Origin of the sequence: Mycobacterium sp. E2699 (assembly GCF_001666745.1) — a bacterium.
Classification (GTDB): Bacteria; Actinomycetota; Actinomycetes; order Mycobacteriales; family Mycobacteriaceae; genus Mycobacterium.
This window is the reverse complement of record NZ_LZJH01000077.1, coordinates 114,835-172,505: the sequence shown is the minus strand read 5'-3', so window position 1 is coordinate 172,505 and position 57,671 is coordinate 114,835. Positions and strand designations below refer to the sequence as shown.

The 57,671-nt window shown below is 70.2% G+C and carries 38 protein-coding genes and 1 pseudogene (2 of these 39 only partly in view); 15 read left to right on the top strand and 24 right to left on the bottom strand.

Annotated features, from left to right (window positions below; translation table 11 throughout):
* Positions 1 to 391, bottom strand: the 5' portion of a protein-coding gene (tyrS, locus tag A5696_RS12625; RefSeq protein ID WP_067878695.1) for a tyrosine--tRNA ligase. Its footprint begins 896 nt before the window's first position; 391 of the gene's 1,287 nt are visible here — the first part of the coding sequence; its start codon is at positions 389 to 391; its stop codon lies beyond the left edge, outside the window.
* Between the two features lie 80 nt (positions 392 to 471).
* On the opposite strand from tyrS, the gene A5696_RS12620 reads away from it, so the two are divergent.
* Positions 472 to 1,398, top strand: a complete 927-nt coding sequence (locus A5696_RS12620) for a bile acid:sodium symporter family protein (protein ID WP_255381522.1) — start codon at positions 472 to 474, stop codon at positions 1,396 to 1,398.
* A gap of 83 nt (positions 1,399 to 1,481) precedes the next feature.
* Here A5696_RS12620 and A5696_RS12615 read toward each other — a convergent pair whose 3' ends face one another.
* Positions 1,482 to 2,093 carry a DNA-3-methyladenine glycosylase gene (locus A5696_RS12615; protein ID WP_067878691.1) on the bottom strand — a complete coding sequence of 204 codons (612 nt, stop codon included), beginning with the start codon at positions 2,091 to 2,093 and terminating at the stop codon, positions 1,482 to 1,484.
* A 68-nt stretch (positions 2,094 to 2,161) separates the two neighbouring features.
* Here A5696_RS12615 and A5696_RS12610 point away from each other — a divergent pair, with 68 nt between their 5' ends.
* From A5696_RS12610 to A5696_RS12595, 4 genes are all read left to right on the top strand, one after another.
* Entirely contained in the window at positions 2,162 to 3,433 is a 1,272-nt protein-coding gene (locus A5696_RS12610) for an ammonium transporter (RefSeq protein WP_067878688.1), read from the top strand.
* 103 nt (positions 3,434 to 3,536) lie between these two features.
* The gene (locus A5696_RS12605; protein ID WP_067878681.1) at positions 3,537 to 4,301 is read left to right on the top strand and encodes an ABC transporter ATP-binding protein; all 765 of its coding nucleotides are present in this window, start codon (positions 3,537 to 3,539) and stop codon (positions 4,299 to 4,301) included.
* Entirely contained in the window at positions 4,235 to 5,053 is an 819-nt protein-coding gene (locus A5696_RS12600; protein WP_197516961.1) for an ABC transporter permease, read from the top strand. Before A5696_RS12605 ends, A5696_RS12600 begins: the two co-directional genes overlap by 67 nt.
* A 1-nt stretch (position 5,054) precedes the next feature.
* Positions 5,055 to 5,678, top strand: a complete 624-nt coding sequence (locus tag A5696_RS12595; RefSeq protein ID WP_067878678.1) for a TetR family transcriptional regulator — start codon at positions 5,055 to 5,057, stop codon at positions 5,676 to 5,678.
* Here the strand turns inward: A5696_RS12595 and A5696_RS12590 are convergent.
* The 3 genes from A5696_RS12590 to A5696_RS12580 form a co-directional block, all read right to left on the bottom strand.
* The gene (locus tag A5696_RS12590; RefSeq protein WP_067879177.1) at positions 5,644 to 5,868 is read right to left on the bottom strand and encodes a Trm112 family protein; all 225 of its coding nucleotides are present in this window, start codon (positions 5,866 to 5,868) and stop codon (positions 5,644 to 5,646) included. The genes A5696_RS12595 and A5696_RS12590 overlap by 35 nt on opposite strands.
* Positions 5,869 to 5,870: 2 nt before the next feature.
* Positions 5,871 to 8,837 (bottom strand): acyl-CoA synthetase, encoded by a 2,967-nt coding sequence (locus A5696_RS12585; protein WP_067878672.1) that lies wholly within the window; start codon positions 8,835 to 8,837, stop codon positions 5,871 to 5,873.
* A 165-nt stretch (positions 8,838 to 9,002) separates the two neighbouring features.
* Positions 9,003 to 9,332 (bottom strand): hypothetical protein, encoded by a 330-nt coding sequence (locus A5696_RS12580; RefSeq protein ID WP_156738363.1) that lies wholly within the window; start codon positions 9,330 to 9,332, stop codon positions 9,003 to 9,005.
* A 500-nt stretch (positions 9,333 to 9,832) separates the two neighbouring features.
* Here A5696_RS12580 and A5696_RS12575 point away from each other — a divergent pair, with 500 nt between their 5' ends.
* The 10 genes from A5696_RS12575 to A5696_RS12530 all read left to right on the top strand — a co-directional run bounded on the left by A5696_RS12575 (position 9,833) and on the right by A5696_RS12530 (position 20,530).
* Positions 9,833 to 10,315 (top strand): hypothetical protein, encoded by a 483-nt coding sequence (locus tag A5696_RS12575; protein ID WP_067878667.1) that lies wholly within the window; start codon positions 9,833 to 9,835, stop codon positions 10,313 to 10,315.
* A 15-nt stretch (positions 10,316 to 10,330) separates the two neighbouring features.
* On the top strand, positions 10,331 to 11,074 hold the full coding sequence (locus tag A5696_RS12570; RefSeq protein WP_067879174.1) for a gluconate 2-dehydrogenase subunit 3 family protein: 744 nt from the start codon (positions 10,331 to 10,333) through the stop codon (positions 11,072 to 11,074).
* Positions 11,074 to 12,795 carry a GMC family oxidoreductase gene (locus tag A5696_RS12565; protein WP_067878665.1) on the top strand — a complete coding sequence of 574 codons (1,722 nt, stop codon included), beginning with the start codon at positions 11,074 to 11,076 and terminating at the stop codon, positions 12,793 to 12,795. Before A5696_RS12570 ends, A5696_RS12565 begins: the two co-directional genes overlap by 1 nt.
* Positions 12,788 to 14,581 (top strand): glycoside hydrolase family 15 protein, encoded by a 1,794-nt coding sequence (locus A5696_RS12560; RefSeq protein ID WP_067878663.1) that lies wholly within the window; start codon positions 12,788 to 12,790, stop codon positions 14,579 to 14,581. Before A5696_RS12565 ends, A5696_RS12560 begins: the two co-directional genes overlap by 8 nt.
* Before the next feature lie 25 nt (positions 14,582 to 14,606).
* Positions 14,607 to 15,608, top strand: coding sequence for an SDR family oxidoreductase (locus tag A5696_RS12555; protein ID WP_067878661.1), 1,002 nt, complete (start codon positions 14,607 to 14,609; stop codon positions 15,606 to 15,608).
* Complete coding sequence (locus A5696_RS12550; RefSeq protein WP_067878658.1) at positions 15,605 to 16,057, top strand: hypothetical protein; 453 nt, start codon at positions 15,605 to 15,607, stop codon at positions 16,055 to 16,057. Before A5696_RS12555 ends, A5696_RS12550 begins: the two co-directional genes overlap by 4 nt.
* A 10-nt stretch (positions 16,058 to 16,067) precedes the next feature.
* Entirely contained in the window at positions 16,068 to 17,186 is a 1,119-nt protein-coding gene (locus A5696_RS12545; protein WP_067878655.1) for an enolase C-terminal domain-like protein, read from the top strand.
* A gap of 93 nt (positions 17,187 to 17,279) precedes the next feature.
* Positions 17,280 to 17,996, top strand: a complete 717-nt coding sequence (locus A5696_RS12540) for a PAS and ANTAR domain-containing protein (RefSeq protein ID WP_067878652.1) — start codon at positions 17,280 to 17,282, stop codon at positions 17,994 to 17,996.
* A gap of 7 nt (positions 17,997 to 18,003) precedes the next feature.
* On the top strand, positions 18,004 to 19,776 hold the full coding sequence (locus A5696_RS12535) for an ABC-F family ATP-binding cassette domain-containing protein (RefSeq protein ID WP_067878649.1): 1,773 nt from the start codon (positions 18,004 to 18,006) through the stop codon (positions 19,774 to 19,776).
* Positions 19,777 to 19,783: 7 nt separating this feature from the next.
* A complete protein-coding gene (locus A5696_RS12530; protein WP_067878646.1) occupies positions 19,784 to 20,530 on the top strand; it encodes a GDSL-type esterase/lipase family protein in 747 nt (248 codons plus the stop codon).
* Positions 20,531 to 20,672: 142 nt separating this feature from the next.
* On the opposite strand, the gene A5696_RS12525 is transcribed toward A5696_RS12530, so the two are convergent.
* The 19 genes and pseudogenes from A5696_RS12525 to pheT all read right to left on the bottom strand — a co-directional run.
* Positions 20,673 to 21,734 carry a type III polyketide synthase gene (locus A5696_RS12525; RefSeq protein ID WP_067879172.1) on the bottom strand — a complete coding sequence of 354 codons (1,062 nt, stop codon included), beginning with the start codon at positions 21,732 to 21,734 and terminating at the stop codon, positions 20,673 to 20,675.
* A 185-nt stretch (positions 21,735 to 21,919) separates the two neighbouring features.
* Positions 21,920 to 24,979, bottom strand: coding sequence for a type I polyketide synthase (locus A5696_RS12520; protein WP_067878643.1), 3,060 nt, complete (start codon positions 24,977 to 24,979; stop codon positions 21,920 to 21,922).
* Between the two features lie 3 nt (positions 24,980 to 24,982).
* Positions 24,983 to 31,324: pseudogene (locus A5696_RS12515) on the bottom strand (SDR family NAD(P)-dependent oxidoreductase); the annotation flags it as partial.
* Between the two features lie 33 nt (positions 31,325 to 31,357).
* Positions 31,358 to 37,741, bottom strand: coding sequence for a type I polyketide synthase (locus A5696_RS12510; RefSeq protein WP_067878637.1), 6,384 nt, complete (start codon positions 37,739 to 37,741; stop codon positions 31,358 to 31,360).
* A gap of 204 nt (positions 37,742 to 37,945) precedes the next feature.
* On the bottom strand, positions 37,946 to 39,007 hold the full coding sequence (locus A5696_RS12505) for a type III polyketide synthase (protein ID WP_067878634.1): 1,062 nt from the start codon (positions 39,005 to 39,007) through the stop codon (positions 37,946 to 37,948).
* Positions 39,008 to 39,113: 106 nt separating this feature from the next.
* A complete protein-coding gene (gene argH, locus A5696_RS12500) occupies positions 39,114 to 40,532 on the bottom strand; it encodes an argininosuccinate lyase (protein ID WP_067878631.1) in 1,419 nt (472 codons plus the stop codon).
* Between the two features lie 109 nt (positions 40,533 to 40,641).
* A complete protein-coding gene (locus tag A5696_RS12495) occupies positions 40,642 to 41,838 on the bottom strand; it encodes an argininosuccinate synthase (protein ID WP_067878629.1) in 1,197 nt (398 codons plus the stop codon).
* A 12-nt stretch (positions 41,839 to 41,850) separates the two neighbouring features.
* Positions 41,851 to 42,345: an arginine repressor gene (locus A5696_RS12490; protein WP_067878627.1), complete on the bottom strand. Its 495-nt coding sequence runs from the start codon at positions 42,343 to 42,345 to the stop codon at positions 41,851 to 41,853.
* The gene (argF, locus tag A5696_RS12485) at positions 42,342 to 43,268 is read right to left on the bottom strand and encodes an ornithine carbamoyltransferase (protein ID WP_067878623.1); all 927 of its coding nucleotides are present in this window, start codon (positions 43,266 to 43,268) and stop codon (positions 42,342 to 42,344) included. The genes A5696_RS12490 and argF overlap by 4 nt, the downstream gene beginning before the upstream one ends.
* The gene (locus A5696_RS12480; protein WP_067878620.1) at positions 43,265 to 44,455 is read right to left on the bottom strand and encodes an acetylornithine transaminase; all 1,191 of its coding nucleotides are present in this window, start codon (positions 44,453 to 44,455) and stop codon (positions 43,265 to 43,267) included. The genes argF and A5696_RS12480 overlap by 4 nt, the downstream gene beginning before the upstream one ends.
* A complete protein-coding gene (gene argB, locus A5696_RS12475; RefSeq protein WP_067878617.1) occupies positions 44,452 to 45,339 on the bottom strand; it encodes an acetylglutamate kinase in 888 nt (295 codons plus the stop codon). The genes A5696_RS12480 and argB overlap by 4 nt, the downstream gene beginning before the upstream one ends.
* Positions 45,336 to 46,547, bottom strand: coding sequence for a bifunctional glutamate N-acetyltransferase/amino-acid acetyltransferase ArgJ (argJ, locus tag A5696_RS12470; RefSeq protein WP_067878614.1), 1,212 nt, complete (start codon positions 46,545 to 46,547; stop codon positions 45,336 to 45,338). Before argJ ends, argB begins: the two co-directional genes overlap by 4 nt.
* Positions 46,544 to 47,587: an N-acetyl-gamma-glutamyl-phosphate reductase gene (gene argC / locus A5696_RS12465; RefSeq protein ID WP_067878612.1), complete on the bottom strand. Its 1,044-nt coding sequence runs from the start codon at positions 47,585 to 47,587 to the stop codon at positions 46,544 to 46,546. Before argC ends, argJ begins: the two co-directional genes overlap by 4 nt.
* Before the next feature lie 143 nt (positions 47,588 to 47,730).
* On the bottom strand, positions 47,731 to 49,950 hold the full coding sequence (locus A5696_RS12460) for a PE family protein (RefSeq protein ID WP_156738362.1): 2,220 nt from the start codon (positions 49,948 to 49,950) through the stop codon (positions 47,731 to 47,733).
* Between the two features lie 313 nt (positions 49,951 to 50,263).
* Entirely contained in the window at positions 50,264 to 51,805 is a 1,542-nt protein-coding gene (locus A5696_RS12455; protein ID WP_067878606.1) for a PE family protein, read from the bottom strand.
* A 307-nt stretch (positions 51,806 to 52,112) separates the two neighbouring features.
* Entirely contained in the window at positions 52,113 to 53,639 is a 1,527-nt protein-coding gene (locus tag A5696_RS12450; RefSeq protein WP_067878603.1) for a PE family protein, read from the bottom strand.
* A 502-nt stretch (positions 53,640 to 54,141) separates the two neighbouring features.
* Positions 54,142 to 55,653, bottom strand: a complete 1,512-nt coding sequence (locus A5696_RS12445) for a PE family protein (protein WP_067878599.1) — start codon at positions 55,651 to 55,653, stop codon at positions 54,142 to 54,144.
* A gap of 285 nt (positions 55,654 to 55,938) precedes the next feature.
* On the bottom strand, positions 55,939 to 57,384 hold the full coding sequence (locus A5696_RS12440; RefSeq protein ID WP_067878596.1) for a PE domain-containing protein: 1,446 nt from the start codon (positions 57,382 to 57,384) through the stop codon (positions 55,939 to 55,941).
* A 145-nt stretch (positions 57,385 to 57,529) separates the two neighbouring features.
* A protein-coding gene (pheT, locus tag A5696_RS12435; protein ID WP_067878593.1) for a phenylalanine--tRNA ligase subunit beta crosses the window boundary here: on the bottom strand, positions 57,530 to 57,671 show its end. It continues 2,345 nt past the right edge of the window; 142 of the gene's 2,487 nt are visible here — the last part of the coding sequence; the start codon falls outside the window, past its right edge; the stop codon is at positions 57,530 to 57,532.

The window sequence follows — 57,671 nt, the reverse complement described above, 5'->3', positions numbered from 1 at the left end:
TCCAGTCCAGGTTGTCGACGACGACGGCAGCCGTCGGCGACTCGCCAGAATCCGAGAAGTCGACGAAGCGCTCCAGCTGCCCGCGGATGCGCTCGGTCCATTCCGCGACGGTGTTCGCCTCGTTGAGGGTGCGCTCGCCGACGTCACGCGGGTCGCCGATCATGCCGGTGGCCCCGCCGGCCAGCACGATGGGACGGTGCCCGGCGCGCTGGAACCGGCGCAGCGTCAGCAGCGGGACCAGGTGGCCGGCGTGCAGGCTGGCGGCGGTGGGGTCGAAGCCGGCGTAGACCGTCATCGGCCCGCGCCGCGCTTCGGCGGCGAGCGCGTCGAGGTCGGTGGACTGCGCGATCAGTTCGCGCCAGCGCAGCTCGTCGAGGATCCCGGAAGACATCGCGCACGACTTTAGTCGTTCTCGCGCGCACGATTCGCCCCCGCGGCGCTCCCTAAGGCAAGCTAACTACGTGGCGCATCGTGGCGCTATCGCCTTTCCCCGTCAGCGCACCAACACCGCGGAGCGTCATGGACAACCGATACTGGCCGCTGGTCGTCGCGATCATCATGCTCGCCCTCGGGCTCACGCTCACGGTCGACGACTTCAAGCGGGCCGCCACGCTGCGCAAACCGCTGGTCGTCGCGCTGGCCTGCCAGTCTCTGCTGCTGCCGGTTGTGTGCCTGCTGATCGCCGAGGCCTTTCATCTCGAACCGCACCTGGCCGTCGGGCTCATGCTGATGGCGGCGACCCCCGGCGGGACGATGTCGAACCTGCTCAGCCACCTGTTCAACGGTGACCTGGCGCTCAACCTCACGCTGACCGCAATCAACGCCGTGCTCTCGATCATCGCCCTGCCCGCGATCCTGGCGGTCGCGATGACCTGGTTCCTCGGCCATGGGCGGTTCCTGCCGCTGCCACTGGACAAGTTCCTCGCGGTGATCGGGCTGGTGCTGCTTCCCATCGCGATCGGCGTCGCCATCCGCCACCGCTTCCCCGAGCTGGCCCGGCGACTGCAGAAACCGGTCCGGATCGCCGCGATCACGCTGCTCGTGCTCGCCATCGTCGCGGCCATCGCGGGGGGACGAACGACGCTGTGGCACAACATCGGCCTGCTGAGCGGGGCCGTCGTGGCCTTCTGCGCGGTGAGCCTGACGGTCGGCTACCTGGCGCCGCGCCTGATGCGGCTGGCCCCGCGGCAGGCGGTCGCGGTCAGCCTGGAGGTCGGCATGCACAACGCCGTGGTGGCGATGGGCATCGCGTTGAGCCCGCAGCTGCTCAACAGCGCCGTAATGGCCACGCCGGCCGCGGTATACAGTGCCGTCGCGCCCCTGCTGGCCGTGACGTTCATCCTCCTCGCGCGCCGCGTCGACCCCGCTTTCCGCGCCGTCGCTCCGGCCGCCGTCTAGTCGCTCTCGCCCCTGCCCACCGAGGGTGGGAGTCATGTACGGATTTGATGGAATTTTCGTGCATATCACCCACTCTCGGCGGGTTAGTCACTGTGGCCCGGCGCGGGCGCGCGCGGGCTGCGCCGGTAGGCCGACACCTCCGGCCGGCCGCCCAGCCACAGTCGCCACGGCCGGTCGGCGGCCTGGCTGACCCCGACGCGCGGCCCCGACACGGCGCTCAGCGGGTCGTGTAGTTCCACGGTGACCGGGCTGGCGGCGTCGAAGAGGTCGATTCCGTTGTCCTCCATGGTGATTCCCAGCGCCGAGCACAGGTTGCCGGGGCCGCGCGCCAGCGCCGCGGTGCGGACGAGCTCGCCGCGGCGGGCCCGCGCGACGTCGGTGCCGTCCTCGACGGCCGCGGCCCGCAGCAGCACGGCGGCGGCGGTGCCGTCGGGGCCGCACGAGACGTTGGCGCAGACGTGGATCCCGTGGCTGCGGTAGGTGTAGAGCCGCCCTGGCGGCCCGAACATGACCGCATTGCGCCCGGACAGGCCGCGGAACGAGTGGGCCGCGGCGTCGGGCCAGGGGCCGTCGGGCACCCCGCCGTAGGCCTCGACCTCGACGATGATCGCGCGCACGCCTCGTCCGGTGAGGGTGGCGCCGAGCAGCCGATGGGCGGCCGCGACGGGGTCCACCACCAGCCGGTCCGCAACCACCCAACGAACCTACCGGCACCGCGGACATGGCAGTATCCCGGTTGCCGCGTGGCAAAGGAGCCCAAAATATGCATGCGATCGACCCCGCCGCCACGGCGTGGCTGCTGGCCAGCACCGCACTCGTGCTGTTGATGACCCCCGGCCTGGCCATCTTCTACGGCGGCATGGTGCGCACCACCGGGGTGCTCAACATGATCATGATGAGTTTCATCTCCATCCCGCTGGTCACGGTCGCGTGGTTGCTGGTCGGCTACACGATCGCGTTCTCCGACGACGGAGCGGGCGGGCTCGTCGGCAACCTCAGACACGTCGGGATGCTCGGCATCGGCCCCGACACCGTCCACGGCACGGTCCCCGAACTGCTGTACGCGACTTTCCAACTCGCGTTCGCGATCGTCACGGCCGCACTGGTCAGCGGCGCGATCGCCGACCGCGCCAAGTTCGCGGCCTGGATGACGTTCGTCGCGGTGTGGGCGATTGTCGTGTATTCGGTTGTCGCGCACTGGGTGTGGGGGCCGGGCGGCTGGCTGGCCAAGCTGGGCGTGCTGGACTACGCGGGCGGCCTCGTCGTCGAAATCGTCTCCGGTTCCTCGGCGTTGGCCCTGGCGCTGGTGCTCGGGCCGCGGATCGGCTTCAAGAAGGACGCCATGCGTCCGCACAACCTGCCGTTCGTCCTGCTCGGGGTGGGGCTGTTGTGGTTCGGATGGTTCGGGTTCAACGCCGGTTCGGCTTTGGCCGCCAGCGGAACCGCCGCGGCCATCTTCCTCAACACCCTCGTCGCAGGCTGCCTCGGCATGCTCGGCTGGCTCGCGGTCGAACGGGTCCGCGACGGCCGGCCCACGACGTTCGGCGCGGCGTCCGGTGTGGTCGCCGGTCTCGTCGCCATCACGCCGTCGTGCGGGACGGTCGACACGCTCGGTGCCGCGGTCGTGGGGCTTGCCGCCGGTGTCGTGTGCTCCTTCGCGGTCGGCGCGAAATTCCGCTTCAACTACGACGATTCGCTCGACGTGGTCGGCGTGCACTTCGTGGGCGGCGTGGTCGGCGTGTCGTTGATCGGGCTGCTGGCCACCGCGGTCATGACGTCGGGCCCGCGGGGCCTGTTCTACGGGGGCGGGTTCGGCCAATTGGGCAAGCAGGCGCTCGCGATCGTCGTGGTGGCGCTGTACGCGTTTGTCGTGTCGTTCACTCTTGCGAAGCTGATCGACGCGACCATGGGCTTCCGGGTCAGCGCCGAGGACGAGACCACCGGCGTCGACCTCACCCAGCACGCCGAAACCGCCTACGCCGAAGGTGTGTACGGGCATCTTCCGCAGCGGCGGCCGGGATTGCCCTCCGCGTAACCGCGAGAGTGCGTCTGCCGACGCATTCCGCGAGTGTGCCCGACGGTCATTGCACTTTCGGCACCCCTTGACAAGCCCGATCGGGGGGACGATTATTCATCGCATGATGAGTTCATCAAGTGATGAATTACTTGCGCAGGGCCACCGCGTCGCCGTCAGCGTCGAGCATTTGCGCGTCGTCCGAGGCAAACACATTGCGCTGCATGACTTTTCGGTGCAGATCGCGCAGGGCACGATCACCGGCCTGCTCGGCCCGTCCGGCTGCGGCAAGACCACGCTGATGCGCAGCATCGTGGGCACCCAGATCCTGAAGTCGGGCGACGTCACGGTGCTGGGGCGACCCGCCGGGAGCCCGGCGCTGCGCCGCCGCGTCGGATACATGCCGCAGGACCCGACGATCTACAACGACCTGCGCATCGTGGACAATGTCCGCTACTTCGCCTCGCTGTACGGCTTCGACAACCGCGCCGCCGACGCCGCCATCGACCGGGTCGGCCTCACCGATCACCGGACAGCCTTCTGCGGCAACCTTTCCGGCGGGCAGCGCACGCGGGTGTCGCTGGCATGCGCGCTGGTGTGCCAGCCCGAGCTGCTGGTGCTCGACGAGCCGACCGTGGGCCTGGACCCGGTGCTGCGCGTCGACCTCTGGGAGCAGTTCGCCGAGCTGGCCCGCGCGGGCACCACCCTGCTGGTCTCCAGCCACGTGATGGACGAGGCCGACCACTGCGACGACCTGCTGCTCATGCGCGAGGGCCACCTGGTGGCCCACACCACCCCGGCCCGACTACGAGAGGACACCGGATGCACGTCACTGGAGGACGCGTTTCTGTCCATCATCAAGCGCAGCACGAGGCAAAAGGCGGGTTAGGACTCAGGGCGTATGCGGCGACCACCACGCGGATCCTGCGCCAGCTGGCCGCCGATCACCGCAGCGTCGCGCTGATCCTGTTCGTCCCGATCCTGGTCATCACGCTGATGTACTTCATGTTCGAGAACGCGCCGCACCGCCCGGGCACGCCGTCGCCTTTCAACAACGCCTGCCTGATCCTGCTGGGCCTGTTCCCGCTGTTCGTGATGTTCATCATCACGTCGATCACCATGCAGCGCGAACGGGCCTCCGGGACGCTGGAGCGCATCCTGACCACTCCCCTGCGCCGGCTCGACATGCTGATCGCCTACGGCACCGCGTTCTCGATAGCCGCTGCGGTGCAAGCGATTCTGGCCTGCATCGTCTCGTTCTGGTTCCTCGGCTTCGACACGGCCGGCAGCCCGGTGTGGGTGTTCGTGATCGCGATCGTCAACGCCATCCTGGGCGTCGGGCTGGGCCTGCTCTGTAGCGCGTTCGCGCGCACCGAGTTTCAGGCGGTGCAGTTCATCCCGCTGGTGATGGTCCCGCAGTTCCTGCTGGCCGGCATCATCGTGCCCCGCGCGCTGATGGCGCACTGGCTGCAGTGGGTCAGCAACGTGATGCCCGCCAGCTACGCGCTGGAGGCCTTGCAGCAGGTGGGTGCGCACTCCGAGCCGACGTCCATCGCGGTGCGCGACATCGTCGTCGTGCTGGGCTTCGCGATCGCGGCGCTGTGCCTGGCCGCGGCGACGCTGCGGCGGCGGACGCCCTAGCATGACGGATACCACCACCGGGCGGCGGCGGCCCGGACGACCGGCCGGAGCGTCCGACACGCGGGAGCGGATCCTGAGCAGTGCCCGGGGGCTGTTCGCCAGCAAGGGGATTCGCAACACGTCGATCCGCGCGGTCGCCGCGGCGGCAGGCGTCGACTCGGCACTCGTGCACCACTACTTCGGCACCAAGGAAAAGCTGTTCGCCGCGGCCGTCCACATCCCGATCGACCCGATGGACATCATCGGCCCGCTGCGCGAGGTCCCGATCGAGGAGATCGGCTACCGGCTGCCGTCGATGTTGTTGCCGCTGTGGGATTCCGAGCTGGGCACCGGCTTCATCGCGGTGCTGCGGTCGGTCCTGGCCGGCGCGGAGGTCAACCTGTTCCGCACGTTCATCCAGGACATCATCGCGGTTGAAGTGGGTTCGCGCGTCGACGATCCGCCGGGCAGCGGCGTCATCCGCATCCAGTTCGTCGCGTCCCAGCTGGTGGGAGTGGTGATGGCGCGCTACATATTTCAACTCGAGCCGTTCGCGTCGTTGCCGGCCGAACAGATCGCGCGAACCATCGCGCCCAACCTGCAGCGCTACCTCACCGGGAAGCTGCCGGACGGGCTCGTTCCATAAGCCGGGCGTGCTCGTCGTCGTCGACGTCGCGGGCCTCGTCGATCAGCAGCACCGGGATGCCGTCCTCGATGCGGTAGGCGCGCCGCAGCCGCGGGTTGTAGAGCAGCTCACCATCGCCCGGGTCGATCAACAGCAGCGGGCCCCGGTCGGCCGGGCAGACCAGGATGGCGAGCAGGGCGTCGTCGACCATCACTACGCGCCGCTCAGTTCGGACCGCGCTCCGGGTGTCAGCCGGCGGAACTCGTTGGCGGCGGCGTCGAAGTACCACGCCTGACGTCCCGGCTTGGGGATCCCGGCCGCGCGCAGGGCGCTGACGGTGGGCCGGTACGTCGCGCTCAATGTCATTTCCGGGCACACGTGCACGATGTCGGGCCCCAGCCCGACGGGAATCTTCGCGACGGCCTCGGTGAGGTCGGCCGCCGTGATGGTGGCGCCCGGCAGCAGGGTCACCGCCGACACCGCCGCCTGCTGGTCCCCCACCGGCACGTTGTAGGTCACCGCGAGGTCGACCCCGTTGATGCAGCCCAACGCGTCGGTGACCGCCTCGGCATAGACCAGCCCGCGCGCGGTGTGGACCACCGAGCCGCGGCGGCCCATCAACCAGTAGTCGCCGTCGTCGTCGCGGCGGAACAGGTACTCGGTTGCGATCCAGGTGTCGCCCGCGGCGAACACCCCGCGTTTGACCGAGGCACTCGGGTCGATCGGCCCGTTGGACTGCGCGAGCAGCACCCCGACCTGGTTGGGTGCGGCGACCTGGACGAAGCCGCGGTCGTCCTCCAGGATCAGGTCGTGCTCGGCGTCGTAGGCGCCGAGTTCGATGCGGCCGGCGCCCGGCAACGGCCGGCCCTTGCTGCCGATCTTGGCGCCTGACACGTTGGCCAGCACGGCCTGCCCGTCGGTGGTGGCGAAGAACTCCACGACGCGGGCCGGGGCGAAGGCGTCGACGACGCGCGCCCACAGCCCGGTCGGCATGCCGGACCCGATGAACAGGCGAACCGGGTGGTTGCCGTGCAACACGAACGCGGGATCGTCGACGACGTCGCGCAGCATGGCCCAGGTGTAGGACACCACCGTCACGCCGTACTGCCGCACCTCCTGCACGAACCGGTCGGGCTGCAGGCCGCGCGACAGCGCGATGCGGGTGCCGCCGACGACCGCGCCGCCCAGGCTGACCAGCAGCGCCGACTCGTGGTGCAGCGGCGTCAGGCAGTACACGGTGTCGCGGCGGTCCAGGGCGGCGGTCGAGGCCGTCCCGAAGGCCGACACTGCCCACCGGTAGTTGGTGATCTGCTTGGCGACCAGCTCGCCGCCGGCCGCGTTGAACGCGATGAACGCCAGGTCGCGGGCCAACCCGGGGTTGGGCCGGTACCAGGCGGGCAGCTCGACGGCGTCGGGGTCGATTTTCTCCATGTCGATGACGTCGGAGTCGTGGGGCAGGTGCAGGTCTCGCGACTCGCCGCCGCCGAGCACCAGGATCTGCCCGGGCAGGTCGCGCGCCGCGTCGAGGTTGGTGGGGTCGGTCAGGATCTCGGTCACGCCCCCGAGGCGGACCGAGGCGACCAGGTCGGCGTCGGGGCGCATCACCACGGCGACGGCACCGAGCCGGGACAGCGCCGCGATGGCGACCAGCGCGCTGGGCCGCGTCTCCATCAGCACACCGACGCGGTCGCCCTGCCGCACCCCGACCTCGATCAGCCCGCGGACGACGTTGTTCACCCGGCGGTTGACGGCCTCATAGGTATGCACGCGGCCGTCGAACAACAGGAACTCGCCCTGCGGGGCGTCGTGCGCCTGCTCCTCGATGATGCGGCCCAGCGAGATGCGGGTGTGGTCGTTGATCTGTCCCAGCCGGACCAGTCGCGGCAGCGTCCGGACCGTCTCCACGGCCAGGGTGCGCATCGACTTGTTCGCGGCGACGACGGCGTTCGCCGTGCCGCGCACCGCGCCCATCGCCGCCTCGGAGACCTCCCCGAGGCCGTGCGCGATCCGGGAGCTCAACGCGACGCCGCTGTCGGTGTGGTCGATCGGCTGATCGGCCATCAGGTCGATGCCGGTGGGCTTGTCCCCGCCGGTCGACAGCCACTGCACCCACGCCGCGACGGTGGGCCAGCTCTCCCGCGCCGCCTTGGATCCCACGACGAGACCGAAATGTCCTGTGCGGACCAGGCATTCGTAGACTTCGGCGTCGGGCGCCGCCCGCCGGATCCCGCGCACCGAGGCCGGCTGCCCGATGTCGTCCACCTCGCCGACGAAGGCCAGCACCGGGCAGGTGATGTCGGTGAGCGTGACCATTTGTCCGTTGATGGCGAAGCCGCCGGTCATCATGCGGTTGTGCGCGATGAACTGCTTGAGCAGTTCCGAGATCGCCGGGCCCGACCACGCGATCCAGCCCTCGCGCTCGAGGAACCTGCGCTGTTGTTCGCGCGGCAGCAGCGCCTCGCGGTCGTGCAGCTGGCGCACGAAGTCGACCCGGGCCTTGGCCGTCTTGAGCGGGTCGAGCATCTGAAAACCGGCGCGCGCCAACCAGCCCGGGATGTCGAGTCGGCTGAAGACGTGATCGGCCATGAAGTTTGCCGCGGGCGCGGCGAAGTTCGGCGGAATGCCCATCGGCAACGCGGCCAGGGTGTCCACCGGCGAGCCGAACGCGACGATGCTGGCGATGTTCTTCGAACGCCGGTACGCAGCGGCCTGGTAGCAGAACATTCCGCCCTGCGAATAGCCGACCAAATGCACGTCGCTGCCCGCCACGTCCCTGACCGTGTCGATCGCCTGGCTGAGCGCGACGATGTGGTCGGCCAGGTTGCGGCGCATGCCGCCTTCCACCTTGTCGGGAGAGCCGAAGTCGATGACCCACGGATCGAGCCCGGCGGCGTGCAGGATCCCCACCGCCCCGTCTTCGCGGGTGACGTCCCACATGTCGGCCGACATCATCATCGGGTGCACCATCAGCACGGGCGCCCCCACCGGCGCATGCCCGGGCCGGCTGTCCGGCGGGAAATACCGGCGCAGCTTGTACATCGGGACGCTCTCGACGATCTGGGACGGCGACGGGACGCTTCCGGTTTCCAACCCCCCCAGGCGCAAGACCTCGAGCCCGTTTTGTGCCGTGGCCACCAGACGCCCGACCGGCCGCGTGACCACCGAAAAATTGAGATCCACCGCTGCTCCCTGACTCTTGACAGCTCCGCCATCATGGCACATCTGCGCGGCCGGCGGTTTTGGTCAGGCGGTTTGCCGGAGCGTCCCCCGCTCCCGGCCCCGTGCGCTCGGGTGCGCCCGCGGAATTCGTCGGGGCCGTCAATTTTGGGGGCGCCCGGCGGGGCTTTACAGCACCACGAAATCCATCGGTCCGATGTCGGCCATCCGGCGCAGCCGCTCCGCCATCCGGCGATCTTCGCGCGCGAACTCGCGATGGACGGCCGCGTGTTCGCGGTACTCATCGCTTGCGGGATTGTCGTGTTCGGCCGCCTCGTCGTAGGCGTTCGCGGTTCGCTCGTGGCTGTCCGCGGACCTGTCCAAGCTTTTGGCCGCGGATCGCTGCGCCGCCCTGGCCAGTAGCCGCGCGTGCTCGGCTCGTTGTCCGGTGCGGAAGGCGTCCACGTCATCCCATACCCGGAGGTCGGGTCCGGCCTGGAGTCCGTTGTCTGCGCTCACTGTGCCCCAGTCCCTTTCTGGCCGCAGGATTGACGGGGATGGCGCGACTGAAACGCGTCCGGCCCGACGATTCCGTCCCGGCGGACCGGCGGCGCCTACCCGGCGGCGACGACTTGCGTTGCCTCCCATGGTGATACGCGCGACGCCTACACCGGACCGAATTCGATGATTAGCGGACGTGAATCCGGGTATTTAACCGAAGCGCATGGTTCGCGACGCGTGCCCGCATGCCGTCAGGACCACCTCGGTTGAAACACGCAGCTGGGCGCTTAGCCAGTTCTCTGGGCAGTCATCTCGACTCGTTTTGAACCGGTGTCGTCGGGGTGGCCGCTGGAGCGTGTTTCCGTGCGGGAGTGAGGTGGCCTGATGAGCACGACGATGGCCCGATCCGCGAGTTTTCTGACCGGCGGTCGCCGGCGGCCGGCCGGGCACCCCGCAATTCGCCAATCAATTCACGCGGGCCCGCTGCTGCCCGCTGGACGCCAGGAAAGGGAATCCAAATGTTGTTGCTAGGCAACGGCGGACGGCGCAAAGCCGGCGAGGCCGAACATCTGGCCGAGCGGGCCCTGTACGACGTCGCGCACGGTCGCTTCGAACGCTCGCTGTCCGGCCTGACGGCGATGGCGGCCGTCGTCACGACCGCGGAAATCTATTTCGAGCACTACAAGGCCAGCTTCGGCAACAAGTGGATGTGGAGCCCGATCGTGGTCACCCCGCCGGTGGTGGTCGCCGGGATCGGCGGGGTGTTCTCACGGCGCTGGGCCAAGCTGTGGCTGCCGATCACCGCCGGCATCTACACGGCCAACGGCCTGATGGGCGAGTACCTGCACGCGCGCGGGGTCGCCCGCAAGCCGGGCGGCTGGAAGAACGCCTCCTACAACGTGCCGATGGGCCCGCCGATCGCGGCGCCCGGGTTGATGTGCATGGTCGGCGGGATGGGGCTGCTCGCCTCGCTCCTGCGCCGCGAACGGTTCCGGCGATAGTCGGGGGTTGTCATGATGGCCGACACCTCCCGCCCCGACCACCTGCCCAACCTGCGGGCCGATCGCCAGCCCCCGCACCCGTCCTGGCTTCCCAAACAGCGCCGCGGCACCACGCCCCAAATGATCGGGCGCTACCCCGATTTCGACGTGCTGGAAACCGCCGACTCGTGGGACGACGCCACCAGGAAGGTGGTGCTGGCCCGGCTGGAACCGCCCGGCCCGCTGCGCTTTTTCACCCCGGAGGAGGAGCCCTGCCTGCGGGCGTTCTGTGACACCGTGCTGGCGCAGGACACCAAGCCGCGGGTGCCGGTGGCCGAGTCGGTCGACTCCAAGCTCGCCGACGGGCGCCTCGACGGCTACCAGTACGCCGACATGCCCGACGACCGCGACACCTGGCGGCTGGTGCTGCGCGCCCTCGACGAGACCGCGCTGCGCCGCCACGGCAGGGCGTTCGCCGAGGCCGAGCCCGCCGCCCGCGAGGCGATCATCGACCAGTTCTCGCAGGGCGAGCTGGAGGGCGGGGCCTGGGAGCGCCTGAACGTCAAGCGCGCCTGGTCGGTGTGCATGCGAATGACGCTGTCGGGCTTCTACTCCCACCCGTGGGCGTGGAACGAGATCGGCTTCGGGGGCCCGGCCTACCCGCGCGGCTTCATGCGCCTCGGCGGCGCCACCGGCCCGGCATCGGCGCGTGAACCGTTCGAGACCCGCGGCGCCACCGACGAGGATCCCGTCGAAGTCGTGCAGAAGGGCGAGATCTGATGGGTGACTTCCTGCGCGGCCTGCTCAAGGGTGCGGTCGGCCCGAAGGACAACGATTCGCGGTTCCTGCTCGACGTGCACTCCCGCGACCTGCCCGGCGAGACGACCATGCGGCGCTTCCGTGACGACGACGAGGTGGACCTGGTCGTCGTCGGCGCCGGCGCGGGCGGCTCGGTGCTGGCGCAACGGCTGGCCCGCGCCGGGTGGCGGATCGTGATCCTCGAGGCCGGCCCGTTCTGGCACCCCGACGAGGACTGGGTGTCCGACGAGGCCGGCTCCCATTCCCTGTATTGGACGCAGAAGCGCATCATCGGCGGCGACGACCCGATCGAGCTGGGCAAGAACAACTCCGGGCGCGGGGTCGGCGGATCGATGGTGCACTATGCCGGCTACTGCCCGCGGTTTCACCCCAGCGACTTCGCGACCCGCACCCTCGACGGGATCGGGGCGGACTGGCCCATCCGCTACGAAGACGTGCTGCCCCACTACGAGCGCGTCGAGCTCGAGTTGCCGGTCGCCGGCCAGGACTGGCCATGGGGCCATAAGCACCGCTATTCCTTTGCCCCGCATCCCATTTCGGGGGCGGCCGCCAAGCTGTGGCGCGGCGCGATGAAGCTCGGCATCGAGATGCGCGTCGGGCCCGTCGGCATCGTCAACGGAACCTTCGGCAACCGGCCGCACTGCATCTACCGCGGCTACTGCCTGCAAGGCTGCAAGGTCAACGCCAAGGCCAGCCCGTACGTCACGCACCTGCCCGACGCGCTGGCCCACGGCGTGGAGATCCGCGCCAACTGCATGGCCGCCCGCGTCGAACTCGACGACAGCGGCGCCGCACGGGGCGTGGTCTACTACGACGAGGTGGGCGGTACCGAACGCCTGCAACGCGCCAAAGCCGTTGCCGTGGCAGGGTATTCGATCGAAACACCGCGCCTGCTGCTCAACTCGGTCAGCGACCGCTTCCCGAACGGGCTGGGCAACAACGACGATCAGGTCGGGCGCTACGTGATGGTGCAGGGCGCCACCCAGTCCGCGGGCCGCTGGTCCGAGGAGGTTCGGATGTACAAGGCGCCTCCCCCCGAGGTGTCCTCCGAACAGTTCTACGAGACCGACCCCGATCGCGGTTTCGCCCGCGGCTTTTCCATCCAGACCGTGTCGCCGATGCCCATCGGCTGGGCCGAACACGTGATGGCCGACGGGCACTGGGGCCGCGCGCTGCGCGAGTACATGCGCGACTACAACCACTGGGCGACCATCGGGGTGCTCAACGAGCTGCTGCCGCGGCCGGACAACCGGGTCACCCTGGCCTCTGGGGCCGAGGCCAGAGACCCGTACGGCATCCCGGTGGCCCGTTTCGACTACTCGCTCTGCGACAACGACAGGGCCAACATGGCCTACTCCACCAAGGTGATCGGCGACATCCTGCACGCCGCCGACGCGCAGGACGTGCTCACCATCGAGCGCTTCGCCCACCTGATCGGCGGCGCGCGGATGGGCACCGGCCCGGAGAATTCGGTGGTCGACTCCGACCACCGGGTGTGGGGCGTGCCGAACCTGTTCCTCGCCGACGGCTCGGTCTGCCCGACTCAGGGCTCGGCAAACCCGGCGCTGACCATCATGGCGCTGGCCTCGCGGCTGGCCGAGCGCATGGCAACCGGAAAGATCAGCGCCGGGGCGCCCGGTGGCAGCCGTCCGGTGCGGTCCGAGGCGGCGGCCCGTGGCTGAGCGGACCACCGTCGTCGATGCGGAGTTTTCCCCGCGGGTGCTGCGCGAGTACGCGCTGCTGGCCGACGGCGAACGGGGCGCGTTGGTCGGTCCCCAGGGCGACGTCGCGTGGCTGTGCGCGCCGCGCTGGGACTCCGACGCCGTCTTCTCCAACCTCATCGGCGGCGACGGGGTGTACGCGATCACCCCGACCGATCCGCGGCACGTGTGGGGCGGCTACTACGAGCCGGGCAGCCTGATCTGGCGCAACCGCTGGATCACCCGCGACGGCATCGTGGAATGCCGCGAGGCGCTGGCCTTTCCGGGCGACCCCGATCGGGTGGTGCTGCTGCGTCGGCTGATGGGCTGCCAGGGGACCGGGCGCGTGCGCGTGCTGTTGCGGCCGAGCGCGGAATTCGGCCGACACGGCGCGGGGAAGCTCAGCCTCGACGACGGCATATGGAGCGGCCGATCGGGGCGGCTGCGCTGGCGGTGGGCGGGCGGCGACGACGCGCGCGCCGCGCGTTGCTCCCGCGACCGCAATGAGCTGCTCGCGTGCGAGATCACCATCGACGAGGGCCGGCACCACGACCTCGTGCTGGAGTTGTCCGAGCACGAACTGCCCGACCGGCCACCCGACCCCGACACCACCTGGGACGCCACCGCGGCCGCCTGGCAGCGCAGCATGCCCGAGCTCAATTGCACCATCGCCCCTCGCGACGGGCGGCATTCCTACGCGGTGCTGCGCGGGCTGACCAGCAGCGGCGGCGGCATGGTCGCCGCAGCGACGATGAGCCTGCCCGAACGCGCGCACACCAACCAGAACTACGACTACCGCTACGGCTGGATCCGCGACCAGGTGTACGCCGGCATGGCCGCGGCGGCCGTGGGGGCAACCGAGCTGCTCGACCGGGCCGTCGAGTTCGTCGGTGGCCGGCTGCTCGACGAGGGCCCGAAGCTCAAGCCCGCCTACACCGTCAGCGGCGCCCCGGTTCCCAGCGAAGAAACGCTCGACCTGCCCGGCTACCCGGGCGGCACGGACAAGATCGGCAATTGGGTCAACCAGCAGTTCCAACTCGACGTCTTCGGCGAGTCGCTGCAGCTGCTGGCCAGGGCCGCCGCCGCCGACCGGCTCGATGCGGACGGCTGGCGCGCCGCCCAGATGGCGATCGCCGCGATCGAAAAGCGTTGGGGCGAACCGGATGCGGGGATCTGGGAACTCCAAGACGAGTACTGGACGCAGTCGCGCCTGGCCTGTGTGGCCGGGCTGCGCGCCATCGCCAAGGTGGCCGGCGGCGGCACGGAGGTCTCCTCCTCCGCCTCGCTGGCCGACGCCATCCTCGCCGACACCGCGGCCAAGAGCCTGCACCCGCAGGACGGCTACTGGCAACGCAGCCCCGGGATTTCGGGCGTCGACGCGTCGCTGCTGCTGCCCCCGGTGCGGGGCGCCCTGCCGGCCGACGACCCGCGCACCCGCGCCACACTGGACGCCGTCCGCGCACAACTCACCCACGACGGGTTCGTGTACCGCTTCCGGCACGACGAGCGCGACCTCGGCGATGCCGAAGGAGCGTTCCTACTCTGCGGATTCATGATGGCCCTGGCGGAACACCAACTGGGCCATGCCCACTGCGCGATGCGCTGGTTCGAACGCAACCGCGCCGCCTGCGGGCCGCCGGGGCTGTTCTGCGAGGAATACGACGTCAGGCAGCGGCAGCTGCGCGGCAACCTGCCGCAGGCGTTCGCGCACGCCCTGCTCCTCGAATGCACGGCCACCCTCGCCGAGGACGCCATCCATCACGACTGACCCGCCGAGACGAAAGGCAGACGCTATGACACAGAACGTGGTGATCACCGGGGCCAGCGCCGGCATCGGCCGCGCCACCGCCCAGTTGTTCGGACAGCGCGGCGCCAATGTCACCCTGCTCGCCCGCGGCGCGGCCGGGCTGGAAGGCGCGGCCCGCGACGTCGAGGCCGGCGGCGGCAAGGCGCTGGCCCTCCCGACCGACGTGGCCGACTACTCGGCCGTCGAGGCCGCCGCCGACGAGGCCGAATCCGCCTTCGGCCCCATCGACACCTGGGTCAACGTCGCGTTCACCTCCGTGTTCGCGCCGTTCTGGGAGATCTCCGCCGAGGAATTCAAGCGTGTGACCGAGGTGACCTACCTGGGCTACGTGCACGGCACCATGGCGGCGCTGGCCAAGATGCGCCCGCGCGACCGCGGCACCATCGTGCAGGTCGGCTCCGCGCTCAGCGAGCGGTCCATCCCCCTGCAGTCGGCCTACTGCGGCGCCAAGCACGCCACCAACGGGTTCACCGAATCGGTGCGCTGCGAGCTGCTGCACGAGGGCTCGAACGTGCGGATCACCGTCGTGCAGATGCCGGCGGTCAACACCCCGCAGTTCTCCTGGGTGCTGTCCCGGCTGCCCCGGCATCCGCAGCCGGTGCCGCCGATCTACCAGCCGGAGGTCGCGGCCCGGGGCGTCGTGTACGCCGCGGATCATCCCGGGCGCAAACAGTATTGGGTCGGTGACAGCACCGCGGTCACCCTCCTCGCGCAGAAGTTCGTCGCGCCGCTCCTCGATCGCTACCTCGGCCGCACCGGATTCGACTCTCAGCAGACCCACGAGCGGGTGAACGGCCAACAGCCGCACAATCTTTGGCAGCCGGTCGATCAGGAGCCCGGCAGCGACCACGGCGCGCACGGCGAGTTCGACGGCAAGTCGCACTCCCACAGCCCGCAGGTGTGGTTGTCCCAGCATCCGCTCGCCGGCGGCACCGGTGCGCTGGGGCTCGGGCTGGGTGCGCTGCTGGCGCTGCGGCGGGCGCGATGACGGCCTGGGCGCGAATCGTCTACGGGTTGGCGCTCCTCGCGGCCCCGACTCCGCTGCTGCGACTCGCATCCGGCAAGACGGCAACCACCCGCGAGCGCGCGGTGACCCGCGTCCTGGGGGCGCGGCTGCTGACCCAGGCCGCGGTCACCGACATCCGGCCCGACGCGGTGAGCGTGGCGCTGGGCGCCGAGGTCGACTTCGTGCACGCGGCCACGATGCTCCTCTGGGCGGCGGTTGACCGCGGGTCGCGACGGTTGACGCTGCTGAGCGCCGCGACCGCCGGCCTGTTCGCCGTCGCCGGCGCCGCCCAGGCGCGTCGGACGCCCGCGGTGGCGGACGGCCCGACCGGCGACGCGCTGGCCACCCTCGTCCGGCTTCGGCACCGCATCGCCGAAGCCGTCGCGCGGTACACGATGCCCGGCGACGTTCGCGCCGCCCTGAAAACCTGAGGAGCCCGTCATGTCACCAAGCACGCGGGGCGACGCCTGCATCGACGAGGTCACGGCGCAGGCGTACGAAATCCCCACCGACGCACCGGAAGCCGACGGCACGTTCGCGTGGTCTTCGACCACGCTGGTCCTGGCCGAGGTGGTCGCGGGCGGCCGCCGCGGGCTGGGCTACACCTATGCCGCCGGCGCCTGCCGCGAGCTGATCACCGGGCCGCTCGCCGGCGCGGTCAAGGGACACAGCGCCCTCGACATCCCCGGCGCCTGGGAGTCGATGGTCCGGGCGATCCGCAACAGCGGCCGCCCGGGCCTGGTCTCCTGCGCGATCTCGGCGGTCGACACCGCGCTGTGGGACCTCAAGGGAAAGCTCCTCGAACTCCCGGTGTGCCGCCTGCTCGGCGTGGCGCGCCCGGACGTGCCGATCTACGGCAGCGGCGGCTTCACCACCTACGACGAGCGCGAGACCCGCACCCAACTGGAGCGCTGGGTCGACACGTGGAAGATCCCCCGCGTGAAGATCAAGATCGGTGAGTCGTCGGGTTCCGACGAGCGCCGAGACCTCGACCGAATCGCGCTGGCGCGCAAGGTGATCGGCCCCGACACCGAACTGTACGTCGACGCCAACGGCGGCTACCGCCGCAAGCAGGCGATCCGGGTCGCCCACGCCATGGCCGACCACGACGTGACCTGGTTCGAAGAGCCCGTGTCGTCCGACGACCTCGCCGGGCTGCGGGAGGTGCGCGACCAGGTGACCCCGGATGTCACCGCCGGCGAATACGGCTACGACCTGAACTATTTCCGCCGCATGCTGTCCGCCGAGGCGGTGGACTGCCTGCAGATCGACGTCACCCGTTGCGGCGGCATCACCGACTGGCTGCGGGCCGCGGCCGTCGCCGCCGCGCACAACGTCGACGTTTCGGGGCACTGCGCGCCCAACCTGCATGCCCACATCGCCGCCGCGATTCCCAACCTGCGGCACCTGGAGTACTTCCACGACCACCACCGCATCGAGCACATGCTCTTCGACGGGGCCCTGCCGCCCGACGGCGGGGCGCTGCGGCCCGATCAGCACCGGCCCGGCCTGGGGCTGGAGTTCAAACACCGCGACGCCGAGGAGTACCGGGTCGGCTGAGGAGCCGCCGCGCGTCGTAAACCCGTGCATGAAGCTGCCTGAAAACGGGCATTGATATGCAACAAGCATCAAGGCAGTCCGGGGAGACAGGCGATGAGTGTGAACTTCGACGATGAGACGGCCGAGCGTCGCAACGGGGAGGCCGAGCGCGCGGCACCCTCCGAGGCACTCATGTCCGATGTGGTCGAGGAACAGGAGCTGGGCGCGGTCGACATGGTGCTGGGGTTGGGCGAGCCGCAGCGCGTGGGCCGGTTCCGGTTCTTCCTCGACGGCCAGCGCTGGGAATGGTCGGACGCCGTCGCGCGCATGCACGGCTACGAGCCGGGACAGGTCGAGCCCACTACGGAATTGTTGTTGCAGCACAAGCACCCCGAGGACCGGGAGCGCGTCGCGGCCGTCCTGGACCACGTGCTCAAGGGCAAGCCGTTCAGCAGCCGGCACCGGATCATCGACACCGCCGGACAGACCCGCTGCGTCGTCGTCGCGGGTGACCGGATGGTCGACGACAAGGGCGCGCTGGCCGGCACCTCGGGTTTCTACGTCGACGTCACGGACTCGCTGCACACCGACATCACCAACGTCCTGGAGGCGGTGGCCGACGCCCGCGCCCGGATCGAACAGGCGAAGGGCGTGCTCATGGCCGCCTACGGCATCTCCGCGGAGCGCGCGTTCGACATCCTGGTCTGGCGTTCGCAGGAGACCAACCTGAAGGTTCGGGACCTCGCCACCCGCTTCCTGGACGCCGTGGCGGGCAAGGCCTCGCCCGACACCCGAACCCACGTCGACCACGCGCTGCTGACCCTCCAATAATTGCCGGGTGGCGCACCTACTGGGAGCCGAGGGCGTACGCCTGGAATACCCGAATCAGCTGGTGTTCGAGTCGGTCACCCTGGGCGTCGACGACGGCGCGCGCATCGGCATCGTCGGGCGCAACGGCGACGGCAAATCCAGCCTGTTGGGCCTGCTGACCGGCCAGTTGCCGCCCGACGCCGGCCGGGTCACCCGCCGCAGCGGGCTGCGGGTCAGCGCGCTGAGCCAGGCCGACACCCTCGACCCCGGGCACACCGTGGGCTGGACGCTGGTCGGCGGGGCGCCCGAGCACCAGTGGGCGGGTGACGCGCGGGTGCGCGACGTGGTCGGCGGGCTGGTGTCCGACATCGCGTGGGAGGCCACGGTCGACACGCTGTCCGGCGGGCAGCGTCGCCGCGTCCAGCTGGCCCGGCTGCTGATCGGCGAGTGGGACGTGATCGCCCTCGACGAGCCCACCAACCACCTGGACATCGAGGGCATCACCTGGCTGGCCGGCCACCTGCGGGACCGCTGGGCGCGCAACACCGGCGGGCTGTTGCTGGTGACGCACGACCGCTGGTTCCTCGACGAGGTCGCGACCACGACGTGGGAGGTGCACGACGGGATCGTCGAGCCGTTCGAGGGCGGCTACGCCGCCTACGTGCTGCAGCGCGTCGAGCGCGACCGGGTGGCCGCCGCCACCGAGGCCAAGCGGCAGAACCTGATGCGCAAGGAGCTGGCGTGGCTGCGCCGGGGACCGCCGGCGCGCACCTCCAAGCCCAGGTTCCGGATCGAGGCCGCCAACCAGCTGATCGCCGACGTGCCGCCGCTGCGCAACACCGTCGAGCTGGCCAAGCTGGCGACGGCGCGGCTCGGCAAGGATGTCATCGACCTGCTCGACGTGTCGGTCTCGTTTGGCGGCCGGCCCGTGCTGCGCGACGTCGAATGGCGGATCGCGCCGGGCGAACGCACCGGGATCGTCGGGGCCAACGGCGCCGGCAAGTCGACGCTGCTGGGGCTGATCGCCGGAACCGTCACGCCGGACACCGGGCGCGTCAAGCGCGGCAAGACGGTTCGGCTGGCCGTGCTGGACCAGCGGGGCGAGGAGCTGGCCGCGCTCGCCGGCGACCGGATCGCCGACGTGCTGGGCGGGCTGCGCGGCGGCTACGAGGTCGACGGCCGCGAGGTGACGCCGGCCCAGCTGCTGGAGCGGCTCGGGTTCGGGCGCGGCCAGCTGTCCGCGCGCGTCGGCGACCTGTCCGGAGGTCAGCGCCGGCGGCTGCAGCTGATGCTCACACTGCTTGCCGAGCCAAACGTGCTGCTCCTCGACGAGCCCACCAACGACGTCGACACCGACATGCTGACCGCCGTGGAGGACCTGCTCGACTCGTGGCCGGGCACCCTGATCGTCGTCTCGCACGACCGCTACCTGCTCGAGCGGGTCACCGATCAGCAGTACGCGATCCTCGACGGCCGGCTGCGGCACCTGCCGGGCGGGATCGACGAGTACCTGCGGCTGGCGGCGCACCGTCCGGTCGCTCCCGAGCGCCCGCGGGGCGAGCCCGCTCCCGCAGCCATGTCGGGGGCGCGGCGACGCACCGCCGAGAAGGAGCTGGCCGCCGTCGACCGCCAGCTGACGCGGCTGGCCGAGCGGATCGCGGCCAAACACCACGAGCTCGCCGACCACGACCAGTCCGACCACGTCGGCCTGACGCGGCTCACGGGAGAATTGCGCGGCCTGGAACGGGAGGTCGCCGCCACCGAGAGCCGCTGGCTGGAGCTCTCGGAGCTACTCGAATAATCGAACCGTGAATTCCGGCCGGGACGGCTCAGAGACGGTGGCGTGCGTCGGGTCCAGCACCACCGCGTCCAAGGGGACCTACCCGTGGATCCCCGAACTGGCGCGCCGGCCGCAGAACAGCCGGTTCCGGTTCGTCAACCTCGGGGTGGGCGGCGACCTGTCCTTCGACGTTGTGCGGCGTCTGCCCCGCGTGATCGACATCCGGCCCGATCGGGTCATCGTCCTGATCGGCACGAACGACATCCTGGCGAGCGTCTTTCCGAATTTCCGCAGGGGAGTGCGGGTCTGGAAGGGGCTGCCGCACGAGCCCACGGTGCAGCGATTCCGGGACAACCTGCACCTGATCACCCGCAGGCTGCGGCGCGAGACCGAGGCGAGGATCGCGCTGAGCTCCCTCGCGCCGGTGGGCGAAGACCCCCATTCGGTGGATCCGGTCCAGTCCCGGCTGAACGAGCTGTTCGCCGCCTACGCGGACGTCATCCGGGACGTCTCGTCGCGCGAGGGGACGGACTACATCGCCTTCCATGAGGCGTTCGTCGAAGAGCTGGACCGCGCGGGGACGGCGAAGCCGTTCACCCGGTTTTCCTTCGGGTCGTTATACCGCGACTACCTGGTCCGGGAGACGATCCTACGGCGCAGCTTCGACGAGATTTCGCGAATGAACGGGTGGGAGTTTCACATCGACGGCGTTCATCTCAACACCCGCGGCGGCCGGATCCTGACCGAGGTCGTTCAGCGGTTCCTGGACTCGTAGCCGGGCGCGGCGGGAAGCCACCAATCGATCTCGTGGCTGATCGCAAGCGCGGCGCCGCCGGGCGCGGCGGGAAGCCACCAATCGATCTAGTGGCTGATCGCAAGCGCGGCGCCGCCGGGCGCGGCGGGAAGCCACCATCGATCTAGTGCCAGCGCAGTAGCACCAATTCGGAGCAGAATCCGGGACCCATCGCCAGCATCAGTCCGGGGCTGCCGCTGGGCGGCGGCTTGGCGATGGTGTCGCGCAGGACATGCAGCACCGAGGCCGACGACAGGTTGGCGATCTCACCCAGCGAGCGCCAGGTCAGCTCCAGCGCGTCGGGGCCGAGCTCGAGGTTCCTGCTGATGGCGTCGATCACCTTGGGACCGCCCGGATGGCTCACCCAGGCGCCGATGTCGTCCTTGGTCAGCCCGTGCGTGGCGAGGAACCCTTTGACGTCGTCGGCCAGGTAGCGGTCGATGACCTTCGTCAGCTCGGGCGACAGGACCAGCTGGAGCCCCGAGGAATTGACGTTCCAGCCCATGATGTGCAGCGATTCGGGGTAGAGGCGGCTGCGCGAGTCGATGATGTCCGGACCACCGGCCCGAACCTGCGCGGCGCGGCGTTCGCCGACGGCCACCACCGCCGCCGCGCCGTCGCCGAAGAGCGCGCTGCCGACCAGGCCGGACACGGTCGGCTTGACGGCCGGGTAGGTCAGCGAGCAGAGCTCGACCGAGACCAGCACCGCCACGCCGTCGGGATCGCCCCGCAGGTAGTCGTGCAGCCTGGCCACCCCGGCGGCACCGGCCACGCAGCCCAGGCCGAACAGCGGCATCCGGCGCACGTCCGGTTTCAGGCCGAGCCGTCCGGCGATCCGGGCGTCCAGCGACGGCACCGCGACGCCCGTGACGGTGGTGGTGACGATCAGGTCGATGTCTCCGACTTCCAGTCCGGCCTCGTCCAGCGCCCCCAGCAGCGCCTCGCAGCCCAGGTCCACGGCGGCGTCGATGAAGATCTCGTTGGCTTCGCCGAACTCGGTCAGCGTCGGGTAGCGCTCCAACGGCAGGACGAAATGGCGGCTGTTGACCTTCGCGGCCGCGTGCAGACGCCGAACGATCTCCTCGTGTTCCTTCAATCCGGGAAACTCGACGAATTGGTCGGTGATCTCGCTTTGGCTATACCGATGCGGCGGCAGCGCGCCGAAGACGCCCGCGATAACGCTCATGCTCATTACCCTTTTAGGTCGCGACCCGATGAAGACCCACGCATCGGTGGCTGAGATTCCTCGGCACCGTCGAAAAGCTTAAAAGCTTCCACGCGACATCGCAATCTGGTTGATATTCAACATCTGTCTAATTGCGCGCGCCGGCCACGTTTTTCGATCAATTCCGCCGGCGGGTGTTTCATCATTCAAACGCCACCGGTTTCGTCGGTGTCGAGTGCCATCGCGACCAGCGCTTCGGGGCTCAGCGAGTCGATCGTGTCATCGGCAACCGCGGAATCCGCAAGCGATTTCTCCGGATCGCCGGCCAACAGCAATAACTTGTCGAGCAGCCCCGTCCTGCGCAGTTCACCGAGCGGAATCTTTCGCAGCGCGGCCCAGAACTTTTCGTCATCGGAGTCTGCGCCGTCGCCCAGCAGTTGTTGAGCGAGGTGCTCGGCCAATACCGCCGGGTTTGGATAATCGAAAACCAGGGTGCGCGACAGTGCCAGCCCCGTGTCCGCTTTGAGGCGGTTGCGCAATTCGACCCCGGTCAGGGAATCGAACCCGAGGTCTTGGAATGCGCGTTCGGCGTCGACGGCGCGGCTATCGGAATGTCCCAGCACGCGCGCCGCGTGCCCGCACACGAGTTCGACCAGTTCGCGGCGCTGCTCGTGGCGCGGCACCCGGCGCAGGCGTTCGGCCAATTCGGCCGGCCTGGACGCCACCGGCGATGGCTTGTCCGTGCGGGCGCCCAACCAGAACCGTTGGCGCGCAAAGCCGTAGGTCGGCAGCGGTACGCGCTGGCCGCGCCGCAGCGCGGCGCCCCACCGCACCGCCACGCCGGCGGTGAACAGCCGGCCGCCCGCGGTGAGCAGCGCTTCGGCTTCCGGGCGGTCTTTGGCGAGCGTGACCACCGCCACGGGATGCTCGGTGATCAGGGATTGCTCCACCGCGGCGCCGAGGCCGCCGCCGGGACCGACCTCGACGAACACGGCGGCACCCCGCGACTCGGCCGCGCGTACCCCATCGGCGAAACGCACCGGATTGCGCACATGCTCAATCCAGTAGTGCGCCGACCCATATCCAGGCCCCGCGAACTCTCCGGACACGTTGGACACCAACGGAATTCGTGACTTGGCCGACGACAGATCGGCCACCACGGCGGCGAATTCATCGATCATCGGCTCCATCAGGGGCGAGTGAAACGCGTGCGAGACCGCCAGCCGATGCACTCGCCTGCCCCGCCGTGCCAGGGTGTCCGCGACCGCGCCGGCCGGGGCGTGCGCGCCCGAGATCACCACCGCGTCCGGGCCGTTGACCGCCGCGATCGCCAGTCCGTCGGTCAGCAAGGGGGTCACGTCCGCCTCGCCGGCCGAGACCGCGATCATCACACCGCCGGCGGGCAGCCCGGCCATCAGCCGGCCGCGGGCGGCCACCAGCTTGGCCGCGTCGGCGAGCGACAACACCCCCGCCAGGTGCGCCGCGGCGATCTCGCCCACCGAATGGCCCATCACCACATCGGGGACGACACCCCAGTCCCCCAACAATTCCGCCAGCGCATGCTCGATGGCGAACAACGCCGGCTGGGCGAATTCGGTGTTGTCCAACAGCTTTGCGTCGTCTCCCCACATCACACCGCGCAGCGGCAGCCGCAGGTGCTCGTCCAACGCCTCGGCGGCCTCGTCGAAAGCCCGCGCGAATGCGGGGAACCGGCCGTACAACTGCGCACCCATCGCGACGTACTGAGCGCCCTGTCCGGGAAACACGAACGCCGTCTTGCCCGCGCCGCGTGAACGGCCCACCAGCACCTCGGGGTGCGCCTTTCCCGAAGCCAATCCCGCCAATCCCGCCGTGAGGGCCGCACGGTCGGCACCCACCAGCACCGCCCGTTGCTCGAACACCGACCGCGTCGTCGCCAGCGACCATGCCACATCGCCGGGGTCCAGCCCTGTGTCGTCGGCCACGTGGGCCAGCAGCCGCGCGGCCTGATTGGCCAGCGCCCGTTCCGAACGGGCCGACAGCACCCACGCCGTCGGCGCCCAGTCATGGTCACACGCGGCGCTTTTCGGGGGCGCGGGCGCCTGTTCGACGATGACGTGCGCGTTGGTGCCGCCCATGCCGAACGAGGACACCCCCGCCCGCCGCGGTCCCTCGCCCGCCGGCCAGGGGGCCAGCGCGGAATTGACGCGCAGCCCCAGGCTCTTCGGATCGATACCCGGAGCGGGGCCGGCATAGTTGAGACTTGCCGGGATGGCGGCGTTTTCGATCGCGAGAACGGTCTTGAGCAAACCCGCGATGCCCGCAGCGCTGCCGGCGTGACCGATGTTGGTCTTCACGGATCCCAGGCCCAGCGGATCACGGGGTCGTCCGCCGAAAACCTCGCCCAGCGCCGTCGCCTCCACCGAATCGCCGATTTCGGTTCCGGTGCCGTGGGCCTCGACGTACTGCAGCTGCCCGGCGTCGAGGCCGGCGGTCCGCAACGCGCGCCGGATGACGTCGACCTCACCGGGCACCGACGGCACCGTCTGCGCGGCCGCGCTGTGCCCGGCGTTGCCGACCGCGCTGCCGCGAATGACCGCGCGGATCCGGTCCCCGTCGTCGAGGGCGGCCGGCAACGGCTTCAGGAGCACCAGCCCGCCGCCCTCGCTTCGCACGTAGCCGTCGGCGCGGGCGTCGAACGCATAGGTGTGACCCGAAGCGGACACCGCGCCGAATTCCGTTTCCAGCAGGGCGGTTTCGCCGGCCAGATTGAGGTGGACGCCGCCGGCGATGGCCTGGGTCGAGTCGCCGGTGCGGATGCTTTCACACGCGAGGTGCACCGCCACCAGCGACGACGATTGGCCCGAGTCGACGGTCAAGCTCGGGCCGCGCAGCCCCAGCGCGTAAGAGATCCGGTTCGCGATCATCGCCCGGCTGATCCCGGCGAAGGAGTGGTGATCGATTTCCTGGGCGACCGTCAGCACGCCGTAGTCGTCGTTCATCGCGCCCAGGTACACGGCGACGGGTTGCCCGCGCAGGGTTTCCGGCACGATGAAGGCGTCTTCGAGGACCTCCCACGCCAGCTCGAGCGCGAGCCGCTGGCGGGGGTCCATCGCGGCCGCCTCGCGCGGCGAGACGTTGAAGAAGTCGGCGTCGAACTCGGCGACGTCACCGGGCAACGCGGTGGCTTCGGCGCCGTCGCGGAGCAGGCGCCAAAAGTCGCCCGGGCTACCGGCTCCCGGGAATCGGCAGGCGAGCCCGATGACGGCGATGGCTGTCGCTGGCACGGGTCAGGGCCCGACTTCTTCGTCCAGGATGGCGAACAGCTCGCTTTCGGTCGCGGTGTCGAGGCTGTCGTCGAAAAGCTCACCGGGATCCAGCTCAGGGACCGGGGCGCTCGAGGCGGCCAGCAGCGTTTCGATCCGGGCGGTCAGCCGTGCTTTCTCGTCGGGGCTCCAGCCCGGTTGGTCGATCAGCGCCTGCAGTTCGCGCGCGACGTCGTTGAAACGGGCCATGCGGTCGGGCCGGTCGTCGACGGGTGTTTCGGCCAGTTGGGCGTCGAGGTGCTCGGCCAGTGCGGACGGTGTCGGGTGGTCGAAGATGACGGTGGGCGCCATCGTGAGCCCGGTCGCCGTCTTGAGGCGGTTGCGCAGTTCCACCGCCGTCAGCGAGTCGAACCCGAGGTCCTGAAAAGCGCTGTCGGCGTTGACGTCCGCGGTGGCGTGGCCGAGGACGGTGGCGGCGTTGCCGCACACCACGTCGACGAGCTCGCGGTGCCGCTGTTCCGCGGTGAGCCCGTGCAGTCGCGCACGCAACTCCGATGTCGAGGCCGCCGTCGTGGCGGCATCGGCGATGACGCGCCGCGAGCGGCGGGTGGCCAGCCCGCGCAGGATCGGCGGCAGCATCGCGCCGTCACCCATCGCCGCGGTGTCCAGCCGCGCGGCCACCAGCACCGGGCGGTCGGCCGCCAGCGCGTCATCGAGGAGCTGCATCGCCTGCCGGCTGGACAACGGTGCCAGCCCGGATCGGCTCATGCGGGCCCGGTCCTTGTCCCCGAGGTGGCGCGTCATGGCGCTGGCTTCTTCCCAGAGCCCCCACGCCACCGACAATCCGGCCAATCCCTGCGCGCGCCGGTAGGACGCGAGCCCGTCGAGGAAGCTGTTGGCCGCCGCGTAGTTACCCTGGCCGGGCGCCCCGACGATGCCCGCCATGGACGAAAACATCACGAACGCGGGCACGTTCAGGTCCTTGGTGAGCTCGTGCAGGTTCCAGGCCCCGGCGACCTTCGCCCGCAGCACCGTGTCCAGCCGGTCGGGGGTCAGCGAGGCGATCAGCCCGTCGTCGAGGACGCCCGCGGCGTGGAAGACGCCCCGCAGCGGACGATCCGAGGGCACCGCCGCCAGCAATCCCGCCACCGCGTCGCGGTCGCCGACGTCACAGGCCACCACCGACACCGATGCGCCGGCTTCCCGCAACTCCGCCGCGAGTTCGGCGGCGCCGTCGGCCCGCTCACCCCCGCGGCTCACCAGCATCAGGTGCGACACCCGATACCGCTCGACCAGGTGACGGGCCAGGGCCGAACCGGCCATGCCGGTACCGCCGGTGATCAGCGCCGTACCCCCGGCCAGGCCGCCCGGGCCGTCGGGCAGGGTGAGCACCACCTTGCCGGTGTGGCGGGCCTGGCTGACAAAGCGGTACGCCTCCGTGGCGTGCCGCACGTCGAAAGCCTTGACGGGCAACGGCGTCAGCGAGCCGGCGGCGAACAGGCTCACCAGTTCGGCCAGCATCGCCGCGATGCGGTCGGGTCCGGCCTCCATCAGGTCGAACGCCCGGTACGCCACGCCGGGATATTGCCCGGCGATCGCCGCCGGATCGCGAAGGTCGGTCTTGCCCATCTCGATGAAGCGCCCGCCCGGAACCAGCAACCGCAGGGACGCATCGGTGAAATCGCCCGCCAGCGAGTTGAGCACCACATGAACGCCGGCCCCGCCGGTGGCGGACCGGAACTTCTCCTCGAACTCGAGGGTGCGCGAGTCGCCGATGTGGTCGTCATCAAACCCCATGGCCCGCAGCGTGTCCCACTTACCGCGACTGGCGGTGGCGAAAACCTCCGCGCCCCAGTGCCGCGCCAACTGCACCGCGGCCATCCCGACCCCGCCCGCGGCGGCGTGGACCAGCACCCGCTCGCCGGCGCGCAGCCCCGCCAGATCCGACAACCCGTACAGCGCGGTCAGGAACACCACCGGCATCCCCGCCGCCTCGGCCAGCGACCACTCCGGCGGCACCCGCACCACCAGGCGCTCGTCCACCACCGCTTCGGAGCCCGCCAGCCCGAGGATCCCCGTCACGGCGTCGCCGACGGCCAACGCGGTCACGCCCTGACCCACCTCGGTGACCACCCCGGCGCCCTCCGCGCCCAACTCGGCGGCGCCGGGGTACATTCCCAACGCCACCAACACATCCCGGAAGTTCACCCCGACCGCGGCCACCGACACCCGCACGTGTCCGGGCGCCACCTCCGCCCGCGGCTCGGGCCGCGCCACCAGGTCTTCCAGCGTGCCCGCGTCGCCGGCCGCCAACCGCCACTCCCCCGGCGGCAGGGCCAACGTCGAGCCGGCGTCAGCCGGCACCAACCGCGCCGCATACACCTCGCCCGCGCGCACGACCACCTGCGGTTCGCCACCGGCGATCACGGCGTCGACGTCGACCGACCCGTCCGAATCCACCAGCACCACCCGGCCCGGGTGCTCGGCCTGCGCCGAACGGACCAACCCCCACACCGCAGCGGCCGCGGGATCCGTGACGTCCTCGTCGCCGAACGCCACCGCCCCGCGGGTCAGCACGACCAGCACGCCCGGCCCGTCACCGCCCAGCCAGGACTGCAACACCCCCAACGCCTCGCGCGTGGCCGCGTACACCGAACCCGGCAGGCCGGCGCCGTTCTGCGAGCCCGGCTCCCACACCACAGTGGCCTCGCCGATGCCGTTGGGCTGGAACGGCACCGGTGACCAGGCCGGCTGGAACAGGCCCCCGCCGCCGGTACGGGCCGCGCCCGCCGACAGCTGCTCGGCCGACACCGGCCGAAGCACCAGCTCCCGCACCGACAACACCGGTAAGCCAGCCGGATCGGCCAGCTCCACCGCCACCGCGCCCGCGCCCACCGGGGCCAACCGCACCCGCAGCCGCGACGCCCCGGCCGCGTGCAAGCACACGCCCTGCCAGGAGAACGGCAAGGCGGCCCGGGCGTGTGGGTCGCCGATGCCCAGCGCATGCAGCGCCGCATCCAGCAGCACCGGATGTATCCCGTAGCCGGCGACCGTGACACCGGCGGGCACCGCGACTTCGGCGTAGATCTCCCGGTCGCGCCGCCACATCGCTCGCAGGCCGCGGAAGGCCGGGCCGTACTCGTAGCCCAGCTCGGCCAACCGCTCGTAGCCCCCGGTCACGTCGACGGCCGTCGCCCCTACCGGCGGCCACACCGACAGATCGGCGACCGGCTCCGCCGGGCCAGCGCTCAACTCGCCCTCAGCGTGCAGCAGCCAGCCCGAATTCGGTTGAGCGCCGGCCGAATACACCGATACCGCCCGGCGCCCCGCTGCTCCGGCGGCACCCACCACCACCTGCACGCGTGCCGCGCCGGCCGTCGGCAGCACCAGCGGCGCCGACAACGTCAACTCCTCGATCACCGAACAGCCGACCTCGTCGCCGGCGCGCAGCACCAGCTCGACGAAGCCGGCACCGGGAAACAGCACCATGCCGGCCACCGCGTGGTCGGTCAGCCACGGCTGGGCGGCGGTCGACAGCCGGCCCGTCAGCACTACCCCTCCCGAATCGGGCCGCTCCACCACCGCACCCAACAAGCCGTGTTCCGCCCCGGCCAGCCCCGAGGTGCTCACGTCGGTCGACCCGACCAGCTCGGCCGGGAGCCAAAACCGGCGCCGCTGGAAGGCGTACGTGGGCAACGCGACCCGCCGGGCGCCGAGGCCGTCATACGCCGCGGCCCAGTCGATGCCTACGCCGATGACGTAGAGGCCGCCGGCGGCGTGCAGTGCGGAATCGATTTCGGGGCGGTCTTTGGCGATCGTGATCACCGACGCCGCCGGTTCGGCGGTCAGAGACGCAGGCAGCGATGCCGTCAGGGCCGCGCCGGGACCCACCTCCACGAAAACCGTCGCGCCCAGCGACTCGGCCGACCGCACCCCGTCGACGAACCGCACCGGCTCGCGCACATGCGCCAGCCAGTACGCCGCCGACCCATACCCCGGGCCGGCCAGCTGCCCGGTCAGGTTGGACACCAACGCGATCCGCGGCGCACCGGCCGAGATACCGTCCAGCGCCGAGGCGAAGTCGTCGATCATCGGATCCATCAGCGGTGAGTGAAACGCGTGCGACACCGCCAGCCGGTGCACGCGACGACCCCGCTCCGCGAGCTGGTCCACCACCGCGTCGACCGCGGCCCGTTCACCCGAAACCACCACCGATTCAGGGCCGTTCAGCGCCGCAATGCTCACGCCCCCGGTCAGCAGCGGAGCCACTTCGGACTCGGTGGCGGCGACGGCCACCATCACCCCGCCGGCGGGCAACCGCGCCATCAACCGGCCCCGCGCCGCCACCACGCTCGCCGCGTCGGCCAGCGACAAAACCCCGGCCACGTGCGCCGCGGCCAGCTCGCCCACCGAATGGCCCATCACAACGTCGGGCACCACACCCCAGGACCGCCACAAGGCCGCCAGCGCGACCTCGAGGGCGAACAGGGCGGGCTGCGCAAACTCGGTGCTCTCCAACAACTCCGGGTCGGTGCCCCAGATCACCTGGCGCAGCGGCAACCGCAAGTGACCGTCCAGTGCTTCGGCGGCCTCGTCGAAGGCGCGGGCGAATTCCGGGAAGCGCCCGTACAGCGCCGCGCCCATCCCCAACCGCTGCGAACCCTGGCCGGGGAACATGAACGCGGTCTTGCCCACCGACCGCGCGCTGCCCACCACCGTCGCGGCGCCCGGACGCCCGGACGCCAGACCCGCCAACTCCTCCATCAGGGCCCCGCGGTCGCTGCCGACCAGCACCGCCCGGTGCTCGAAGGCCGACCGCGTGGTAGCCAGCGACCAGCCGACGTCGACGACGTCCAGGCCCGGGTCCGCGTCCACGTGCGCCGCGAGCCGCGCCGCCTGATCGGCCAGCGCCGGCTCCGAACGGGCCGACACCACCCACGGGATGACGGGATCGGCGGTGTCGCGTTGCGGCGCCGCGCTTTCCGGCGTGGTGGGCGGCTCCTCGATGATCACGTGCGCGTTGGTCCCGCTGATCCCGAACGACGACACCCCGGCCCGCCGCGGCGCATTCGTTGCCGGCTCGGACTTCCAGGCCCGCGGCTCGGTGAGCACCGACACCGCGCCCGCGGACCAATCGACGTGCGGCGTCGGCACATCCACGTGCAGCGTCTGCGGCATCAGCTCGTGGCGCATCGCCTGCACCATCTTGATCACCCCGGCCACCCCGGCCGCGGCGGACGTGTGACCGATGTTGGACTTGATCGACCCCAGCCACAACGGCCGGTCCGCGGGCCGGTCCTGCCCGTAGGTTGCCAACAGCGCTTGCGCCTCGATGGGATCGCCCAACACGGTTCCGGTGCCGTGTCCCTCGACGACGTCCACGTCCGCCGCGGTCAGTCCGGCGTCGGCCAGCGCGGCGCGGATCACCCGCTGCTGTGACGGCCCGTTGGGGGCGGTCAGGCCGTTGGAGGCGCCGTCCTGGTTCACCGCGGATCCGGCCAGCACCGCCAGCACCGGATGGCCGAGCCGGCGCGCGTCGGCCAGCCGCTCGAGCACCAGCACCCCGGCGCCCTCCGACCACGACGTGCCGTCGGCGGCGCCGGCGTACACCTTGCACCGGCCGTCGGGGGCCAGCGCCCGCTGCCGACTGAACTCCACGAATGCGGCCGGTGTGGCCATGACCGTCACGCCGCCGGCCAGCGCGAGATCGCACTCCCCGCTGCGCAGCGAGTGCGCCGCCAGGTGCATGGCCACCAATGACGACGAGCACGCGGTATCCACGGACACCGCCGGCCCTTCCAGGCCCAAGACGTAGGACACCCGGCCCGATGCCACGCTCAGCGTGGAGCCGGTGAGCCCGTAGCCCTCCAGCTCGCCCTTGACCTCACCGCCGTAGCCGGCGTGGATGACCCCGGCGAACACCCCGGTTGGCGAGCCGCGCAACGACAACGGGTCGATCCCGGCCCGTTCCAACGCTTCCCACGACACCTCGAGCATGAGTCGTTGCTGCGGGTCCATCGCCAGCGCCTCGCTGGGACCGACGCCGAAGAATCCGGCGTCGAAGTCGCCGGCGTTCCGCAAGAAGCTGCCCTGGCGCGTGTACATCTTGCCCGGCGCGTCGGGGTCCGGGTCGTACAGCGCGTCGACCTCCCAGCCGCGGTCGGCGGGAAAATCGGACACCGCGTCGCGGCCTTCGGCGACCAGCTGCCACAAGGCTTCCGGCGAATCCACCCCGCCGGCGTAGCGGCACGCCATGCCGACCACGGCCACCGGCTCGGACAGCTTGCCCTCGAGCTCGGCGATCCGTCGCCGCGCCCGCCGCAGGTCCGCGGTCAGGCGCTTGAGGTAATCGACGTGCTTTTCGGTGCTCGGCGTGGTCATCGCTGGGTCATTCCTGGTTCAGTCGCGGCCGAGTTCTTCGTCGAGGATCGCGAAGAGTTCGCTTTCGTCGGCGGCGTGGAGATCGTCGTCAAGGTGTTCGGGGTCGGGGCCGTCGGTAGGTGTCAGGGTGGCGAGCAGGTGCTGGATGCGGGCGCTCAGCTGCAGCTTGTCGTCGGGCTTGCAGTCGGGTGAGCCCAGCAGGGCCTGCAATTCGCGGACGATGTCGTCGAAGCGGGACACCAGGGCGGGCCCGTCCGCGGTGCCGGCCAGTTCCGCGCCGAGGTGGTCGGCAAGGATCGCAGGCGTGGGGTAGTCGAAGATCAGGGTGGGCGAGAGCGTAAGGCCGGCCGCCGCTTTGAGGCGGTTGCGCAGCTCCACCGCGGTCAGGGAGTCGAACCCGAGTTCCTGGAACGCGCGGTCGGCGGCGATGTCGGCGCCGCTGGGCAGCCCCAGCACGGTCGCGGCGTTGGCGCGGACCAGGTCGACCAATTCGCGCCGGCGCGCCTCGGGGCTCAACCCGTGCAGGCGCGCCTTGAGGCCCGTCGTCGACGGGGTGTGATCGGTGTCCGTGACGACGCGGCGCGTGGGGCGGGCCGCCAACGCCCGCAACAAGGGCGGCAGCCCGGCGGCGTTGTCGGACAAGGCCATTCGATCCACCCGCACCGCCACCACCACCGGGCGGTCGACCAGCATGGCGATATCGAAGGACTCCAGCGCCTGCTCGGTGGACAGGGCCGCCAACCCGATGCGGCTCATCCGGGCTTTGTCCCGCTCGCCGAGGTGGGCCGTCATCGCCGAGGCCTGTTCCCACAGCCCCCACGCCACCGACAAGCCCGGAAGCCCGCCCGCGCGTCGATGCGCGATCAGGCCGTCCAGGAAGCTGTTGGCCGCCGCGTAATTGGCCTGTCCAGGGGTGCCGACGATCCCGGCCATCGACGAAAACACCACGAACGCCGACAGATTCAGGTCTTTGGTGAGCTCGTGCAGATTCCAGGCGCCGTCGACCTTCGCCCGCAACACCGCATCGACCCGGTCGGCGGTCAACGAGGAGATCAACCCGTCGTCGAGCACCCCGGCGGCGTGGACGACCGCGCGCAACGGGTAGTCCGCGGGTAGCTGCGCGAGCATCCCCGCCGCGGCTTCGCGATCGGCCACGTCGCAGGCCACCACGGACACCCGGGCCCCCGCGTCCTCCAATCGGCCCACCAGCTCGGCCGCCCCGGGGGCGTCCGCGCCGGCGCGGCTGACCAGCACAACCCGGGCCACCCCGTAGCGCTCGACGAGGTGGCGGGCCAGCGCCGAGCCGGCCATGCCGGTGCCGCCCGTGATCAGGACGCTGCCCCCGGCCAGCCCCCCGCCGGATCCGCTGAGGACGCCGGCGGGCCCGTCGGGAATCGTGAGCGCGACCTTGCCGATGTGGCGGGCGGAGCTGACGAACCGGTAGGCCGCCGCGGCGCAGCGAACGTCAAACGTCTTGAGCGGCAGCGGGCGTACCGCACCGTCCCGCAGCAGCCGCAGCACCTCGGCCAGCATCGCCGCGGTGCGCTCGGGCCCGGCCTCCATCAGGTCGAACGCCCGGTACGCGACACCGGGGTATTGCCCGGCGATGGCCGCCGGGTCGCGAAGGTCGGTCTTGCCCATCTCGATGAAGCGCCCGCCTGGGGCCAACAACCGCAGCGACGCATCGGTGAACTCGCCTGCCAGCGAGTTGAGCACCACGTCGAAGCCCCGGCCCCCGGTGGCGGCCCGGAACTTCTCCTCGAACTCCAGGGTGCGCGAGTCGCCGATGTGGTCGTCGTCGAAGCCCATGGCGCGCAACGTTTCCCACTTGCCGCGGCTGGCGGTGGCGAAGACCTCCGCACCCCAATGCCGCGCGAGCTGCACCGCGGCCATCCCCACCCCGCCGGTGGCGGTGTGCACGAGCACCCGCTCACCGGCGCGCAGCCCCGCCAGCACCGACAGCCCGTACAGCGCGGTCAGGAACACGACCGGCACCCCCGCCGCCTCGACGAGCGGCAGATCGGGGGGCACCGGCACCACCAGGCGTTCGTCCACCACCGCTTCGGAACCGACCACCCCCAGCAGCCCCATGACCGAATCGCCGACGGCAACCCCGGTCACGCCCGGGCCCACTCCGGTGACCACCCCGGCGCCCTCCGCGCCCAGCTGACCGCCGCCGGGATACATGCCCAACGCCACCAACACATCCCGGAAGTTCACGCCGACCGCGGCGACGGCCACCCGCACCTGCCCGGGCGACAACTCCACCCGCGGGAGCGGATTCAGCACCAGGTCCTCCAGCGTGCCCGCGCCCCCGGCGTCCAGCCGCCAACCCCGGGACGGCAGCTCGAGCACCGATGCCGCCGCCACCGGCGCCAGCCGCGCCGCATGGACCACACCGCCGCGAATCACCAATTGCGGCTCGCCGCAACGGATCGCCGCCGCCACCTCCACCGAGCCGTCGGAATCCACCAGGACCACCCGGCCGGGGTGCTCGGCCTGGGCCGACCGCACCAATCCCCACACCGCCGCACCGGCCAGATCGGAAACCTCTTCGCCGGCAAGGGCAACGGCCCCGCGGGTGAGGACCACCAACACCGCGGACCCCTCGCCGGCCAACCAGGACTGCAACACTCCCAGCACCTCGATGGCGGCCGCATGGACCGAGCCCACCATGTCCGGGCCGGTGGCGGCCAGTTCCCAGACCACGACGTGGTCACCAGTCTGGTTGGCGCCCAAGCTGATCGGCGACCACACCACCTCCAGCAACCCCTCGGCCGGAGCCGCTGCGGCCGACAGCTGCTGGCGCGACACCGGCCTCATCACCAGCGACCGCACCGACATCACCGGCAACCCCGTCGCGTCGGCAAGCTCCACCGACACCGCGTCCGCGCCGGCCGGCGCGATGCGGACCCGCGCCCGGGCGGCGCCCGCGGCGTGCAGCGACACACCCTGCCACGAGAAGGGCAACACCGTCTGCGCCTGGTCGCCCCCGGCCACGAGCGCGTGCAGCGCGGCGTCCAGCAACACCGGGTGCATCCCGAAGCCGCCGGCCTGAGCGCCGGCGTCCTGCGGAACGTCGACCTCGGCGAAGAGCTCCTCGCCCCGCCGCCAGATGGCCCGCAGGCCCTGAAACGCCGGACCGTACTGGTAGCCCCGGCCCGCCAGCCGCTCGTACGCGCCGGCGACGTCCACCGAAGTCGCGCCGACGGGCGGCCACACCGACAGGTCCGCGCCCGGCGTCACCGGCCGTTCGCTCAGCAGGCCCTGCGCGTGCAGCACCCATTCCGAATCCGCTTGGGCGGCACGCGAGTACACCGACACCTCGCGGTGCGCGGAGTCTCCGGCATCGTCGACCACCACCTGCACCTGCACGGCCCCGTCCGCGGGCAACACCAACGGGGCCGACAGCGTCAGCTCCTCGATCGCCCCGCAGCCGACCTCGTCGCCCGCCCGGATGGCCAGCTCGACGAACCCGGCGCCCGGGAACAACACGGTGCCGGCCACCGCGTGACCCGCCAGCCACGGCTGGGCGGCCACCGACAACCGGCCCGTCAGGACCACCCCACCGGAATCGGGGCGGTCCACCACGGCGCGCAGGAAACCGTGCTCGGCACTCTCCACGCCCAGGCTCGCCGCATCCCCGGAGCCCGTCGACCCGTCCGGGAGCCAAAATCGGCGCCGCACAAAGCCGTACGTCGGCAGGTCGACGCGGTGACCACCGGCCAGGGCCGACCCCCAATCCACGTGCACCCCGGCTACGTGCGCCTGCCCCACCGACAGCCAAAACCGTTGCAGCCCACCGTCGTCGCGGCCCAGGGAGGGAATGACGACCGCGTCGTCGGCCTGGCCCGCCAGCGTCTGCTCGATCCCGGCGATCAGAACCGGATGCGGGCTGGCTTCGATGAACACCCGGTGCCCGGCGTCGCAGGCGCGGCGCAGCGCTCGTTCGAATTGCACCGTCTGGCGGATGCTTCGGTACCAGTAGTCGGCATCCAACCCCGCGGCGTCCATGAGATCGCCGGTCGCGGTGGAGAAGAACGCGATCTCGGAAGGACGCGGCGCGATGCCGGTCAGCGCCTCGAGGAGCGGCTCGCGGATGGCGTCGACCTGAGCGGAGTGCGACGCGTAGTCGACGTCGATCTTGCGCGCCCGGATGTCCTCGGCCTCGCACCGCCGCATCAGCTCGGCCAAGGCGCCGACATCGCCCGACACGGCCACCGCCGAAACGCCGTTGACCGCCGCGATATTCAGCCGGTCGCCCCACGCGGCCACCAACTCACCGGCCCGCGCCGGTCCGCACGCCAGCGACACCATGCCGCCCGCACCGGACAGGCGCACCAGCAGCCGGCTGCGTAGCGCCACCACCCGCGCGGCGTCTTCCAGCGACAGCGCGCCCGCCACGCAGGCCGCCGCGATCTCGCCCTGCGAGTGCCCGATCACCGCGTCGGGAACGACACCCATCGAGCGCCACAGCCCGGCCAGCGACACCATCACCGCCCACAGCGCCGGCTGCACCACGTCGACCCGATCGAGCCCCGGCGCGCCGGGCACGCCGCGGATCACGTCGAGCAACGACCACTCGACGTGCTCGGCGAGCGCCTTGTCGCAGCGGCGCAGCTGTTCGGCGAATACCGTTGAGGTGTCCAGTAATTCGGCCCCCATGCCGGCCCACTGCGAGCCCTGGCCGGGGAACACGAACACGGTCTTGCCCAGCGCCCGCGCTCGCCCGGCCACGACCCCCGAGCCCGGCTCACCGGCGGCCAGGCTCGCCAAACCCGCGGTCAACCCGTCGCGGTCGGCGCCCACCACCACCGCGCGATGCTCGAACAGCGACCGCGTCGAGACCAGCGACCATCCCACGTCCACCGGGCGCAGGGCCGGATGCGCTTCCACGTGCGCGAGCAGCCGGGCGGCCTGGTTGGCCAACGCGTCGGCCGACCGCGCCGACAGCACCCACGGCGCCGCAGCGTCGTCGCCGGGGCACTCGGGATTTTCCGCCTCCAGCGGCGCCTGCTCCACGATGACGTGCGCGTTGGTGCCGCTGATCCCGAACGCCGACACCCCCGCGCGCCGCGGCCGGTCCTGCACCGGCCAGGGCCGCGGCTCGGTCAACAACGACACCGCTCCGGCCGACCAATCCACGTGCGGCGTCGGCTCGTCGACGTGCAACGTCTCGGGCATCACACCATGCCGCATGGCCTGGACCAGCTTGATCACCCCGGCCGCGCCCGCGGCCGCCGAGGTATGCCCCATGTTCGACTTGATCGAGCCCAGCCACAGCGGCCGGTCCGCCGGCCGGTCCTGACCGTAGGTCGCCAACAGCGCCTGGGCCTCGATGGGATCCCCCAGCGTGGTTCCGGTGCCGTGGCCCTCGACCAGGTCCACCTCCGCCGCGCCGAGCCGCGCATTGGCCAGCGCGGCCCGGATCACCCGCTGCTGAGACGGCCCGTTGGGCGTGGCCAACCCGTTGGACGCGCCGTCCTGGTTCACCGCGGATCCACGCAGCACGGCCAGCACCGGATGGCCCAATCGCCGGGCATCGGCCAACCGCTCCAGCGCCAGCACACCCGCGCCCTCGGAGAACGCCGTGCCGTCGGCTGCGCCCGCGTACGCCTTGCACCGGCCGTCGGCGGACAGCGCTCGCTGCCTGCTGAACTCGATGAACATCGCCGGGGTTGCCATGACCGTCACACCGCCGGCCAGCGCCAGGTCGCACTCGCCGGAGCGCAGCGACTGCGACGCCAGGTGCATGGCCACCAACGACGACGAACACGCCGTGTCCACCGACACCGCCGGGCCCTCGAGGCCCAGCGCGTAGGCCACCCGGCCCGAGGCCACGCTCAGGGTGGAACCGCGCAGCCCGTACCTTTCCAGGTCTCCCGGCACCCGCCCCTGGCCGCCGTACGAACCGTGGAACACGCCGGCGAACACGCCGGTCGGCGAGCCCCGCAACGCGAGGGGATCAATCCCGGCCCGCTCCAACGCCTCCCAGGACACCTCCAACAGCAGCCGCTGCTGCGGATCCATCGCCAGTGCCTCGCTGGGCGCGATCCCGAAGAACGCGGCGTCGAAATCGGCCACGTCGGCCAGAAACCCGCCGGAGCGCGTGTAGGACTTGCCCGCCGCGTCGGGATCGGGGTCGAACAGGCCGCTGAGATCCCAGCCCCGGTCGGCCGGAAACTCCGACACCACGTCGCGGCCCTCGGCCACCACCTCCCACAGACCCTCGGGCGAATCCACGCCGCCCGGGTAGCGGCACGCCATTCCCACCACCGCGATCGGCTCGGTGGGCCCTTCCGCGATCTGGGCGAGGTACTGGCGGTTCTCCCGCTTCAGCCGCTCGTTTTCCTTCAGGGATTTCCGGAGCGCGGCGACGAGGTCGTCCTGGGTGCTGTTCATGCCACCCGGCCCCTCGGCCTACTCATCGGAACGGGTGCGAAGCGGCGCGACGATGCCCCCACTGTCATCGATCGCGCCTTGCCCAGCCCCCAGGAACCCCCAACCACACTTTCGCCGTCCCGCCGCCATCACATGCCCCAAGGCCGGATCGGGCCCCGAAGGCCGAGTCCTACGGTACGACGAAAAATCCACGAGCACGACGAATCAGTGCCACCGCAGCAGGACGAGTTCGGAACAGAATCCCGGACCCATCGCCAGCATCAGGCCCGGGCTGCCGCTGGGCGGTTTCTTGGCGATGGTGTCGCGCAGCACGTGCAGCACCGAGGCCGACGAGAGATTGCCGATCTCGCCCAGCGAGCGCCAGGTCAGCTCGAGCGCCTCCGGGGGCAGGCCGAGGCTTGCGTTGATCGCCTCGATCACCTTCGGACCGCCGGGATGGCTGACGAAGGCGCCGATGTCGGCGGTGGTCAGGCCGTGCGCGCCCAGAAACGTGCCGACGTCGTCGGCGATGTACTGCTCGACCACCGCGGCCACGTCCTTGGACAGCACCAGCTCGAAACCGGCGCCGCCGACGTCGTAGCCCATCGTGCGCAGCGAGTCCGGGTAGAGGTGGCTGCGGGAATCGACGATGTCGGGGCCGCCGGCGCCGATCAGATCGGCGCGGCGCTCTCCGACGGCCACCACCGCCCCGGCCCCGTCGGCAAACAGCGCGCTGCCGACCAGCCCGGCCAGCGACGGCTTGTACCCGGGATAGGTCATCGAGCACAGCTCGACCGAGACCAACGCCGCGACGCCGTCCACGGCGCCCCGCAGGTAGTCGTGCAGGCGGGCCACGCCCGCCGCACCGGCCACGCAGCCCAGGCCGAACAGCGGCACGCGCCGCACGTCGTCACGCAGCCCGAGCCGCCCGGCGATGCGGGCGTCCAGCGACGGGACGGCGATCCCGGTCACCGTCGTCGTGATGAGCACGTCGAGATCCTGCGGCCGCAGGCCCGCCTCGCCGAGGGCGCCTTCGAGCGCCTCACAACCGAGGTCGACGGCCTTGTCGATGAAGATCCGGTTTGCCCGGCCGAAGTCGGTCAGCGCGGGATACTGCTCCAAAGGCAGGACCAGGTGGCGGGCGTTGACCTTGGCGCTGGCGTGCAGCTGCCGGACGATGTCCTCGTAATCCTCGAAACCGGGAATGCGGAGGAAGAAATCGGTGAGCTCACGTTGGGAATAGCGGTGCGGCGGCAGCGCACCGAAGACGCCGGCGATGACGCTCATTGGTCCCATCCCTTGGTGACGACGACACAGGCCGAGTGGTTCAACTCGATCCCATAAGTCCGGAAGTTTAGCGTTTTCAGAACCACCGGGCACATGCCCAGGTCGCTCACCTGGCGACTCCCAGCCGGTCCCCGAGCTCCGCGCACCTGGCCAGGACGGCCTCCAGCTGCTCGGCGACGCGGACCGGCGCGGTGCCGCCCCTGGCGTCGCGCGAGGACACCGAGCCCTCGATCGTCAGCACCTGGCGAACCTGGGGCGTCAGGTCGGGACTGATGGCGGCCAGCTCGTCGTCGGTCAGCTCGTCGAGCCCGACACCGCGGTTCTCGGCGACCCGCACGGCCGCGCCGGCGGCCTCGTGCGCGGACCGGAAGGGGACACCCCGGCGCACCAGCCACTCCGCGATGTCGGTGGCCAGCGTGTAGCCGGCGGGGGCCAGCGCCGCCATCCGCTCGACATCGAAGGTCAGGCTGGCCACCAGCCCGGCCATCGCCGGCAGCAGCAGCTCCAGCTGGGCCACCGCGTCGAAGACCGGCTCCTTGTCCTCCTGCAGGTCGCGGTTGTAGGCCAGCGGCTGCGCCTTGAGCGTCGCCAGCAGCCCGGCCAGGTCGCCGATCAGCCGCCCGGCCTTGCCGCGGGCGAGCTCGGCGATGTCGGGATTCTTCTTCTGCGGCATGATCGAGCTGCCCGTCGACCAGGCGTCGTGCAGGGTGACGTAGCCGAATTCCGTCGAGCTCCACAGGATGATGTCCTCGGCCAGGCGGGACAGGTCGACGCCGATCATGGCGAACACGAACGCGGCCTCCGCGGCGAAATCGCGCGCGGCGGTCGCGTCGACGGAGTTCTCGGCGGCGGCGGCGAAACCCAGCTGTTCGGCGATGGCGTCGGGGTCCAGGCCCAGCGAGGAACCCGCGAGCGCCCCCGACCCGTAGGGGCTCACCGCCGCGCGCTTGTCGAAGTCGACGATCCGGTCCACGTCGCGCAGCAACGGATGGGCGTGCGCGAGCAGGTGCTGGGCGAGCAGGATCGGCTGCGCGGACTGCAGGTGGGTCTTGCCCGGCATGATGGCCGCCGGGTGCGCGGCGGCCTGGCCGGCCAGCGCGGCCACCACGTCGAGCGCCCCCTTGGCCACGCGGCGCACCGCGTCGCGCAGCCACATCCGGAACAGCGTGGCCACCTGGTCGTTGCGCGACCGCCCGGCCCGCAGCCGGCCGCCCAGGTCGGGCCCGACCCGGTCGATCAGCCCGCGCTCCAGCGCCGCGTGCACGTCCTCGTCGGTGGCCAGCGGCGCGAAGCTGCCGTCGGCGACGTCCGCGGCGAGGCTGTCCAGCCCGGCCAGCAGCCCGTCACGCTGCTCCTCGTTCAGCAGCCCCGCGCGGAACAGGATCACGGTGTGCGCCCGCGAGGCGACGAGGTCGTACGGCGCCAGCACCCAGTCGAAGTGCGTGGATCTGCTCAGCGCCGCCAGCGCGGCCGACGGCCCCTCGGCGAACCGCCCGCCCCACAGCGAACCCTCGCGGGTGCTCATCTTCGTCCAGCGGTGTTCGCCGGGCCATGCCCGGCCACCAGACGCAAAAGCCCCTTCTTGCCCGGCGTGTCGGGGGCTTTTGTGTCTGGTGGCGTAAGAAAGGTAAGCGTCACTGCTGATCCCGGCGAGCCGCGATCTTCGACGACAGCCCGTGCACGTACACGAAGCCCTTGGCCGCCGACTGGTCGAAGCTGTCGCCCTCGTCGTAGGTGGCCAGGTTGAAGTCGTACAGGGATTCGGCGCTGCGCCGACCGTTGACGGCAATGTGCCCGCCGTGCAACACCATCCGGATCTCGCCGGAGACATGCTCCTGGGTCTTCGCGACGAAGCTTTCCAGCGCGACCTTCAGCGGCGAGTACCACAGCCCGTCATAGACCAGCTCCGCCCAGCGCTGGTCGGTGTGCCGCTTGAACCGGCCCAGCTCGCGCTCCAGGGTGACGTGCTCGAGCTCGGTGTGGGCGGTGACGAGCACCATCGCCCCCGGCGCTTCGTAGATCTCGCGGCTCTTGATGCCCACCAGCCGGTCCTCGACGACATCGAGCCGCCCCACGCCCTGGGCGCCGGCGCGGCGGTTGAGCTCCTCGATCGCCTGCAGCATCGACACCGGTTTCCCGTCGATGGACACCGGCACGCCGCGCTCGAACCCGACGATCACCTCGTCGGGCGGGCTCCAGTTCAGGGTGGGGTCTTCGGTATAGGAGTAGACGTCCTTGGTGGGGGCGTTCCAAAGGTGTTCCAGGAAGCCGGTTTCCACCGCCCGGCCCCACACGTTCTGGTCGATCGAGAACGGTGAGCGCTTGGTGACGTTGATCGGGATGGCGTTCTCCTCGGCGAACGCGATCGCCTTCTCCCGCGTCCACGCGTAGTCGCGGACCGGCGCCAGCACCTCCAGATCGGGTGCCAGCGACGCGAAGCCGACCTCGAACCGGACCTGGTCGTTGCCCTTGCCGGTGCAGCCGTGCGCGACCGTGCTGCCGCCGTGCTCGCGGGCCGCCGCGACCAGATGTTTGACGATCAGCGGCCGGCTGATCGCCGACACCAGCGGATAGCGGTCCATGTAGAGCGCGTTGTTGAGCACCGTCGGCAGGCAGTAGCCCTCGGCGAACTCGTCTCGGGCGTCGACGACGACGGCCTCCACGGCGCCGCAGTCCAGGGCCCGCTGGCGCACCACCTCCATGTCCTCGCCGCCCTGACCGAGGTCGATCGCGACCGCGACCACCTCCCGGCCGGTCTCCTTGCCGATCCAGCTGATCGCCACCGAGGTGTCCAGGCCCCCGGAATACGCCAGGATCACGCGCTCTGACATAGATCTCCTTAGTTACTTCAGGCGTTCCAGGGAGCTGGCAAGTTCGGAGCCGGTCATCGGCTCCCGCGCCGCCACGAACACGGTGTCGTCGCCGGCGATGGTGCCGACGACGTACGGTAACGCCGCGCGATCGATCGCGCTGGCCAAATAGTTGGCGCCGCCGGGGGGTGTGCGCAGCACCGCGAGGTTGGCGCTGGCGTCGACGGACACCAGCAACTCGCTCAGCAGCCGGGACAACCGCGCGGTGCCCCCGGACACCCCGCGCACCGGGCTGCCGTCCTCGGGAACGATGTAGACCCCGACGCCGCCGTCGGCGCCGCGCAGCTTCACCGCGCCCAGCTCCTCCAGATCGCGCGACAGCGTGGCCTGGGTGACCTCGATCCCCTCGCCGGCCAGCCGCGCGGCCAGCTCGCTTTGGCTGCTGATCGACTCCGACGACAGGATCGCGACGATGCGGTCCTGGCGGCCGGCCCGGGTCGTTTCGGCGGTGGCCTTCGAGCGGGTCATCGGGACCGCTCCAGCAGCCACACCAGCAGCGCCTTCTGGGCGTGCAGGCGGTTTTCGGCCTCGTCCCACACCGCGCTGGCCGGGCCGTCCATCACCTCGTCGGTGATCTCCTCGCCGCGGTGAGCCGGAAGGCAGTGCAGCACAACGGCTTCCGGGTCGGCCAGCCCCACGAGTCGCTCGTTGACCTGAAACGGCCGGAACGGCCCCACCCGGTCCAGGCCGTCGTCCTCCTGGCCCATCGACGTCCAGGTGTCGGTGACGACGACGTCGGCGCCCTTGGCGGCGGCGTCGGCGTCGGCGGTCACCGTGACCGACCCGGCGGTCGCGTCGGCGCGCCGCCGGGCGGCGGCCAGCAGCGCCGGGTCGGGCGCGAAGCCGTCGGGCGCGGCGACGGTGACGTGGATGCCCGCGGTGACCCCGCCGAGGATCAGCGAGTGCGCCATGTTGTTGGCGCCGTCGCCGAAGTAGGACAGCCGCAAGCCCTTCAGCGACCCCTTTCGTTCGGCGATGGTCTGCAGGTCGGCCAGCACCTGGCAGGGGTGGAAGTCGTCGGAGAGCGCGTTGACCACGGGCACGCTCGCGGTCGCGGCCATCGCCTCGAGCCGGTCCTGCCCGAACGTGCGCCAGACGATGGCCTCGACGAAGCGGGACAGCACCCGCGCGGTGTCGCCCAGCGTCTCGTCGCGCCCCATCTGGGTGCTGCGGGCGTCGACGACGACGGCGTGCCCGCCGAGCTGGGCGATGCCCACCTCGAACGAGAACCGGGTGCGGGTGGAGTTCTTGTCGAAGATCACCGCGACGCCGCGCGGCCCCTCGAGCGGTCGACGGCCGAACGGATCCTTCTTGAGCTCGGCGGCGAGCTGCAGGATTTCGGCCTGCTCGTCGGGCGATACGTCGTCGTCGCGCAGGAAATGCCGAATCATGCTGTGGCCCCTGCGGTGTCGAGGATGCCCGGCAGCGCTTCGAGGAAGCCGTCGACCTGGGCCTCGGTGATGATCAACGGTGGCGCCAGCCGGACGACGTCCGGCGCGGCGGCGTTGACCAGGAATCCGGCGTCCCGTGCGGCCGCCTCGGCGTCCTTGGCCCGCGGCGCCGAAAGCACAATGCCCCACAGCAATCCGCGGCCGCGCACGTGATCGATCAGCGGGTGGCCCAGCGTTTCGATGCCGTGGCGCACCGACTTGCCCAGCACCTCGGCGCCGGCCACCAGATCGTCGGCGGCGATCACCCGCAACACCGCCAGCGCGGCGGCGGTGCAGATCGGGTTGCCGCCGAAGGTGCTGCCGTGCAGGCCGGGGGTCAGCAGCTCGGCGGCCGGCCCGACGGCCAGGCACGCCCCGATGGGCAGCCCGCCGCCCAGCCCCTTGGCCATGGTCACCACGTCCGGGGTGATGCCGTCGTGCTGGTGGGCGAAAAACGCTCCGGTGCGGCCCATTCCGGTCTGCACCTCGTCGAGCACCAGCAGGGCGCCATGGCGCGCGGTGATGTCCCGCGCGGCGGCAAGGTAACCCTCGGGCGGGACGACGACGCCGCTCTCCCCCATGATCGGCTCGAGGAACACCGCGGCGGTGGCGTCGTCGACCGCGGCGGCCAGCGCGTCGACGTCGCCGTAGGGCACATGGGTGACGTAACCCGGCAGCGGCTCGAATGGCGCCTGCTTGCTCGGCTGGCCCGTCAGCGCCAGCGAGCCCATCGTGCGGCCGTGGAAACCTTCCTGCGCGGCAACCAGTTTCGTGCGACCGGTCAGCCGCGACAGCTTGAACGCGACCTCGTTGGCCTCGGTGCCGGAGTTGCAGAAGAACACCCGCGCGGGTGCGTCCGCGCCAAGCAGCGCCACCAGCTCCTCGGCCAGCGCGACGCCCGGCTCCGTCGCATACAGGTTGGAGGTGTGGCCCAGCGTCGCCATCTGGTGCGTGACGGCCTCGATGACGGCCGGGTGCCGATGGCCGAGGACGTTGACCGCGATGCCGCCCAGCAGGTCCACGTAGGTCTTGCCGTCGACGTCGGTGACCACCGCGCCGTCCCCGCTGGCCAAGGCCAGCGGAGGGGTGCCGTAGTTGTTCATCATCACGGCTTCCCAGCGCCTGCGCAGGGCATCCGTGGCCGTCATGCGCTCACCACCTTGGTTCCCGTGCCGGCATCCGTGAAAAGCTCGACCAACACACAGTGTTCGACCCTCCCGTCGATGATGTGGGCGCTCGGAACGCCCGCGGTGACCACCCGCAGGCACGCCTCGACCTTGGGGATCATGCCCGCTTCCAGCGTGGGCAGCAGTTGCGCCAGTGTGGCGGTGTCGATCTCGCTGACCAGGGAATCGCGGTCCGGCCAGCTGGTGTACAGGCCCTCGACGTCGGTGAGCATCAGCAGCTTTTCGGCTCCCAGCGCTTCGGCCAGCGCCGCCGCGGCGGTGTCGGCGTTGATGTTGTGCACCACACCCTCGGCGTCGGGCGCGAGCGTCGACACCACCGGAATGCGCCGCGCCGCAATGAGATCCAGCACCGCCGCGGTGTTGACCTTGTCGACGTCGCCGACCAGGCCGATGTCGGTGGCCACGCCGTCGACGGTGACGCTTCGCCGCACGGCGGTGAACAGTTGCGCGTCCTCGCCGGTGATGCCGACGGCGTAGGGTCCGTGCGCGTTGATCAGGTTGACCAGTTCGCGGCCGACCTGCCCGAACAGCACCATCCGCGCCACGTCGAGCACCTCGGGTGTGGTGACGCGGAAGCCGCCTTTGAAATCGCCCTCGATGCCGAGCCGGCGCAGCATGGCGGTGATCTGCGGCCCGCCGCCGTGCACGACGACGGGGTGGATGCCGCAGTTGCGCAGGAACGCCATGTCGGCCGCGAAAGCGCGCCGCAGCGTGTCGTTCGTCATGGCGTTGCCGCCGTACTTGATGACGACGATCTTGCCGTGCAACTGCTTGAGCCAGGGCAGGGCCTCGGCCAGCACCTGCGCTTTGACTCCGGTGGGCAGCGCGTCAACGCGAACGGTCATGAGCTGTAGGCCGAATTCTCTTCGACGTAGCCGTGCGAGAGGTCGGTGGTGCGGACGGCGGCGGACGCGTCGCCGACGCCGAGGTCGACGGTGATGTCGATGTCGGCCGCGGAAAGGTCGACCTGCCGCGCGCCGGGCGCCCCGACCGCGTCGATGCAGACCGCGGAACCGTTGAACGACACCCGGATTCGGTCCGGCTCGAGGGTTACCGGTGCCATGCCCACGGCCGCGAGCACCCGGCCCCAGTTGGGATCGGAGCCGAACACCGCCGTCTTGACCAGGCTGTTGCGAGCGATCGCCCGCGCCGCCGTCAGCGCGTCGTCCTCGGAGGCGGCCCCGGTGACGGTGACGGTGACGCGCTTGGTGACGCCCTCGGCGTCGGCCTGCAGCTGGACGCACAGGTCGTCGCAGACCCGCAGCACCGCCGCGTCGAGATCGGCCTGCGACGGGGTGATCTCGCTGGCGCCCGATGCCAGCAGCAGCACGGTGTCGTTGGTCGAGCAGCAGCCGTCGATGTCGAGCCGGTCGAAGGTGTGCGCGGTGGCGTTGCGCAGCGCCCGGTCGAGCGCCGCCGGCTCGACGGCCGCGTCGGTGGTGAGCACGCACAACATGGTGGCCAGCGAGGGGGCGATCATGCCCGCGCCTTTGGCCATCCCGCCGAGCGTCCAGTTGTCGGGGTGATGCAACGCAACCTGTTTGGGCACGGTGTCGGTGGTCATGATGGCCTGGGCGGCCTCGTCCCCTCCCGACAGCCCGCCCGCCATCTCGCGCACGATCTCACGCACCCCGGCGAGCACCTTGTCCATCGGCAGCCGGTCCCCTATCAGCCCGGTCGAGCAGACCGCGACCTCGATGGCACCCGTGTCGGTCCCCCAGTCCGACAGCGCGGCGGCGACGGCCTCCGCGGTGGCGTGGGTGTCCTGGAAGCCGCCGGGGCCGGTGCAGGCGTTGGCGCCGCCCGAGTTCAGGATCACCGCGCGCAGTTGCCCGGTGGTCAGCACCTGCTGTGTCCACAGGACCGGGGCGGCCTTCACCTTGTTGCGGGTGAAGGCCCCGGCCGCCGCGTAGTCGGGTCCTTCGTTGAACACCAACGCCAGGTCCGGCTTTCCGGATGTCTTGATGCCGGCGGCGATGCCGGCTGCCCGGAACCCGGCCGGGGCGGTCACGCCCTGTTCGCGCAGCAACCGCGCCTCCGTCGTCCCGGTCATGGCGCGACCCCGACCACCGAAAGCCCTTGGGCCTCAGGCCAACCCAGCGCAAGGTTCATGGACTGCACCGCGGCGCCGCCCGTGCCCTTGACCAGGTTGTCGATCGCGACGATCGCCACGAACGTCTCGGCGGCCTCGTCCAGCGCGACGGCGACGTGCGCCGCGTTGCTGCCGATCACCGCCCCGGTGCGCGGCAGCTGCCCCTCGGGCATCAGGTAGACGAAAGGCTCGGCGCCATAAGCCTTTTCGTAGGCCGCCCGCAGTTGTGACAGCGGCGCCCGGGTGCGCGCGGTGCAGGTGGCCAGGATGCCCCGGGATGTCGGGATCAGCACCGGGGTGAACGACACCGTGACGTCGCGCTCGGTGACGGCGCCCAGGCCCTGCGCGATCTCCGGGGTGTGCCGGTGCGCACCGGCGATGTTGTAGGCCCGGGCCGAGCCGATGACCTCCGAGCCGAGCAGGTCGGCCTTGGCCGCGCGGCCGGCCCCGGAGGTGCCGCTGACGGCGACGACCGTGACGGCCGGCTCGATGAGGTCCCCGGCCATCGCGGGCGACAGCCCCAGCAGCGCCGCCGTCGGATAGCAGCCCGGGACCGCGATGCGCCGGGCGCCACGCAGTCGCTCGCGCGCGCCAGGGAGCTCCGGCAGCCCGTACGGCCAGCTGCCGGCGTGTGTCGATCCGTAGAACCGCTCCCAGGCGGCGGCGTCCGTGAGCCGGAAGTCGGCCCCGCAGTCGATGATCAGTGTTTCGGCGCCGAGCTGTTCGGCCAGTGCCGCCGAATGCCCGTGCGGCAGGGCCAGGAACACCACGTCATGGCTCGCGAGCACGGCCGGATCGGTGGGCTCGATCATGCGCTGGGCCAACGGGATCAGGTGCGGGTGGTGCTCCCCGAGCGTGCTGCCGGCGCTGGCCGCGGCGGTCAGCGCCCCGATGGTCAGCCGGCCGTCGGCGCCGGCGGGATGCCCGAGCAGCAGCCGAAGGATCTCCCCGCCCGCGTAGCCGGTGGCACCGGCAACCGCGACCCTCAATACGTCGGCCATTTCGACGATTGTGCATGGTTATGCAACAGTTTGCAAATCCATTCCACCGATGGCCGGGCGGCGTGCGCCCAGGAGATCGTGTCGGGCAAAGGCTCCGCTTCGGAAAAGCGCGGGCCTACACGAGTCTCCTGGGCGCCACCGGGCTAGGCGGCGATCCCGATGCCCAAGCTGGCATCCACGGCGGCCTGCAGCGAGAGCTCGAGGTCGGTCAGCGCCGTGTTCAGCGACACGACGAGCGAGCCGCCCGTCTGCTCCAGCGTGGTGGCTGCGCCCGAGAGGCCGGTCGCCAGGGCCGTGCCGAGCCCGAGCACGCCGGGAGCCCCGACGCCCAGGGTCGCCGCGAAACCACCGAAGAGCGCGCCACCGATCTGGGCTGCGGTGTTCTCCCAGATATTCGCCAACGCGTTACCTGTGCCGGCCAACCCGGACAAGCCCGTCGCCAGGCTCCCGCCCAGGGTTTCACCCGCGTGTATGAGGCCTCCGAGGCCGCCGGTGAGGCCGCCCGCGAGGGATCCGGTGGCCTGCACCAGGCCGTTCAGCGCAGCGCCGAGGTTAGCCGACAGCGCCGCGTTGATGGACAGTCCCAAGTTGGGCAGCGACAGCGTCGAGAGCGCGGCAGCCAAGTTGGCGGCCAGGCTCTCGCCGGTCTGGATCGCCGCGTTCAGGCCCGCTGCGAGGTTGCCGGCGAAGTTGGCCGCCAGCGCCTCGCCGGTCTGGATAAACGCGTTGAGGTTGGTGCCCAGGTTCAGGCCTCCCGACAACATGACGTTCAGCGACGCACCCAACCCATTCAGCGACGCGCTGATCGAGCCACCGATCCCGTTCAGCGCCGCACTCAAACCCAGACCAAGCGCACCCAGGTTAGGCAGCGTGAACGGAGGCAGGGCCGGGAAGGTGAAAGGCGGCAGCGTCAACGCCCCCGACAGCGCCGCGTTGAGCGCCGCGTTGATGTCCGCACCGATGTTGGGCAGCGTGATCGACGGCAGCCCCGGCAACGGCGGCAACGTGAAACTCGGCAACCCCGGCAGCGACAGGTTGATCGGCGGCAACCCCGGCAACGTCAGGTTCAGCGCCGCGTTCAGCGCCGCGTTGATGTCCGCACCGATGTTGGGCAGCGTGATCGACGGCAGCCCCGGCAACGGCGGCAACGTGAAACTCGGCAACCCCGGCAGCGACAGGTTGATCGGCGGCAACCCCGGCAACGTCAGGTTCAGCGCCGCGTTCAGCGCCGCGTTGATGTCCGCACCGATGTTGGGCAGCGTGATCGACGGCAGCCCCGGCAACGGCGGCAACGTGAAACTCGGCAACCCCGGCAGCGACAGGTTGATCGGCGGCAACGTCAACGCCCCCGACAGCGCCGCGTTCAGCGACGCACTGAGGTTGGCGCCCAACCCATTCAGCGCGGCCGAGAGCTCCACGCCCAACGGACCCAGGTTCGGGAACGTCAGCGCCAGCGCAGGCAGACCCGGCAACGACGCCAGGAAGTTCGCCGCCAGCGTCTCGCCGGTCTGCAGCGCGCCGTTCAGACCCGCGCCGATGTTTCCGGCCAGATTACCCAGACCGTTCAGGCTCGCCGCGAGGTTTGCGGCCAGCCCATTGAGGCTGCCGCCCAGGCTCGCGGACAGGGCCGCGCCGATGTTGATGCCGAAGTTGGCGTTCAGCAGTGCGTTGAGGGCGCCGTTGGCCTGGGCAAGGAATTGAGCGCCCATCGCGGAAAGGGCCGCGCCGCTGTTTTCCAGCGCGAGTCCGGCCTGGACGATGGCATTGCCCGTCTGAACCAGCCCGTTGCCGATGCCGGACAGAATGAAACCGCCGGTCTGGAAGGCGAGTCCGCCGAGTCCGGCGCCGAGGAGTGTTTCCAGGGTGCCGCCAAGGGCCGCGCCCAGACTGCTGCTCACGCCGAGCGAAAGAGAGCCACCAATCGCGGCGCCCAACCCGGAAATCGCACCGCCTATCTCAGCCGCCAGGTTTCCACCGCCCGACAGCAGCGCGGCACCGTTGGCGATTTCAGCACCCGCGTATGCGGCCGCGCCGCTGCCCAGCGCGCCGACGAACGCGTTGTGGAACGCCGCAACTTCGGCGTTGAGTGCCTGATACTCCTGGCCGAAGTTGCCGAAGAGCGCAGCGATCGCGGACGACACCTCGTCGCCCGCGGCCGGCGCCAGGTTTGTTGTCGGGGCGACGATGGCCTGCGTGACCTCGTCCAGGGCTGAGCGAATACCTGCCAGATCTTGGGCGGCCACCTCGACGAGATCGGGAACGGCAACAACAAAAGACATGTTCATCTCCCCACGCGAATGAACGACATATATACGTTTATGAGCCCGAATGATCGAGGCAAGCTGAGCGTAATGGCGTGCCACGCAAGGGCATTCGAAAATGGATGTTTTCAGGATGGCTCGGCGCGTCTGCGTACGATTTGCGACGCCCGGGCGCCTTTTGGACAGGCGCTCAATAAGAGACTTAGCGTACCGCGAGGCCGCCGAGCGGGATACCAGAAGTAGTAATCGGTTGCCCGCGAAGGATTTTCAGTTCTTCGTCGCATCTCTTGCCTTGTGACCAGGGTCACTCAATCCCGGCGCGGTGTCAAGAGACAGCCTCCCGCGCGCATCCGCGAAACGAACCAAAATCCAGGGGCCGAAATCCGTTCCTCGAAATTTCTTTGGCCGCAAGACCTCAGAAGGTCAGCAAGGGAATAGAGATCAGCGGCGGAGGTGCTGCGGGTGCGCCGATCGCTTGCGCCAGCTGTTCAGGCGCGTAGTTCACCAGGAACGGCAAAAGCCCGCTGAACGGCGTACTGCCGGCGCCCAAGTTGACATCGACCGGCGGCAAAACGGTCCCTCCTAGAGCAGTGACCGTCGCCGTCACCGGGTAGTAGCCCGGCGGGTGCAGTATTCCGTCGAGCGGGAAGTTGGCGACCACGGTGACGTTCACTAAACCTCCGATTGCAGGCCCGGTCAGGCTCGAGAGGTTCAGCGCGTAGGGGTAGGTCGCCTGGCCGTTGAGGAAGCCGTTGGCGATGTAGGCCGGCGCGTCCACGAGGGCGGCGAAAGCCGCGGAGCCGTTCCCGGCCTGGACCGCGGACTCGAACAGCGACGCGGCGTATCCGGCCGCCTCGAGTGTGGCGGCAGGCGGGCCCAACAGGCTGGCGCCGAACACCAGTGGCAGCCCGACGGCGTTGTCGAGAGTCAGGCTCGGGGTTGGGAGGACTTGCTGGACCACTAACGACGAAGTGACCCTTGTATTGGTTAGCGTGCCAATGACATTCGCAAAATTGTGCGCGATTTCGCCGGGTATGGCGGAGACCGGCTGGTAATTGCCCGTCTCGAATGCTGTCACGATGGTCTGGCCGTAGCCGATCTGGTTGGCGACGAACTGCCGAAGGAACGGGAACGGATCGGCTAACCAACCGCCTGTCAGGCTGTTCAGGTTGACCCACGTGTTGTAGAACAACGCCTCGTACGGACCGGCGATGCCGGTGAAGTACGGGCCCGCGGCGGCTTGCACGTTCACAATTCCCGGAAGCAGCGAGTTCACAACGCCGGTCAACGTACTGGTAAGGCCGCCAAGCGTGGTGGGCAATCCGGGAAGGATGCCCGTCAGAAGCGATCCGAGGTTGGGCCCTAGTGAACCGAGGCTTCCCAGCGAGCCCAGCACCCCCCCGAGTGAACCGACGCCGCCGAGGAGACCGCCGCCGCCGGTCAATCCGCCGAGCAGCCCGCCGCTGCCACCCGTCAAACCACCCAGCAGTCCACTGGCGCCGCTCGTGCCGCCGGTCAGACCACCCAGAAGTGAGCCGCCGGACGTACCGCCGCCGAGGAGACCGCCGAGAAGACCACTGGCGCCGACGCTCTGGGCGGCCCCGGCGCCTACCAACGGGGAGCCCAGTATCGCCTCAGCCGGCTCGTTGATCGCGTTCGCCACAGCCTGCTCGGCGTTGGCGATCTCGGTGCTGAGATAGGCGCGCGCGCCAGCGCTCAGCAGCCTGACGAACTCGGCATGGAACGCCTGGGCTTGGGCGCTGAGCCCCTGGAATTCCTGCCCGAAGTTGCCGAACGTCGCCGAGATGGCGGCCGAGACCTCGTCCGCGGCTGCGGGCAGAAGTCCCGTCGTCGGGCCGGCAGCGCTCGACGCTGCCTCGGCTATCACCGAGCGGATGCCTGACAAGTCCTGGGCCGCCGCTTGTACCTGCCCCGGCGCCGCGATCACAAACGACATTCCCGACCCCCTCGATTTTTGGTTGCCGCTGTGTACCCCGAAAGCGTCAAGATAAACGTGCGCCTAATATTTGCCGTTCGCGGGCCCGTCAAGCCCCGTTCACCAGCGCAAGAGGGGCTTCGCCACGCCGACCGAGTCGGGCTGCTCCTGATCGCCGAATGCCGACGCAAGCACTTCGGCGTGTAGGGGCACGGCGCCCCTCGACGCCGTGCCCCGCAACGGCTACCCAGCGGCCGCGATCGCCGGCGCCGGTTGTTTCGGGCGCGCGCTGATCGGCGTGCCTGCGACCGGGGCTATCCGTATTGCGTCACGGCGTGATCGCCGCCGCGAGCTGAGACCCGAAGCTCAGCAGACCCGGAATGAGGCCGCCGATCGGGGTGCCGGGGAGCGGTCCCCCGCCCCCACCGAGAACGAGCGGACTCAGCGGGGTGAGCAACCCGCCCAAGGGAACTTCGGCAACTGAATTGAGAGTCAAGAGCGGGAGGCCGCCGGCCGTTACGGTCACTGGCAGGGGCGGCAGACTGATGAACGTCTGGCCGTTGAGGAAGCCGTTCGCGACGACGGCCGGAGCATCGATCAGGGCCGCTGCGGCTCCCAGCGGATCCCCGCTTTGCACGGCGGTGACAAATGCCTGCGCGCTGGAATTGAGGGCGCTCAGTGCGTTGGCGGGGGCGCCGATCCCGTCGAGCAGGACCTGCAGAGGCAAGCCGAAGGTGATTCCGAGGTCACCCGGATTGAACGTCGAGCCGAAGTTGGTCAGCGCGGTGACCACGTTGGTGAAGTTCTGCGCCATCTGGGCGGGAATGGATCCCGCGGGCAGCAGATTGGTGAAGCTCTGCGCCATCTGCCCGGGAATGGCGAGGATCGGCGCGAGGTCCCCCAGCGGGCCGAGCGGGGTGATGGGGAGCGGCGTCGCCGTCGGCGAGCCCAGCATGCCGATGTCAACGCTCAGTGGCTGGAAGCCGGGAAGTACGACGTTCTCCAGCCCCTGGGCCACGGCGTTGACGGCGCCCTGGACATTGCCGGCAGCGAGGGCCGCACCGGCCGCCTGGAAGCTCGCGGGCAATCCGGCCAACCCGGTGACGAGGTCGGTGCCGGCATTCTGCAACCCGGTGACGATCGTCTGGGCGTAGCCGATCTGATTGTTGACGAACTGCTGCAGCAAGGCCCCCGGGTTGAACGTCGCCAGGCCCTGAATGCCGGACTGGATGGTGGTCGGCAGGTTGGCCAGCTCGACGGGCAGGTTTTGGATTCCGGTCACGATCGATGAGCCGATCGTCTGCGCGTAGCCGATCTGGTTGTTGGCCAGCTGGTGCAGGAATGGGAACGGGTTGGCCGAGAACGTAGCTCCGATAGCCTGCAGGTTGGTGACGGTGTTGGAGACCAGCGCCTGATACGGCGCGGCCACGGTGGCGCCAAACGAGTTCAGTCCGTTGATCGCCGAGGCCGCACCGCCGGTCTGCAGCACCCCGAGCCCGACCGGAGAGCTGGCGATCGCGTTCGAAATGGCTTGCGCGCCAGCCGGAATCTCGCCGCCGAGAACGGCCTGCGCGTTGGCGGCCTCCGCGCTTGCGTATGCGCCCGCGCCCGCGTTCATCAGGGAGACGAACTGCTGGTGGAACGCTTGCGCCTGCGCGCTGACAGCCTGGAATTCCTGGCCGAAGTTGCCGAACAGCGATGCGATCGCGACCGATACCTCGTCCTGCGCTGCCGTCGCTATCCCGGTCGTGGGGCCGGCCGCGGTCGCCGCGGCCTCGGCCAGCGCGGACCGAATGCCCGCCAGGTCCTGGGCGGCGCTTTCGACCAGCTCGGGCGTAGCGATCACAAACGACATCTGACTCTCTCCTTGGCTCAATCAAGAGGTGACCGGCGGTCACTCGTTATCCAGCGCGAAACCAACGGGGACCTCGCGCACAGGCGTGCGTCGAGGCCCCCCGGCTCTTTTCGCTGCCGGTTACCGGCAGGGAACTTACCCAGCAGTAACCAAGACAGACACGAGCCTAATAAGCCGCCACCCCGAAGGAAAAAGACAATTTGCGTTTTCACAGCGTTCGTTACGCTTCGTGATATTTGGGCGGTTGAGCACCATGGCTGCAGCTCGAGGGCAGCGGGGCGATGGCAAGGCCGAACCAAGGAGAATCATTACCGGCAGCAACGCCACAGAGGTCGGGTCGTTGAGGAAGGCATCGGCAACGACGGCCGGCGATCCAGGAAGGTGGCGACGCCCCGCGGATGCGTTACCCGGCCTGCGGCGCTGACTCGCGCCGCCCGGTGGAGACGGTTGAGGGGAAGGGCGCCGGCTGACACCGGCGCCCTTCCCGCGCGATAGGTGCCGCCTAGGCGATGGCCTGCGCCAGCTGGGCCGGGAAGCTCAGCAGGCCGGGGATGATCCCGCCAATTCCGGTGCCATTCGGAATGATGAGCTGTTGCCCGTCAAGAAACACCTCCGGAATGGTGAGCGGGGTGAGGATCCCACCGAAGGGAATTTCGGTGAGCGACGTGAACCCAAACAAGCTCGCCGGGGGCAAAGTCAGGTACGTCGTGCCATTGAGGAATCCGTTCGCGACGACGGCCGGAGCGTCGAGAACTGCGGCGAGCGCTCCGAGGCCATCTCCGGTTTGGACGGCGCTGCCAAAGGCAACCGCGCTGGAATTCAGCGCGCTCAATGCGGTGATCGGCGAGCCGACCGCGTCGAGAACCAGTTGCAGTGGAATCCCGAAATCGAGGCTGGCGGTGAGGGCGTTGAGGGTCGTTCCGAAATTCGTGAACGCTTCGACAAGGTTGGTGGCGTGTTGCGCGATCTGCGCCGGTATGGAGCCCGGCGGCAGCAAGTTGGTGAGGTTCTGTGCCATCTGCCCGGGGATGGCAAAGATCGGTGCCAAATCTCCCAGCGGGCCGATCGGGACGATCGAGAGAACTCCATTTGGCTCGACGACGATGTTGAAACCGGGGAGGAAGACGTTCTCCACGCCTTGCCCAAGGGCAGTCGCCGCGCCGACGAGGTCTCCGCTTGCCAGGGCCTGGCCGGCCGCCTGGAAGCTCGCCGGCAAACCGGCCAACCCGGTCACCAGGTCGGTACCGGCGTTCTGCAGCCCGGTGGCGATCGTCTGGGCATAGCCGATCTGATTGTTGACGAACTGCTGCAGTAAGGCGCCCGGGTTGAAGGTCGCCAAGCCCTGGATACCGGTCTGGATCGTCGCCGGCAGATTGGCCAACTCGGCGGGCAGGTTCTCAATGCCGGTCGCGATCGACGAGGCGATCGTCTGCCCATAGCCAATCTGGTTTGTGGCGAGCTGGTGCAGGAACGGGAAAGGGTTCGACACGATGGTGTTACCAATAGCCTGCAGGTTGGTGGCGGTGTTCGAGACCAGCGCCTGGTACGGCGCGGCCACCTTGGCGCCGAACGAGCTGAGCGCGTTGATTGGCGCGGCCGCCCCGCCCGTCGGAAGCGACCCTAGCCCAATTGGCGAGCTGGCAATCGCGTTCGAAATGGCTTGCGCGCCAGCATGAATCTCCTCACTGACAAACCCGCCGAGGCCGCCGTTGCCCAGCACGGTCTGCGCCGCATTGGCGGCCTCGGCGCTGGCGTAGGCCCCGGCACCCGTGTTCATCAGGGAGACGAACTGCTGGTGGAACGACTGCGCCTGAGCGCTCACGGCCTGGAATTGCCGGCCGAAGTGGCCGAACATCGACGCGATCGCAATCGACACCTCGTCCTGCGCCGCGGTCGCTATCCCGGTCGTGGGACCGGCCGCGGTTGCCGCGGCCTCGGCCAGCGACGAACGAATACCCGCCAAATCCGTGGCCGCGCTCTCGACCAGATCTGGCATTGCGATCACAAAGGACATGTCCACCCTCTCCTCGGGCCACCGGGCGGTGACCGACGGTCACTCAATTAGACACACGTTGAATAAGGCCCCGCGCACGAATGTGCACGAGGCCCCCCTCGACTCTTCTCGCAGCCGGTTACCGCGCAGTAATCTTACCGGTCGGTAACCAAGACAGACGTGAGTCTAATAAGCGATGTGCTTTTGTCAACACGACAGCGAGGGCGACCGCATGTTGCGAGGGGTTTGGGCCGCGATATCCCAACGTCGCAGGTCGACGGGCCGTCGACGCCGCGCCCGCGGCTGCTACATGACCGGCGGTGCTCCGATCGCCTGCGCGAGGGTTGCGGGCAGGAAGACCAGTAGGCCGGGCAGGATGCCTCCGAACGTCGTGCCGCCGAGCGTGATCGATCCCGGCCCGAACGCGGGGATGCTGAGCGATGCGAACTGCGGAGGAGTCAGAATCCCACCGACCGGGATGGCCGTGATCGTTTCGACCCCCTCGGGAGGCAGACCGCCGAGCAGCGCCGGCAGGGGTAGCGTCGCTTGGCCATTGAGGAAGCCGTTCGCGATGACCGCGGGCGCGTCGATCAGTGCGGCAACCGCCCCGAGTCCATCGCCGGTTTGCACCGCGCCGATGAAGGCGCTCGCGCTGGTTCCGACCGCTTGCAGCGTGGTGACCGGCGGGCCGAGCGCGTCAAGCGCGAGCACCAGGGGCAGCCCGACGTGCAGATTGCCGGTGTTCAAATCCAGCGTCTGCGACAGGTCCGTCAGCGTCGTGAACACATTGGTCGCGTTCTGCGCCACCATCCTCGGAATGGCTCCAGCGGGAAGCAGATCCGTGAAGTTCTGCGCCATCTGCCCGGGGATGCCGAGGATGGGCAGCAGGTCTCCCAACGCGCCGCCGGGCGCGATGTCGAGAAGCCCGGTAACGGGATCGACGGTGACATTGAGGTTGGTGAAGACCGGGGCCAGGAAGGCGCCGCCGACTTGCAGCAGTCCGCCAGTGACGTCGCCGCTCATGATGGTCTGGAATCCGGTTTGCAGGTTGGCGGGGAACGCGGTCAATCCGGCCATGAAGTCGTTGCCGGCGTTCTGCAGCGAGGTAGCGATCAACTGCGCGTAGCCGACCTGTTGGTTGACGATCTGCTGGAGGACGGGCGCCGGGTTGAAGGTCAACACTCCCTGGCTGCCCGCTTGGATCGCTGCGGGCAGGTTGGCCACCTCGGCGGGCAGGTTCTGGATCGCGGCCTGGAATCCGGTGCCGATGGCCTGCGCGTATGCCGCCTGGTTGTCGACGAGTTGGTGCAGAAACGGCGCCGGGTTCGCCGCGATCGCACCGCCGAGGCTCTGCAGGTTGGTGGCGGTGTTGGAGACCAGCGCATCGTAGGGGGCGGCGACGGTGGCGCCGAATCCCGTCACGGCGTTGAGGGCGGCGGGTGCCATATCGGTGAGCACCGTTTGCTGGACGTTGGCAACCTCCGCGTTCGCGTAGGCGGCCGCACCGCTGTTCGTCAAGGAGATGAACTCGGCATGAAACGCCTGCGCCCGGGCGGCCATGGCATGGAACGCCCGGCCGGCGTCGCCGAACATCGCAGCGATCGCGATCGATACCTCGTCCGAGGCCGCGGCCATGATCCCGGTCGTGGGGGCCGCCGCGGTCGCGGCGGCCGCGGCCAGCGACGAACGAATGTCCCCCAAATCCTGGGCCGCCGCCTGGACCAATTCCGGCGTCACGCTCACAAACGACATGCCGACCCTCGCCTCCTTGCCCGATGCCAGTTCTTACTTGCAAGTAAGATCTTTTCGGCGCGGCCGACGCAGACCATCGGTCAAAGGGCGTAGAAAACGTCGTCAGGGGGTCGTAGATGCTGCCGGCTCCCCGCCGAGTGGGGCGTCAGACGCGCAGTTCGGCGCCGACGGCCTCGGCCGCGCGCCGCACCGCGGCGTCGCGGGCCGCGCTGGCGTCGTCCTCGGTCAACGTGCGGTCGGGCGCGCGGAAGCGCAGCGCGAAGGTCAGCGACTTACGGTCGTCGCCG

Coding starts and splice junctions, on each gene's coding strand:
- A5696_RS12610 (WP_067878688.1), top strand. CDS start 2,162: ATGCATGCGATCGACCCCGCCGCCACGGCGTGGCTGCTGGCCAGCACC.
- A5696_RS12605 (WP_067878681.1), top strand. CDS start 3,537: ATGATGAGTTCATCAAGTGATGAATTACTTGCGCAGGGCCACCGCGTC.
- A5696_RS12600 (WP_197516961.1), top strand. CDS start 4,235: ATGCACGTCACTGGAGGACGCGTTTCTGTCCATCATCAAGCGCAGCAC.
- A5696_RS12595 (WP_067878678.1), top strand. CDS start 5,055: ATGACGGATACCACCACCGGGCGGCGGCGGCCCGGACGACCGGCCGGA.
- A5696_RS12590 (WP_067879177.1), bottom strand. CDS start 5,868: ATGGTCGACGACGCCCTGCTCGCCATCCTGGTCTGCCCGGCCGACCGG.
- A5696_RS12575 (WP_067878667.1), top strand. CDS start 9,833: ATGTTGTTGCTAGGCAACGGCGGACGGCGCAAAGCCGGCGAGGCCGAA.
- A5696_RS12570 (WP_067879174.1), top strand. CDS start 10,331: ATGGCCGACACCTCCCGCCCCGACCACCTGCCCAACCTGCGGGCCGAT.
- A5696_RS12565 (WP_067878665.1), top strand. CDS start 11,074: ATGGGTGACTTCCTGCGCGGCCTGCTCAAGGGTGCGGTCGGCCCGAAG.
- A5696_RS12555 (WP_067878661.1), top strand. CDS start 14,607: ATGACACAGAACGTGGTGATCACCGGGGCCAGCGCCGGCATCGGCCGC.
- A5696_RS12550 (WP_067878658.1), top strand. CDS start 15,605: ATGACGGCCTGGGCGCGAATCGTCTACGGGTTGGCGCTCCTCGCGGCC.
- A5696_RS12545 (WP_067878655.1), top strand. CDS start 16,068: ATGTCACCAAGCACGCGGGGCGACGCCTGCATCGACGAGGTCACGGCG.
- A5696_RS12540 (WP_067878652.1), top strand. CDS start 17,280: ATGAGTGTGAACTTCGACGATGAGACGGCCGAGCGTCGCAACGGGGAG.
- A5696_RS12525 (WP_067879172.1), bottom strand. CDS start 21,734: ATGAGCGTTATCGCGGGCGTCTTCGGCGCGCTGCCGCCGCATCGGTAT.
- A5696_RS12510 (WP_067878637.1), bottom strand. CDS start 37,741: ATGAACAGCACCCAGGACGACCTCGTCGCCGCGCTCCGGAAATCCCTG.
- A5696_RS12505 (WP_067878634.1), bottom strand. CDS start 39,007: ATGAGCGTCATCGCCGGCGTCTTCGGTGCGCTGCCGCCGCACCGCTAT.
- argH (WP_067878631.1), bottom strand. CDS start 40,532: ATGAGCACCCGCGAGGGTTCGCTGTGGGGCGGGCGGTTCGCCGAGGGG.
- A5696_RS12495 (WP_067878629.1), bottom strand. CDS start 41,838: ATGTCAGAGCGCGTGATCCTGGCGTATTCCGGGGGCCTGGACACCTCG.
- A5696_RS12490 (WP_067878627.1), bottom strand. CDS start 42,345: ATGACCCGCTCGAAGGCCACCGCCGAAACGACCCGGGCCGGCCGCCAG.
- argF (WP_067878623.1), bottom strand. CDS start 43,268: ATGATTCGGCATTTCCTGCGCGACGACGACGTATCGCCCGACGAGCAG.
- A5696_RS12480 (WP_067878620.1), bottom strand. CDS start 44,455: ATGACGGCCACGGATGCCCTGCGCAGGCGCTGGGAAGCCGTGATGATG.
- argB (WP_067878617.1), bottom strand. CDS start 45,339: ATGACCGTTCGCGTTGACGCGCTGCCCACCGGAGTCAAAGCGCAGGTG.
- argJ (WP_067878614.1), bottom strand. CDS start 46,547: ATGACCGGGACGACGGAGGCGCGGTTGCTGCGCGAACAGGGCGTGACC.
- argC (WP_067878612.1), bottom strand. CDS start 47,587: ATGGCCGACGTATTGAGGGTCGCGGTTGCCGGTGCCACCGGCTACGCG.
- A5696_RS12455 (WP_067878606.1), bottom strand. CDS start 51,805: ATGTCGTTTGTGATCGCGGCGCCGGGGCAGGTACAAGCGGCGGCCCAG.
- A5696_RS12450 (WP_067878603.1), bottom strand. CDS start 53,639: ATGTCGTTTGTGATCGCTACGCCCGAGCTGGTCGAAAGCGCCGCCCAG.
- A5696_RS12445 (WP_067878599.1), bottom strand. CDS start 55,653: ATGTCCTTTGTGATCGCAATGCCAGATCTGGTCGAGAGCGCGGCCACG.
- A5696_RS12440 (WP_067878596.1), bottom strand. CDS start 57,384: ATGTCGTTTGTGAGCGTGACGCCGGAATTGGTCCAGGCGGCGGCCCAG.